General features: G+C 66.2%; 54 protein-coding genes and 1 riboswitch (2 of these 55 only partly in view). Of the genes, 20 read left to right on the plus strand and 34 right to left on the minus strand.

Annotation, left to right across the window (positions count from 1 at the left end; all coding sequences use genetic code 11):
• The 5 genes from QUV35_RS08870 to QUV35_RS08890 all read right to left on the minus strand — a co-directional run.
• On the minus strand, positions 1-970 hold the 5' portion of the coding sequence (locus QUV35_RS08870; protein WP_300872820.1) for a phosphoenolpyruvate carboxykinase (GTP). 887 nt of this gene lie to the left of the window's left edge; the window shows 970 of its 1857 coding nt (coding positions 1-970); it begins with the start codon at positions 968-970; its stop codon lies off the left edge, out of view.
• 361 nt (positions 971-1331) lie between these two features.
• Complete coding sequence (locus QUV35_RS08875; protein WP_300872822.1) at positions 1332-1475, minus strand: hypothetical protein; 144 nt, start codon at positions 1473-1475, stop codon at positions 1332-1334.
• Positions 1476-1525: 50 nt separating this feature from the next.
• Positions 1526-1954, minus strand: a complete 429-nt coding sequence (locus QUV35_RS08880) for a PaaI family thioesterase (RefSeq protein WP_300872824.1) — start codon at positions 1952-1954, stop codon at positions 1526-1528.
• Complete coding sequence (locus tag QUV35_RS08885; protein ID WP_300872826.1) at positions 1955-3415, minus strand: mechanosensitive ion channel; 1461 nt, start codon at positions 3413-3415, stop codon at positions 1955-1957.
• Between the two features lie 83 nt (positions 3416-3498).
• Positions 3499-4698, minus strand: coding sequence for a threonine ammonia-lyase (locus QUV35_RS08890; protein ID WP_300872828.1), 1200 nt, complete (start codon positions 4696-4698; stop codon positions 3499-3501).
• 170 nt (positions 4699-4868) lie between these two features.
• On the opposite strand from QUV35_RS08890, the gene QUV35_RS08895 reads away from it, so the two are divergent.
• Positions 4869-7277 (plus strand): ATP-binding protein, encoded by a 2409-nt coding sequence (locus QUV35_RS08895; RefSeq protein ID WP_300872830.1) that lies wholly within the window; start codon positions 4869-4871, stop codon positions 7275-7277.
• Between the two features lie 84 nt (positions 7278-7361).
• Here the strand turns inward: QUV35_RS08895 and QUV35_RS08900 are convergent, their stop codons facing one another.
• From QUV35_RS08900 to QUV35_RS08910, 3 genes are all read right to left on the minus strand, one after another.
• The gene (locus tag QUV35_RS08900; RefSeq protein WP_300872832.1) at positions 7362-7706 is read right to left on the minus strand and encodes a hypothetical protein; all 345 of its coding nucleotides are present in this window, start codon (positions 7704-7706) and stop codon (positions 7362-7364) included.
• A gap of 175 nt (positions 7707-7881) precedes the next feature.
• Positions 7882-9753 (minus strand): DNA helicase RecQ, encoded by a 1872-nt coding sequence (gene recQ / locus QUV35_RS08905; RefSeq protein ID WP_300872936.1) that lies wholly within the window; start codon positions 9751-9753, stop codon positions 7882-7884.
• Positions 9754-9788: 35 nt separating this feature from the next.
• Entirely contained in the window at positions 9789-10208 is a 420-nt protein-coding gene (locus tag QUV35_RS08910) for a rhodanese-like domain-containing protein (RefSeq protein ID WP_300872834.1), read from the minus strand.
• A gap of 80 nt (positions 10209-10288) precedes the next feature.
• Between QUV35_RS08910 and QUV35_RS08915 the strand changes: the two genes are divergently transcribed.
• Together QUV35_RS08915 and QUV35_RS08920 are read left to right on the plus strand one after the other, a co-directional pair.
• The gene (locus QUV35_RS08915; RefSeq protein WP_300872836.1) at positions 10289-11365 is read left to right on the plus strand and encodes a homocysteine S-methyltransferase family protein; all 1077 of its coding nucleotides are present in this window, start codon (positions 10289-10291) and stop codon (positions 11363-11365) included.
• Between the two features lie 243 nt (positions 11366-11608).
• A complete protein-coding gene (locus tag QUV35_RS08920) occupies positions 11609-12559 on the plus strand; it encodes a TerC family protein (RefSeq protein WP_300872838.1) in 951 nt (316 codons plus the stop codon).
• A gap of 283 nt (positions 12560-12842) precedes the next feature.
• Here QUV35_RS08920 and QUV35_RS08925 read toward each other — a convergent pair whose 3' ends face one another.
• Positions 12843-13454 (minus strand): Crp/Fnr family transcriptional regulator, encoded by a 612-nt coding sequence (locus QUV35_RS08925; protein ID WP_300872840.1) that lies wholly within the window; start codon positions 13452-13454, stop codon positions 12843-12845.
• Between the two features lie 92 nt (positions 13455-13546).
• Here QUV35_RS08925 and QUV35_RS08930 point away from each other — a divergent pair, with 92 nt between their 5' ends.
• The 8 genes from QUV35_RS08930 to QUV35_RS08965 all read left to right on the plus strand — a co-directional run bounded on the left by QUV35_RS08930 (position 13547) and on the right by QUV35_RS08965 (position 21688).
• Positions 13547-14734 carry a PAS domain S-box protein gene (locus QUV35_RS08930; protein ID WP_300872842.1) on the plus strand — a complete coding sequence of 396 codons (1188 nt, stop codon included), beginning with the start codon at positions 13547-13549 and terminating at the stop codon, positions 14732-14734.
• A complete protein-coding gene (locus QUV35_RS08935; RefSeq protein ID WP_300872844.1) occupies positions 14731-15423 on the plus strand; it encodes a response regulator transcription factor in 693 nt (230 codons plus the stop codon). The genes QUV35_RS08930 and QUV35_RS08935 overlap by 4 nt, the downstream gene beginning before the upstream one ends.
• Before the next feature lie 145 nt (positions 15424-15568).
• Positions 15569-16972: a CmpA/NrtA family ABC transporter substrate-binding protein gene (locus QUV35_RS08940; protein ID WP_300872846.1), complete on the plus strand. Its 1404-nt coding sequence runs from the start codon at positions 15569-15571 to the stop codon at positions 16970-16972.
• 335 nt (positions 16973-17307) lie between these two features.
• On the plus strand, positions 17308-18720 hold the full coding sequence (locus QUV35_RS08945) for a CmpA/NrtA family ABC transporter substrate-binding protein (RefSeq protein ID WP_300872848.1): 1413 nt from the start codon (positions 17308-17310) through the stop codon (positions 18718-18720).
• A 1-nt stretch (position 18721) separates the two neighbouring features.
• Complete coding sequence (gene ntrB, locus QUV35_RS08950) at positions 18722-19585, plus strand: nitrate ABC transporter permease (protein ID WP_300872850.1); 864 nt, start codon at positions 18722-18724, stop codon at positions 19583-19585.
• Positions 19575-20447, plus strand: coding sequence for an ABC transporter ATP-binding protein (locus QUV35_RS08955; RefSeq protein ID WP_300872852.1), 873 nt, complete (start codon positions 19575-19577; stop codon positions 20445-20447). The genes ntrB and QUV35_RS08955 overlap by 11 nt, the downstream gene beginning before the upstream one ends.
• Positions 20448-20487: 40 nt before the next feature.
• Positions 20488-20931, plus strand: a complete 444-nt coding sequence (cynS, locus tag QUV35_RS08960) for a cyanase (RefSeq protein ID WP_300872854.1) — start codon at positions 20488-20490, stop codon at positions 20929-20931.
• 142 nt (positions 20932-21073) lie between these two features.
• Positions 21074-21688, plus strand: a complete 615-nt coding sequence (locus QUV35_RS08965; RefSeq protein WP_300872856.1) for a YitT family protein — start codon at positions 21074-21076, stop codon at positions 21686-21688.
• A 9-nt stretch (positions 21689-21697) separates the two neighbouring features.
• Here the strand turns inward: QUV35_RS08965 and QUV35_RS08970 are convergent, their stop codons facing one another.
• From QUV35_RS08970 to QUV35_RS08985, 4 genes are all read right to left on the minus strand, one after another.
• Positions 21698-22093, minus strand: coding sequence for a type II toxin-antitoxin system VapC family toxin (locus QUV35_RS08970; RefSeq protein WP_300872858.1), 396 nt, complete (start codon positions 22091-22093; stop codon positions 21698-21700).
• Positions 22093-22305, minus strand: coding sequence for an AbrB/MazE/SpoVT family DNA-binding domain-containing protein (locus QUV35_RS08975; protein WP_300872860.1), 213 nt, complete (start codon positions 22303-22305; stop codon positions 22093-22095). The genes QUV35_RS08970 and QUV35_RS08975 overlap by 1 nt, the downstream gene beginning before the upstream one ends.
• Before the next feature lie 68 nt (positions 22306-22373).
• Positions 22374-23243 (minus strand): pirin family protein, encoded by an 870-nt coding sequence (locus QUV35_RS08980; RefSeq protein WP_300872862.1) that lies wholly within the window; start codon positions 23241-23243, stop codon positions 22374-22376.
• A 13-nt stretch (positions 23244-23256) separates the two neighbouring features.
• Positions 23257-24129, minus strand: coding sequence for a pirin family protein (locus QUV35_RS08985; protein ID WP_300872864.1), 873 nt, complete (start codon positions 24127-24129; stop codon positions 23257-23259).
• Between the two features lie 95 nt (positions 24130-24224).
• On the opposite strand from QUV35_RS08985, the gene QUV35_RS08990 reads away from it, so the two are divergent.
• Positions 24225-25292 (plus strand): RNA methyltransferase, encoded by a 1068-nt coding sequence (locus QUV35_RS08990; RefSeq protein WP_300872866.1) that lies wholly within the window; start codon positions 24225-24227, stop codon positions 25290-25292.
• On the opposite strand, the gene QUV35_RS08995 is transcribed toward QUV35_RS08990, so the two are convergent.
• From QUV35_RS08995 to QUV35_RS09060, 14 genes are all read right to left on the minus strand, one after another.
• A complete protein-coding gene (locus QUV35_RS08995) occupies positions 25258-26556 on the minus strand; it encodes an FAD-dependent oxidoreductase (protein WP_300872868.1) in 1299 nt (432 codons plus the stop codon). The two genes, QUV35_RS08990 and QUV35_RS08995, sit on opposite strands and share 35 nt — an antisense overlap.
• Positions 26553-27701, minus strand: coding sequence for an acyl-CoA dehydrogenase family protein (locus QUV35_RS09000; RefSeq protein WP_300872870.1), 1149 nt, complete (start codon positions 27699-27701; stop codon positions 26553-26555). The genes QUV35_RS08995 and QUV35_RS09000 overlap by 4 nt, the downstream gene beginning before the upstream one ends.
• 106 nt (positions 27702-27807) lie before the next feature.
• Positions 27808-28368 (minus strand): OsmC family protein, encoded by a 561-nt coding sequence (locus tag QUV35_RS09005; protein ID WP_300872872.1) that lies wholly within the window; start codon positions 28366-28368, stop codon positions 27808-27810.
• A 36-nt stretch (positions 28369-28404) separates the two neighbouring features.
• Positions 28405-29298 (minus strand): sulfurtransferase, encoded by an 894-nt coding sequence (locus QUV35_RS09010; RefSeq protein ID WP_300872874.1) that lies wholly within the window; start codon positions 29296-29298, stop codon positions 28405-28407.
• Between the two features lie 289 nt (positions 29299-29587).
• Positions 29588-30601 carry a putative sulfate exporter family transporter gene (locus QUV35_RS09015; protein ID WP_300872876.1) on the minus strand — a complete coding sequence of 338 codons (1014 nt, stop codon included), beginning with the start codon at positions 30599-30601 and terminating at the stop codon, positions 29588-29590.
• A 76-nt stretch (positions 30602-30677) separates the two neighbouring features.
• Entirely contained in the window at positions 30678-31604 is a 927-nt protein-coding gene (locus tag QUV35_RS09020) for a LysR family transcriptional regulator (RefSeq protein ID WP_300872878.1), read from the minus strand.
• 88 nt (positions 31605-31692) lie between these two features.
• A complete protein-coding gene (locus QUV35_RS09025) occupies positions 31693-32496 on the minus strand; it encodes an alpha/beta hydrolase (RefSeq protein WP_300872880.1) in 804 nt (267 codons plus the stop codon).
• On the minus strand, positions 32493-33794 hold the full coding sequence (locus tag QUV35_RS09030) for a TRAP transporter large permease (RefSeq protein WP_300872882.1): 1302 nt from the start codon (positions 33792-33794) through the stop codon (positions 32493-32495). The genes QUV35_RS09025 and QUV35_RS09030 overlap by 4 nt, the downstream gene beginning before the upstream one ends.
• Positions 33795-33806: 12 nt before the next feature.
• Positions 33807-34325, minus strand: a complete 519-nt coding sequence (locus tag QUV35_RS09035) for a TRAP transporter small permease subunit (protein ID WP_300872884.1) — start codon at positions 34323-34325, stop codon at positions 33807-33809.
• A gap of 5 nt (positions 34326-34330) precedes the next feature.
• Positions 34331-35332, minus strand: coding sequence for a TRAP transporter substrate-binding protein DctP (gene dctP, locus QUV35_RS09040; RefSeq protein ID WP_300872886.1), 1002 nt, complete (start codon positions 35330-35332; stop codon positions 34331-34333).
• Between the two features lie 64 nt (positions 35333-35396).
• Entirely contained in the window at positions 35397-36410 is a 1014-nt protein-coding gene (locus tag QUV35_RS09045; protein ID WP_300872888.1) for a D-cysteine desulfhydrase, read from the minus strand.
• Positions 36411-36719: 309 nt separating this feature from the next.
• Complete coding sequence (locus QUV35_RS09050; RefSeq protein WP_300872890.1) at positions 36720-36938, minus strand: hypothetical protein; 219 nt, start codon at positions 36936-36938, stop codon at positions 36720-36722.
• Positions 36939-36950: 12 nt separating this feature from the next.
• On the minus strand, positions 36951-37469 hold the full coding sequence (locus QUV35_RS09055) for a YqhA family protein (RefSeq protein WP_300872892.1): 519 nt from the start codon (positions 37467-37469) through the stop codon (positions 36951-36953).
• Positions 37470-37598: 129 nt separating this feature from the next.
• Positions 37599-39197 (minus strand): sigma 54-interacting transcriptional regulator, encoded by a 1599-nt coding sequence (locus QUV35_RS09060; protein WP_300872894.1) that lies wholly within the window; start codon positions 39195-39197, stop codon positions 37599-37601.
• Between the two features lie 131 nt (positions 39198-39328).
• Positions 39329-39425, plus strand: a riboswitch (S-adenosyl-L-homocysteine riboswitch).
• 31 nt (positions 39426-39456) lie between these two features.
• Between QUV35_RS09060 and metH the strand changes: the two genes are divergently transcribed.
• Together metH and QUV35_RS09070 are read left to right on the plus strand one after the other, a co-directional pair.
• Entirely contained in the window at positions 39457-42192 is a 2736-nt protein-coding gene (gene metH, locus QUV35_RS09065; protein ID WP_300872896.1) for a methionine synthase, read from the plus strand.
• A gap of 87 nt (positions 42193-42279) precedes the next feature.
• Complete coding sequence (locus QUV35_RS09070; protein WP_300872898.1) at positions 42280-42681, plus strand: DoxX family protein; 402 nt, start codon at positions 42280-42282, stop codon at positions 42679-42681.
• Between the two features lie 91 nt (positions 42682-42772).
• Here QUV35_RS09070 and QUV35_RS09075 read toward each other — a convergent pair whose 3' ends face one another.
• The 5 genes from QUV35_RS09075 to QUV35_RS09095 all read right to left on the minus strand — a co-directional run bounded on the left by QUV35_RS09075 (position 42773) and on the right by QUV35_RS09095 (position 47925).
• Complete coding sequence (locus QUV35_RS09075) at positions 42773-44212, minus strand: NAD-dependent succinate-semialdehyde dehydrogenase (RefSeq protein WP_300872900.1); 1440 nt, start codon at positions 44210-44212, stop codon at positions 42773-42775.
• Between the two features lie 61 nt (positions 44213-44273).
• Positions 44274-44657 carry a hypothetical protein gene (locus QUV35_RS09080; protein WP_300872902.1) on the minus strand — a complete coding sequence of 128 codons (384 nt, stop codon included), beginning with the start codon at positions 44655-44657 and terminating at the stop codon, positions 44274-44276.
• Positions 44654-45925, minus strand: a complete 1272-nt coding sequence (locus tag QUV35_RS09085) for a hypothetical protein (RefSeq protein ID WP_300872904.1) — start codon at positions 45923-45925, stop codon at positions 44654-44656. Before QUV35_RS09085 ends, QUV35_RS09080 begins: the two co-directional genes overlap by 4 nt.
• A 9-nt stretch (positions 45926-45934) precedes the next feature.
• Entirely contained in the window at positions 45935-46291 is a 357-nt protein-coding gene (locus QUV35_RS09090; protein WP_300872906.1) for a hypothetical protein, read from the minus strand.
• A gap of 83 nt (positions 46292-46374) precedes the next feature.
• Positions 46375-47925, minus strand: coding sequence for a YifB family Mg chelatase-like AAA ATPase (locus QUV35_RS09095; RefSeq protein WP_300872908.1), 1551 nt, complete (start codon positions 47923-47925; stop codon positions 46375-46377).
• Positions 47926-48324: 399 nt separating this feature from the next.
• On the opposite strand from QUV35_RS09095, the gene glnK reads away from it, so the two are divergent.
• From glnK to QUV35_RS09125, 6 genes are all read left to right on the plus strand, one after another.
• Entirely contained in the window at positions 48325-48663 is a 339-nt protein-coding gene (glnK, locus tag QUV35_RS09100; protein ID WP_056264790.1) for a P-II family nitrogen regulator, read from the plus strand.
• A 31-nt stretch (positions 48664-48694) separates the two neighbouring features.
• Positions 48695-50119 carry an ammonium transporter gene (locus tag QUV35_RS09105; RefSeq protein WP_300872911.1) on the plus strand — a complete coding sequence of 475 codons (1425 nt, stop codon included), beginning with the start codon at positions 48695-48697 and terminating at the stop codon, positions 50117-50119.
• Positions 50120-50593: 474 nt separating this feature from the next.
• Positions 50594-51718, plus strand: coding sequence for a glycolate oxidase subunit GlcE (gene glcE, locus QUV35_RS09110; RefSeq protein ID WP_300872912.1), 1125 nt, complete (start codon positions 50594-50596; stop codon positions 51716-51718).
• 5 nt (positions 51719-51723) lie between these two features.
• Positions 51724-52965 (plus strand): glycolate oxidase subunit GlcF, encoded by a 1242-nt coding sequence (glcF, locus tag QUV35_RS09115; RefSeq protein ID WP_300872914.1) that lies wholly within the window; start codon positions 51724-51726, stop codon positions 52963-52965.
• The gene (locus QUV35_RS09120; protein WP_300872916.1) at positions 52962-53315 is read left to right on the plus strand and encodes a CidA/LrgA family protein; all 354 of its coding nucleotides are present in this window, start codon (positions 52962-52964) and stop codon (positions 53313-53315) included. Before glcF ends, QUV35_RS09120 begins: the two co-directional genes overlap by 4 nt.
• Complete coding sequence (locus QUV35_RS09125) at positions 53312-54058, plus strand: LrgB family protein (RefSeq protein ID WP_300872918.1); 747 nt, start codon at positions 53312-53314, stop codon at positions 54056-54058. The genes QUV35_RS09120 and QUV35_RS09125 overlap by 4 nt, the downstream gene beginning before the upstream one ends.
• Here the strand turns inward: QUV35_RS09125 and QUV35_RS09130 are convergent.
• On the minus strand, positions 54006-54809 hold the full coding sequence (locus tag QUV35_RS09130) for a 5'-methylthioadenosine/adenosylhomocysteine nucleosidase (RefSeq protein ID WP_300872920.1): 804 nt from the start codon (positions 54807-54809) through the stop codon (positions 54006-54008). The two genes, QUV35_RS09125 and QUV35_RS09130, sit on opposite strands and share 53 nt — an antisense overlap.
• On the minus strand, positions 54809-55916 hold the 3' portion of the coding sequence (locus QUV35_RS09135) for a long-chain-fatty-acid--CoA ligase (RefSeq protein ID WP_300872922.1). The gene runs 581 nt beyond the window's last position; 1108 of the gene's 1689 nt are visible here — the last part of the coding sequence; the start codon falls outside the window, past its right edge — the gene reads right to left on this strand; it ends in the stop codon at positions 54809-54811. The genes QUV35_RS09130 and QUV35_RS09135 overlap by 1 nt, the downstream gene beginning before the upstream one ends.

A 55916-nucleotide genomic window follows, 5' to 3' on the forward strand; every position in this document is an offset into this window, starting at 1 on the left:
AGCCCGCTTCCGGGTTGATCGCATAGAGGCGGCCGTCGGCGTGCGGCTTGATCCAGGCGATGTCGTCGCCGATGGTGGTGACCTTCCAGCCCTCGAAGCCCTTGGGCGGGATCAGCATGGCGAAGTTGGTCTTGCCGCAGGCGCTCGGGAAGGCCGCAGCCACGTGGTACTTCCGGCCTTCAGGGTTGGTCACGCCCAGGATGAGCATGTGTTCTGCCAGCCAGCCCTGTTGTTTGCCCATGGTGGAGGCGATGCGCAGCGCGAAGCACTTCTTGCCCAGCAGCGCGTTGCCGCCGTAGCCCGAGCCATAGCTCCAGATCTCGCGGGTTTCAGGGTAGTGGACGATGTACTTGGTGGTCGGGTTGCAGGGCCAGCCGGTCTGGTCGGTTTCGCCCGCAGCCAGTGGCGCGCCCACGGTGTGCACGCAGGGCACGAACTCGCCGTCGGTGCCCAGCACGTCGAACACGGCCTTGCCCATGCGCGTCATCAGCTTCATGTTGACGGCGACATAGGCGCTGTCGGTGAGCTCGATGCCGATGTGGGCGATCGGGCTGCCGAGCGGGCCCATGCTGAAGGGCACCACGTACATGGTGCGCCCGCGCATGCATCCGTCAAACAGCGGCTGCAGCGTGGCGCGCATCTCGGCCGGTGCCTTCCAGTTGTTGGTCGGGCCGGCGTCTTCCTGCTGCTCGCTGCAGATGAAGGTGCGGTCTTCCACACGGGCCACGTCCGACGGGTCGGAGCAGGCCAGAAAGCTGTTGGGCCGCTTCACCGGGTCGAGCCGCTTCATCGTGCCGGCGCTCACCAGCAGTTCGCACAGGCGCGCGTATTCCTCGTCGCTGCCGTCGCACCAGAGCACGTTGTCGGGCTTGCACAGGGCCACCATGTCGGCCACCCAGGCGATCAGTCGGGCATTTCTGACATGGGAAGGGGTGTTGAGGGTCAGTCCCTGCATCACGGGAGAGTTCATGGGAAGGCTCCAGAAGTTGATAACCGGTGCGCACCAGAGACGCCGACAGCCGCGGGCTGCAGGGCATGCAGCAGGGCGGCTGTCGGGTGTCCCTTGTGCTTGAAAGGGGTGGTCGGCGCGGTGGGCTCAACAGCGGTTGGCGCTGGTCAGCCAGAGGACAAGGGGCGGGTTGGTGTGCCCGCGGCTCGGTCCGTGTGTCGTCCTTGCTCCGATTTTATGAAACCGGGCGCCGGGTTACGAACTGGTTACATGCAAAACCCGCATAACGTGATGCATTAAACGGTCTGGGCCTGCACGGGCCGCCAAACAAAACGGCCGAACGCCCCCGGGGCGTTCGGCCGTCGGGCCGGTGCCGGGTGCGTCAGGCCATGAAAACGGCGATGAAGGCCAGCAGGAACATCAGCACGCCGCCGGCCACCGGCAGCACCACGGGCATGAAAGGAACGATGGACTCGACCATGTCCTGGGGTTGGTCGCTGGGGGTGTGGGCGTCGTGGTGGTCCATGTTTTGGGTCCTGCGGAAGATGAAACTGGCGGGATTTTAAGGCAGTCGCCTCACAGCAGGGCGTACGTGGTGCTGGCGCGGCACACGCTGCGCCCGTCGGTGGCACCGGCGATGTCGATTTCGCCGAACACCAGGTTCTTGCCCGCCCGCACCACCCGGGCGGTGACGCGGGCGTCCTGGCCCGACAGCGGTTTGAGGAAGCTGGTGTTGAGCTGCACGGTGGTCATGGGACGCTGATCACCGAGCTGGGTCACGATGGCCAGCACCATGGCGGTGTCGGCGGCCGACATCATGGCCTGGCCGCACAACATGCCGCCCACGCGCGCGAGTTGGTCGTTCTGCGGCAAACGCAGCGTGACCACGCCGTCGGCAAACGACTCGACCTGCAGCCCGAGCGCCTGCACCCAGGGCGCGAACCAGGCCGTGAGCAGGCCTTGCAGCGATTCCACCGAAACAGGGGCGGGCGTTTGTTGACCCATTCAATCCTCCTTGCGCCAGCGCGCGAGCCAGTGGTCCATGAGTTTGCCGGCTGCTTCCCGCCCACCCAGGCCGAACGACAGCGCAAACGCCACCGCCACCGCGCCCAGTGTGAGCCCGAAGGCCAGATTGACGATGTCGTCGGCGATGCCCATGGCACGCAGGCCCATGGCGATCACCAGCGCCAGGATGGCATAGCGGCCGACGCGCGCCAGTCCCTGGGTGCCGGCGCCGCTGGCACGGTCGATGGCGTCGTGCGCCACGTTGGCCAGCCAGAAGCCGATCACCAGAATGGCCGAACCGAGCAGGATGTCGCCCCCGAAGCGGATGAAGCTGGCGACCATGTCGCTGACCTGGCCGAACCCGAGTTGTGCCGCTGCTTCGACCGTCGCAAAGAGCATGGCGAAGAACAGCACCACCCGGCCAACCAGCCGGGACGCGCTGGTGTTCTCGAACGCATGGGCCAGCTGGACGCGGGCCGGCAGGGTGTCGAAACCCAGCGCGGCGAGCAGGCTGGTCAGCAACTGGCTGGCGAAGCTGGCGACCAGCCAGGTGACGACCAGGATCAAGCCGGCCGCCACGATGTTGGGCACGGCCTGCATCAGGCGCGACAGCATGTCGGTGGCTGGCCGGGAGATGGCCTCGATCTTCAGCGCATCGAGCGCTGCGATCAGCGATGGCAGGAACACGGCCATGAACACCAGCAGGCCGATCACGCTGGACAGCTGCACCGTGCCGGCCAGACCCGCGCGGCTGCCGAGCCAGTCGATGCCGGCGGTGCGGCTGAGGTGGGTGCTGAGTTTGCGCAGCACGGTGGCCACGATCCAGCCGACACCACCGATCACGAAGGCGGCCACCGCGTTGGGCAGCATGTCCAGGGTCTTGGTCACCATGCCGCGCAACGGGTCGAGCAGGCCCTCGAGTTGCAGCGCACCCAGGATCGCGGGCACGAACAGCAGGATCACCAGCCAGAACAGCGCTCCTGCGAGACCTTCGCCGAGGGGCGCCATGTCGGCGTGTTCGGACAGTTTTTCATCGAGCGTGGTCTTGTCCAGCAGTTTTTGCGCGACGGCGCGCACCACGCTGGCCACCAGCCAGCCCACCAGCGCCAGCACCAGGCCCCCCAACAGGCGGGGCGCGTATTCAAAGAGCTGTGTGGTGAAGGCCGAAAAAGGACCGGAGACGATCGCCAGGTCCAGGGAATTGAACACCGCAACGAGGGTGAGCAGGATCACCACCCAGAACAGGCCGAGCGCGACCGCGCCCTCGATGTCCACCCCCGTGCCGGTGAGTTTGCCGAAGCGGTGGTTCACGCCGACAAAGCCCAGGCTCTTGCGCGTGGCCGCCCGCACCAGCACGGCGATCAGCCAGCCCAGGATGAAGATCGCAAGCGCGCCGAGCAACTGGGGGATGTGGGTGCCCAGGTTGTTCTGCAGCGAGTCCCACAAGGCATTGGTGTTCATGGCGTTGCTCCGGTTCGTGAGTCGGGACCGAACCCATGATGCAGAGCCCTCCGGCCAGCGTCAACCTCGACCGGGCCGCGATGTCAGAGCAGCGACGTGTCGAAACCGGCTTGCTGCAGACGCTCGATCACCTGCGCGATGTGCTCCCGCCCACGCGTTTGCAGCACCAGTTCGATGGCGACGTTCTGCGCCGCGAGCAGGGTGAAGGCGCGCTGGTGGTGCACCTCGTCGATGTTGGCGCCGGCGTCGGCCACCGTGGCCGTGATGCGGGCAAGGTTGCCCGGCACGTCGCGCGCATTGACCTGGATGCGCGCCAGCCGGCCCGCGCGCACCATGCCGCGCTCGATGATGGAGGCCAGCAACAGCGGGTCGATGTTGCCGCCGCACAGCACCAGCCCCACGCGTTGGCCGGCAAAGCGCTGCGGATGCCGGATGAGCGCGGCCAGGCCGGCGGCCCCCGCGCCTTCGACCAGGGTTTTCTCGATCTCCAGCAGCATCACGATGGCCTGTTCGATGTCACCCTCGTCGACGAGCAACAGGTCGTCCACCTTGTGGCGCACGATCGCTTCGGTGATCACGCCGGGCGTGCCCACGGCAATGCCTTCGGCAATCGTGCTGGTGCCCTGGGGCAGGTGGGTGCCCTTGATCGCATTGAACATGGCGGGAAAACGCTCGGTCTGCACGCCGATGATCTGGATGTCCGGGCGGATCGCCTTGGCGGCGGTGGCCATGCCGGCGATGAGGCCGCCGCCGCCGATGGCCACCACCAGCGTGTCGAGGTCGGGTTGCACGCGCAGCATCTCCAGCGCGACCGTGCCCTGGCCCGCCACGATGTCTTCGTCGTCGTACGGGTGCACGAACACCAGACCCTGCCGTTGCGCCAGTTCGTGCGCATGGGCACGGGATTCATCGAGCGTGTCGCCGTGCAGCACCACCTCGGCGCCGAAGCCGCGCGTGCGCTCCACCTTCACACCGGGCGTGAAGCGCGGCATGACGATCACCGCGCGCAGACCCAGGCGCTGGGCGTGGTACGCCACGCCCTGGGCATGGTTGCCTGCGCTCATGGCGACCACACCGCGCGCCCGCTCGTCGGTGCCCAGCTGGGCCAGCTTGTTGCAGGCACCGCGTTCCTTGAACGAAGCGGTGTACTGGAGGTTCTCGAACTTCAGGAACACCTGGCAGCCCGTGAGCTGCGAAATGGTCCGCGATTCGACGAAGGGCGTGTCCAGCACCTGCCCGGTGAGACGGGCGGCGGCGGCTTGAATGTCTTTGAGTTCCAGCATCGCGAGATTGTGAACCGGCGCAGCGTGCGCCGCGCTTCCATAAAGCCGGACAAATCCCACAAACACGCTTCATCACTCGCTTCCATGATTGATCAAGCTGGGTTATGGTCCATTTGAATGCCGGATGTCCCGGCACGGCGTCACTGGAAGCACGTTCTGGAGGGGTCTGGATGATCAAGCGTTCCGTGCTGCCTGCACCCCCTGCAGGCCGTACCCTGGTCGATCCGCGGGAGGGCCGAAACCCCTTTGTGGGCGAGGGACGGGTGTTCGTGCCGCACGGTCTTCGCCAGGCCCCCGTGCTCGACCTCATGTGCTCGCACTTCGTGCTAACGCTCGCGGCTCGCCAGGGGCCCCGCTTCAACGTGCGCCGCGACCTCAACACCTTGCTCTCGCTCGCCGGCCGACATCTGGTGTGGCCGCTCACCGTGCTGTCGCGGCTGCGCGAGTTTCTGCAGCGCCGCTGCAAGGACAACGAACTCTGGAGCGGGCACGACAAGCTCCCCACCACCGCCTTCATGGAGCGCTATGGTGTGTGGCGCGGCCCCTACGAAGAAGGCACGCTCTTCTTCTACCTCGACGAATATGCCAAGGAGTCGCCCAAAGACCTGCTCTCGGTGCTCGCCGTCACCGGCGAATGGCTCAGCCATGCGCTCAAGAAACAATCGACGCTGGTGGAGAAAAACATCGACGCCCTCGCCGGCCTGCTGCAGCTCAACCGCGCCGAACGCGCCTTGCTGCTCTACGGAACGCTCGCGCGCTACCAGCGCGACCTGCGCTCCATCCTGGTGGAGTTCAAGGTCAACAACGCGCCCGAGGCCTATGCGGCCATTGCCGACGTGGCCGGCGTGAAGGCCAGCGAGGTGGGCGAGGCGCTGCGCGCGGGCTCGCGGCTGGAGCGCATCGGCATGGTGGAGAACCTGATCTCCGAACACAACATCACCGACCTGGCCGACCTGATGAAGGTCAGTGAAAAGCTGCCGCCGGTGCTCATGCGCGAGTACCGCACGCAAAGCGAACTCATGGCGGTGTTCACGCGCCCGGCGGCGCGCTCGGCGCTCACGCCGAAGGACTTCGATTACGTGGGCGAAGACGTGCGCCTGCTGTGCGGCCTGCTGCGCGAGGCGGTCGCGCGCAAGGAGCCGGGCGTGAACGTGCTGATGTACGGCCCCCCGGGCACCGGCAAGACCGAGCTCGCGCGGGTGCTGGCACAGGCCGCTGGTCTGGAGCTGTTCGAAGTGGAATACGCCGACCGCGACGGCAATGCCCTTTCGGGCCGCGACCGCTACCGCTCGCTGCAGATCGCGCAGGTCTTCCTCAAGGGCACCGCGCATTCGGCCCTGTTGTTCGACGAGGTGGAAGACGTGTTTCCGCCGATCTCCAGCGAGGCCGCGCAGATCATGGCGCGGGCCGAGCATGTGGCTTCCTCGCACACCGGCAGTGTCAGCGGCAAGGCCTGGGTCAACCAGATCCTGGAAACCAACGCCGTGCCCACGATCTGGGTGACCAACCGCATCGAACAGATCGACCCGGCGTTTCGCCGGCGCTTTGCCTACCACCTCGAACTCAAGAGCCCGCCGCCCGGTGCGCGTGAACAGCTGGTGCGCAAGACGCTCGAAGGCGTGCCGGTGTCCGACGCGCTGGTGGCCCGCCTGACCGAGCGCAAGGGCCTCACACCGGCCCAGATCCGCACCGCTGTGCGTTTCGCCGGGCTCGCCGCCAGCCCCGCCAAACCGGCCACGCGCCGCAGCGTCAAGGCGCGCGCGGCGTCGGCACCGATGCTCGACGAGTTGATCGAGCGGCAACTGAAAAACGCCGACCTCGCGCTCGGCCGCAAGCCCGATCCCGTGCAGCGCCCGGGCGTCACCCAGTACAGCCTGGACATGCTCAACGTCGAGTCGCGCTACGAACTGCCGCGCGTGATCGCCGCGCTCAAGGCGCGCGGCCACGGCTGCCTGTGTTTCCATGGGGCTCCCGGCACCGGCAAGACCGCGCTGGCCGAGCACCTCGCCCAACAGCTCGAGCGCCCGCTGATGATCCGCCGCGCCAGTGACCTGGTGAGCAAGTTCGTGGGCGAGACCGAGCAGCAGATGGCCGCCATGTTCCGCGAGGCCGAGGCCGAGAAAGCCGTGCTGCTGCTGGACGAGGCAGACAGCTTCCTGCAGGACCGCCGGGGTGCGCAACGCACCTACGAGGTGACCGAGGTCAACGAGATGCTGCAAGGCATGGAGCGATTTGCCGGCATCTTCATCTGCACCACCAACCTGATGGACCGCATCGACCAGGCGGCACTGCGGCGCTTCACCTTCAAGATCCGTTTCAAGCCGCTCACGGCCGAGCAGCGCGAAGCCATGTTCGTGGTGGAGGCGCTTGCAGGCGAGCGCTCACGGCTGGACGTCGCGCACGCCGCCCGCCTGGCCAGGCTCGACCAGCTCTGCCCGGGTGACTTCGCGGCGGTGAAGCGTCAGGTGGAGATCCTGGCCGAGGTGCTCGAGCCCGAGGAGTTCATTGCCCAGCTGGAAGCCGAGCACCGCATCAAGCCCGAGGTGCGCGAGGCACGCGGCATGGGGTTTGTGCACTGAGCGTGCACGCCCAGGGAAAAGGCCACCCGAGGGTGGCCTTGTTTCATCCCCCCTGGGGGTGACGCCGCAGGCGGCGCGGGGGGTTCAATGCAGCAGCGTCATGGGCTTGCTGGGGAGTTCGTCCGGCGAATAGTCCGGGTGGTTGTCCACGAAGAAGCGCAGCTTCTGGTCCAGGCGCGAAATGCGGGTGTTGGCCACGCTCTCGCAGTGGTGCTTGGAGATCAGGGCAAAGAGTTTGCTGCGCAGGAACCAGAGGTCCTTGGGGCTCTGGCACGAGAGCAACGCGGCATGGATGCGCACGCGCACGGGGTCCTGGATGTCGGCCATGGCCGCGTGGAACTCGTCGACCAGAAAGTCCAGCTCCAGCACTTGCGTGTCGTGGTACTGGACCCGTTTGCTTTTGCCAATCCAGGGCAGCCAGGAAAACATGCAGTGCTCCGTTCGAGATGTTCGGGGTGACCGGGACGAACCCCGGGTACACCTCAAGCATCGTCAGAGCCGGCGCGTTCTTGAGCGGTGAACGGTCTGAAAACGCCTCTTTGCGATGAACGGTGGCGCCTGTCAGCCGATGGTGGTCGTGGGGGTCGCGACGTTCCGGGACCGCTCACCCGAAAGCACTCACCACCCGCAACACCTCGGCGCCATAGGCCTCGCGTTTTTTCACGCCCAGGCCGGCAATGCCGTCGAGATCGGCCAGGGTTTGCGGCTGGCGTGCGGCGATCGCACGCAAGGTCGCGTCGTGAAAGATCACGAAGGCCGGCAGGTTGTGCTCTCTGGCCACGCCGGCGCGCCACGCCTTGAGGGCGTCCAGGCAGTCGCGCGCCGCCAGCGTGAGCGGCTGGCCGTCGTCCGCCACGGCGGCGCGTGCGCTGCGCTGGCGACTCACCCGGCCCGGGCCCGCCGCTTTCTCCGCGAGCGACTTCAGCCACACCGCGCTCTGCCCCTTGAGGATCTCGCGCGCCGCGTCCTGCAGGTGCAGCGTGTTGTAGTGCGCTGCGTCCACCTGCACCGCCTCGCGGGCGATCAGCTGGCGCAGCAGGGCGCGCCATTGCGTCTCGGACAGGTCGGCGCCGATGCCGAAGGTGGAGAGCTTGTCGTGCCCGTGCTGGGTCACTTTCTCGGTGACCTTGCCACGCAGGATGTCCATGATGTGCCCGGCGCCAAATGCCATGCCGCTGGACTGCTGCACGCGGTAGATGCACGAGAGCAGCTTGCGCGCCGATTCGGTGGCGTCAAAGAGCTGCGGCGGGTGCAGGCAGTTGTCGCAGTTGCCACACGGTTTGCTGTCTTCTCCGAAGTACGAAAGCAGGCGCACGCGGCGGCAGTCACTGGCTTCAGCGAGCGTGAGCAAGGCGTCGAGCTTGCCCCGCATCACCTGCTTGAACTCGTCGGCCGCCGGGCTCTCGTCGATCATGCGGCGCTGGTTCACGACGTCCTGCAGCCCGTAGGCCATCCAGGCGTTGGCAGGCTCCCCGTCGCGGCCGGCGCGGCCGGTCTCCTGGTAATAGCCCTCGATGTTCTTGGGCATGTCCAGGTGCGCCACAAAACGCACGTCGGGCTTGTCGATGCCCATGCCGAACGCGATCGTGGCCACCATGATCAGGCCCTCTTCGCGCAGGAATCGGTCCTGGTGTTTTTGCCGCACGGCCGCGTCCAGGCCGGCGTGGTACGGCAGCGCATGCAGCCCCGCCTCGCACAGCAGCTTGGCCACCTCTTCCACCCGGCGGCGCGACTGGCAGTACACGATGCCGGCGTCGTGTTCGTCGCCACTGGTGTGCTCGTCGCGGATGAAGCGCAGCAGTTGTGCGGTGGCGTCTTTCTTCTCCACCAGCTGGTAGCGGATGTTGGGCCGGTCGAAGCTGCTGATGAAGGTGCGTGCGTCCTGCAGTTGCAGCCGCTCCACGATGTCGGCGCGCGTGAGGTCGTCGGCGGTGGCGGTGAGCGCCACCCGAGGCACGCCGGCAAAACGCTCGTGCAGCACGACCAGGCCGCGGTACTCGGGGCGGAAATCGTGACCCCACTGGCTCACGCAATGCGCTTCGTCGATGGCAAACAGCGCGAGCTTGCCGCGTTCCCGGAGCGAGTCGAGCAGCGCGAGGAAGCGTGGTGTGGTCAGGCGCTCGGGCGCGGCGTACAGCAGGGTCAGTTCGCCGCGCAGCATCTCCTTCTCCACCCGCTGCGCATCTTCGCTGGACAGGCTGGAGTTGAGAAAGGCGGCGGCCACACCGGCCTCGAGCAGTGCACCGACCTGGTCGTGCATGAGCGCAATGAGTGGCGACACCACCACCGTGAGGCCCTGGCCGCGGCGTTCGCGCACGATGGCCGGCACCTGGTAACACAGCGACTTGCCGCCGCCCGTGGGCATGAGCACCAGTGCATCGCCCCCAGCGCCCACGTGCGCCACGATCTCGGCCTGCGGACCTCGAAAGGCCTCGAATCCGAACACCTCCTGCAGAACGCCGACGCTGGCCTCCAGGATTTCGCCGCCGGGCGCGATGTCGATCGCACCCACTACATCTGTTCCCACGGCAGACCATCAAAGCGCCAGCCGTTGAGGCTGGACCGCTTGAAGTCCTCGTTGAGTTCGCCCTCGAAGCCGTGCACCACATGCGCCACGTGGGCGAAGCCCGCGTCTTCCAGTGCCTTGCCCGCGTCCAGCGTGCGTTTGCCGCTGCGGCAGATCAGCAGCACCGGGCGGTCCTTGTCGCCCGCCTCCTGTTCGACAGCCCGGGCAAAACGCGCCGGGTCGGGCGTGAGGTCGGGGTATTCGTACCAGGGGATGTTCTCCACGCCGGGCGGGCGGCCCACGTAGAGGGATTCGATTTCCATGCGCACGTCCACGAACAGCGGCGCTGCCTCGCCGCGGGCTTCGCGGCTGGCGCGTTCGGCCTGCAACCAGGCCCAGGCCTGTGTGGGCGAGAGATGTTTCATGCCCGCTATTGTCGGGGAAAGCCCGGGGCCGCCCCTTGGGGTGAGAGGTCTTGCGGCGGGTGGCTTCTTACAATCCGGGCATGACACGTCCTGCCTACACCCGCGCCACGGCGCTGCCCGAGATCCTGAAACACCGCATCGCCGTTCTCGATGGCGCCATGGGCACCATGATCCAGCGCTTCAAGCTGGGCGAGGCGCAGTACCGCGGGGATGGCTATGCCGGCCCCGACGGTGCCGGCCTGCGCTTCAAGGACTTCCACAAGGACGTCAAGGGCAACAACGAGCTGCTCAGCCTCACCCGCCCCGATGTCATCCAGGACATCCACGAGGGCTATCTGGCCGCCGGCGCCGACCTCATCGAGACCAACACCTTCGGCGCCACCAGCATCGCCCAGGACGACTACGACATGGGGCATCTGGCGCGCGAGATGAACCTGGCTTCGGCGCGCATCGCGCGCGCCGCGTGCGACAAGTTCAGCACCCCCGACAAGCCCCGCTTCGTGGCCGGAGCCCTGGGCCCCACGCCCAAGACGGCGAGCATCAGTCCCGACGTGAACGATGCCGGCGCGCGCAACGTGACGTTCGAGCAACTGCGCGCGGCCTACCTCGAGCAGGTCGAGGCCCTGGTGGAAGGCGGGGCCGACGTGCTGCTGGTGGAGACCATCTTCGACACGCTCAACGCCAAGGCGGCGCTGTTCGCCATCGACGAGTACTTCGAGAAAAGTGGCGAGCGCCTGCCGCTCATCATCAGCGGCACCGTGACCGATGCCTCCGGCCGCATCCTGAGCGGCCAGACGGTCAGCGCTTTCTGGGCCAGCGTGCGCCACCTGCAGCCGCTGGCCGTGGGCCTCAATTGCGCCCTGGGTGCTGCGCTCATGCGCCCCTACATCCAGGAGCTGGCCAAGGTGGCGGGCGACACCTTCATCAGCTGCTACCCCAACGCCGGCCTGCCCAACCCCATGAGCGACACCGGCTTCGACGAAACCCCGGCAGACACCAGCCAACTGCTGCGCGAGTTCGCGGCCGAGGGGCTGGTCAACATCGTGGGCGGTTGCTGCGGCACCACGCCGGAACACATCGCAGCCATTCACCACAGTGTGGAGCCGTTGGCTCCGCGCAGCCTGCGGCGCGAGTTCTTCTACAAGGAAGCCGCCTGATCCACGCCGGACCTTCAGGAAAAAACGGAAGGTATCTCAGTTGGTGGAACTTCTGATTCGCAACCACAATCGCGCTTCCCTTCAAGGGGAGTAGTCGACCTGCCACCCGGCGCCGAGCCGGGCCCTGGCAGGTGGGGTTTTCGTCAATACGCGGTCGCCCGGCCGCCGGAAACCTCCAGCCGCCAACCAGGCGGTGATGGCAAGACCTTGGGGTGTTCCTTCAACACCAATCCGAGGTTTCTCATGGAAAGCATTGCCCCGTTGTGGCTGTGGGTCGTCTTTGTCGCGATCGTCATCGTCGCCCTGTTCGTCGATTTTGTCGTGCTCAGCAAGCAGGGCTCCCATGTGGTGGGCGTGAAGGAAGCCTTGCGCTGGTCGCTCGTCTGGGTGGCCTTGAGCTTCATGTTCAACGCCTTCTTCTGGTGGGCGGTGAAGGACACCACGGGCTCGACCGAGATCGCCAATGAAAAGGCACTCGAGTTCCTCACCGGCTACCTGATCGAGAAGAGCCTGGCGGTCGACAACATTTTTGTGTTCCTGCTCATCTTCACCTACTTCGCCGTGCCGCCGGCCTACCAGAAGCGCGTGCTCATGATCGGCATCGTGGGCGCCATCGTGCTGCGCACGGTGATGATCCTGGTGGGCGGCTGGCTGATCGCGGAGTTCCACTGGATCCTGTACGTGTTCGGCGCTTTCCTGGTGCTCACCGGCGTGAAGATGTGGTGGGCGGCCGGCCAGGAGCCCAGCCTGGAAGACAACCCCGCGCTCAAGCTGCTGCGCAAGCTGCTGCCGGTGAGCAAGTCGTTCGACGGCGAGAAGTTCTGGACGGTGGAGAACGGCAAGCGCATCGCCACACCGCTGCTGATGGTGATCTGCCTGGTGGGCCTGACCGATGTGATCTTCGCGGTCGACTCCATCCCGGCGATCTTCGCCATCACCAAGGACCCGTTCATCGTGCTCACCAGCAACGTGTTCGCGATCCTGGGCCTGCGCGCCATGTTCTTCCTGTTGCAGGCCGCGGCCAGCCGCTTCCACCTGCTCAACTATGGTCTGGCGGTGATCCTGGTCTTCATCGGCACCAAGATGCTGTTGATCGACATCTTCAAGATTCCAGTGACGGTGTCCCTGGGCGTGGTGATTTCCATTCTCGCGATCACCATGGTCTGGAGCAGCAAGACGGCTCCGAACACTTGAGGTTGTGAGCCCCCACGCTCCCCCGCTGCGCGAGGTCCGCTGCCCCCCGGGGGGGCTGGCCCCGCCTTGGGGCGGCCCGGCGGCTGGGCCGCTTCGCCCCCACGCTCCCCCGCTGCGCGAGGTCCGCTGCCCCCCGGGGGGGTTGGCCCCGCCTTGGGGCGGCCCGGCGGCTGGGCCGCTTCGCCCCCACGCTCCCCCGCTGCGCGAGGTCCGCTGCCCCCCGGGGGGGTTGGCCCCGCCTTGGGGCGGCCCCGCCTTGGGGCGGCCCGGCGCCGGATCGCCTTCAGTCGCGTTCGCGTTCGGGAATCAGATTTTCGATCTCCTGCTGCATCGACAGCACGAGCTGACCGTACAGCTGGAGCTTGGTGTCGTTGTCGCGCAGCCGCTGGCTCAGGCGCTGGGCCACGGCGCTGAGCAGCTTGGCGGCGGTGGTGGGCTCTTCCTTGATCAGGATCTGCAGCGATGAGCGTGTGAGCACGGCGCAGCGAACCTCGGTGCTGGCGGTGCAGGTGGCCGAACGGGCCTCGCCGTCCATCAGCGACATCTCGCCCATGAGGTGACCCGGCCCGAGGACGTTCACCGTGTGCGGCTCGGTGCGGCTGACGGTGACGGCCTCCACCGTGACCTCGCCCTCGATCAGCAGCGCCATGAAGCCGTCTTCTCCGCCGCTGTGGCCCTGGCGGATGATGGCCTCGCCCTCGGCGCAGCGCCGCAGTTCCATGAAGCCCACCACGGTCAGCGCCTCGGCCTCGCTGAGCTGGATCAGCGCGTTGGTCGAGCGCAGCAGCTCGGCGGCCCGGTGGGCGGTGGAGGAAACAATCACCCGGCTGCGGCGGCGTTTGCGCGCCCGGGCCGCGGCGTAGCGCTCGCCGAACAGTCTGTCGAACAGGGCCATGGGGGGTACCGGTGGGCTGCGAAGTGGGGTGTCCTGCATTGTCGCCCGTCGCCGCGCACCGCTTTGGCACATTCATTGCGTGCCTTGCGTTGATGCAGATCGACGCGCCCGACCCCTCCACCCGCGCCTGGGGCGACCCACTGGCCTTGCTGCTCGCGTCCACCGGTGAGGGCGTGTTCGGCATCGACCTGCACGGTCTGTGCGTGTTCATCAACCACGCCGGCGCCCGCATGATCGGCTTCGAGCCCGACGAGCTGCTGGGCTGCAACATGCACGATTTCACCCACCACTCGCACGCCGACGGCGCGCACTACCCGGTGGAAGACTGCCCGATCTTCAAGGCCTTCCGGGAAGGCCTGCCCTGCCGCATCGACACCGAGGTGTTCTGGCGGCGCAACGGCACGGCCTTCCCGGTCGAGTACTCCAGCCATCCCATCATCGACGGCGGCGAGGTGCGGGGCGCGGTCGTGACCTTCGTCGACATCACCGAGCGCAAGCGGGCTGCCGATGCCCTGCAGCGTGCCAAGGACGAACTGGAAGAACGGGTGGATGAGCGCACGCTGGCGTTGGCCACCGCCCTGAAGCAGGTGCGTGAACTGGCCGCCCGGTCGGAGGCGGTGCGCGAGGAGGAACGCACCCGCATCGCACGCGAGGTGCACGACGAACTCGGCAGCCTGCTGGTGGCCCTCAAGATGGACGTGAACTGGCTGGACAAGCGCCTGTCGGAACAGGAGCAGCGCACGCTGGAGGCGGCCGGCGACATGCGCGAGCGCATGCGCTGCAAGTGCCAGAACATGAGCCGGCTGATCGAAAACGCGGTGGACAACGTGGGCCGCATCATCACCGACCTGCGCCCCAGCATCCTGGACCACCAGGGCCTGTGGGCCGCGCTCGAATGGCAGGCGCAGGAGTTCGTGCAATCGGCCGAGATGTCCCTGAACTGGTGCATGGACGTCGACGACGCGCCCGATCCGGCAGAACCCCTGGCCATGGGCGTGTTCCGCATCTTTCAGGAGATGCTGAGCAATGTGGGGCGGCATGCGCACGCCCGAACGCTGGAGGTGCGCATCGCCGTGCAGGCGGGGGTGCTGAGCCTGTCGGTGCAGGACGACGGTGTCGGCGCGCCGGCCCAGGCCTTCGAGGCGGCCGACGCCTACGGGGTGATGGGCATGCGCGAGCGCGCGCGCCACTTTGGCGGCCGCATCGATATTTCCAGCGCGCCCGGCGCCGGCACGCGCATGTGCCTGGCGGTCGCCATTCCTGCAGAGGCCTCGGCATGACCACCACCGACCCCGACACCATCCGCGTGCTCATCGGGGACGACCACCGCATCGTGCGCGAAGGTCTGAAGCAGGTGCTGGCCGATGCACCCGATGTGACGGTGGTCGCCGAGGCGCCCACCGGCCACGAGGTGCTGGCGCAGGTGGCGGCGCTGTGTGCACCCGGCGGGGCGGGTCTGGGTCTGGTGCTGCTGGACATCGCGCTGCCGGGCATCGACGGACTCGACGTGCTGCAAGCCCTCAAGCGCGAGCACCCGCGCCTGCCGGTGCTCATGCTCAGCACCTACCCGGAGAAGCAGTACGCGGTGCGCTGCATCCGCCTGGGCGCCAGCGGTTACCTCAACAAGAGCGCCGACCCCGACGACATGCTGGCTGCGGTGCGCAAAGTGGCTCACGGTGGCATTTACCTGAACGCAGCCACGGCCGAGGCGCTGGCCGTCGCAGTGGGCCAGGCCCGCACACAGGCCGGCCCCGAAGCCCTGTCGCACCGGGAACATCAGGTGTATCGCCTGCTCACCCAGGGGCATACCGTGAGCGAGATTGGTGCACAGCTCGGTCTCGCGCCCAACACCGTGAGCACTTACCGTGCACGCATTCTCGAGAAGACCGGTGCGAAAAACGACGTGGAGCTCGCGCTTTCCGCCGAGCGCCACGCGCGCCATGCCGAGCCAGGGCAAGCCACTGCCTGATCGCCGCCGTGCGGGCCGGCTCAGGCCGGGTTTGTAGGGCTGGCCCTACGTGGCATCGAAATGCCCACGTCGATTCTCGGCGGGAAGCGCGATCTGGCGCGGCGCTTGCGTCACCCACCCCGTCCATCAACTTGCGAGGTGTGCCATGACCGCTGATTACGATCCCTTCGATGCCGACCGACCCTTGCGCATGCGCTGTGCCTGTGGCCGGCCCCACTCGGTGGCCGAGCACATTCAGGCCTTTGGTGCGGCGCACGCCGGACCGCAGCGCCTGGTCAACAACGCGGGCATGAACAGCGAGGAACAGCGCGGTGCCGACTTCATGGAGGCGGCGCTGGTCAAGGCGCTGTTTCCGCAGGAGCCGGTGCGCCGAGCCTTTCTGAAAGCGGTGGGCCGCCCCACCGCCATGGCGGCCATCGCCAGCCTGTTCCCCATGGGCGCGATGCAGGCCCTGGCACAAGACCGCCGGCCGCTGGAGAAGACCGATCTCAAGATCGGCTTCCTGCCCATCACCTGCGCCACGCCACTGGTGGCCGCCGACCCGCTGGGCTTTTACGCCAAAGAAGGGCTCAAGGTCTCACTCAACCGAACCGCGGGCTGGGCCGTGGTGCGCGACAAGACGCTCGCCGCCGAGTTCGATGCCTCGCACATGCTCTCGCCCATGCCGCTGGCCATCAGCATGGGGCTGGGCGCCGATGCCACGCCGATGGTGATGCCCGCGATCGAAAACGTGAACGGCAACGCCATCACCCTGCATGTGAAGCACAAGGACAACCGCGACCCGAAGAAGTGGAAGGGCATGAAGTTCGCCATTCCATTCGACTTCTCCATGCACAACTTCCTGCTGCGCTACTACCTGGCCGAAAACGGCATCGACCCGGACACCGACGTGCAACTGCGCGTGATGGCGCCGCCCGACATGGTGGCCAACCTGCGCGCCGAAAACATCGATGGCTTCATCGTCGCCGAGCCCTTCAACCAGCGCGCAGTGTTTGACGGCGTGGGCTTCATCCACCTGCTCACCAGCGAGCTCTGGGACAACCACCCCTGCTGCGCCTTTGCCGCCACGCGCAAGTTTGTGGAAACGAACCCCAACACCTTTGCCGCTCTGTTCCGCGCCATCGTCACCTCCACCCTCCACTGCTCCAGGATGGAGAACCGCCCCGCGGTGGCTGCGGCGATTGCCGGGCCGAACTACCTCAATCAGCCGCTCACCGTGCTGGAGCAGGTGCTGCTCGGGCGCTTTGCGGATGGCCTGAGTTCGGTGCGCAACGAGCCCAACCGCATCAACTTCGATCCCTTCCCCTGGCAGTCCATGGCGGTGTGGATGCTCACCCAGATGAAGCGCTGGGGCTATGTGAAGACCGACATCAACTACGCGCAGATCGCCGAGCAGGTCTTTCTCGCCACCGACGCGCGCAAGCGCATGGCCGAGCTGGGTTTCACCGCGCCCTCGACCAACAGCAAGACCCACGTGATCATGGGCAAGACCTTCGACCCCGCCAAGCCCGAGGCGTATGTGAAGTCCTTTGCCATCGGCAAGGGTTGATTCGGCACCAAGGCGGTGCCTGACAAGGCGGCAGCCGTCCAGGTTGGTGCTCGGCTTGGTGAAGGTTGCGAGCTGCCGATCCGATTCGGCACCGAACCGCACGCTGCGCGCCTTCCGTGTCTGCTCCAGCAGACGGCTGGCCGCCCGTGCCCCTGGTGGTGGGCGCGGTGTCTGCCTTGGCGCAACGATCCTGAGCGGCTCGTGTAGGGCCAGCCCTACAGGGGGTGGTTGCCGTGGCTGCGAAATGCGCTTCGGCCTTCGAAACAGACCCTGAATCGCCCAGCTTGGCCCGCTGCTTGCAATGCATGAAGCATCTTCAACTCCAGAGGTGCGCCATGTCTGAGTTCTTCGATCCCTACAACGCCGACCGTCCGCTCATGATGAAGTGCAGCTGCGGGCGCGACCACACCGTGGCCGAGCACGAAGCGGAGCAGGCCGGTGCCGCCCAGGCCACCCGCACCCTGCGCGAGCGCAGCGAGACGGCCGAGTTCGAGGCTTACAGCAACGAGTTCATCGAGGCCACGCTGATGAAGGCCTTGTTCCCGCAAGACGCGGTGCGCCGCCGCTTCCTGCGCGCCGTGGGCAAGGGAACGGCCATGGCCGCCATCTCCAGCCTGCTGCCGGTGGCCAGCCTGCAAGCCATGGCCCAGGACAAGAAGGGCGCGCTGGAGAAGACCAACCTCAAGATCGGCTTCATCCCGATCACCTGCGCCACGCCACTCATCATGGCCAAGCCGCTGGGCTTCTACGAAAAGCAGGGCCTCAATGTCGAGGTGATCAAGACCGCCGGCTGGGCGCTGATCCGCGACAAGATGATCAACAAGGAGTACGACGCAACGCACTTCCTCTCACCCATGCCGTTGGCGATCTCGATGGGTGCCGGCTCCAACGCCGTGCCCATGAACGTGGCCACGATCCAGAACACCAACGGCCAGGCGATCACGCTGCACAACAAGCACAAGGACAAGCGCGACCCCAAGCAGTGGAAGGGCTTCAAGTTCGGCGTGCCGTTCGAGTATTCGATGCACAACTTCCTGTTGCGCTATTACCTGGCCGAAGCCGGCATCAACCCCGACACCGATGTGCAGATCCGCGTGGTGCCGCCGCCGGAGATGGTGGCCAACCTGCGCGCCGGCAACATCGACGGCTACCTTGGCCCAGACCCGTTCAACCAGCGCGCGGTGTTCGACGAAATCGGTTTCCTGCACGTGCTGACCAAGGACCTGTGGAACGGCCACCCTTGCTGCGCCTTCGGCACCAGCACCGAGTTCATCCAGCAAAACCCCAACACCTTCGCCGCGCTGTACCGCGCGGTGCTCACCGCCGCGGCCATGGCGCGCCAGCCGAAGAACCGCGAGCTGATCGCCAAGGTGATCTCGCCGCAGGCCTACCTGAACCAGCCCGAGACGGTGGTGGCGCAGGTGCTCACTGGCCGCTTTGCCGACGGTCTGGGCAATGTGGTGAATGTGCCCGACCGCGCCGACTTCGACCCCATGCCCTGGCAGAGCATGGCGGTGTGGATGCTCACGCAAATGCAGCGCTGGGGTTATGTGAAGGGCGATGTGAACTACAAGCAGATCGCCGAGCGCGTGTTCCTCATCACCGATGCGCGCAAGCACATGAAAGACCTGGGCATGCCATTCCAGGCCGGCTCGGGCTACACCAAGCACACCATCATGGGCAAGGAGTTCGACCCGGCCAAGGCGGCCGAGTACGCCAAGAGCTTCGCCATCAGCAAGGCGGCTTGAGATGAAGTCGCTCAACCTGAACCTGCGTGCGGCGCTGGTCTCGCTGCTGATGCTGGTGCTGCTCGTCGGCGCTTGGCATCTGGGCACCTCGGCGCCCTCGGTGGGCGGGTCGAGCGCCGGCATGACAGCAGAAGAAATCGAGTACGCCAAACTGCTGGGCAAAGACCCGGGCGCAGAGAAAACCACCGGGTTCCCCCAGCCCTGGGCCGTGGCCGAGGCGAGCTGGGCACACCTGTCGAACCCGTTCTACGACAACGGTCCAAACGACAAGGGCGTGGGCATTCAGCTCGCGCATTCGCTGGCGCGGGTGGCGGTGGGCTTTCTGCTGGCGATGGCGGTGGCCATTCCGCTGGGCTTTTTGATCGGCATGTCGCCGCTGTTGAGCAAAGCGTTCGATCCGTTCGTGCAGGTGCTCAAACCCATCAGCCCGCTGGCCTGGATGCCGCTGGCGCTCTACACGCTGAAAGACAGCAACGTGAGCGGCGTGTTCGTCATCTTCATCTGCTCGATCTGGCCGATGCTGCTCAACACCGCTTTCGGTGTGTCTGCCGTGAAACGCGAATGGCTCAACGTGGCCAGCACCCTCGAGGTGAACCCGATCCGCAAGGCGTTCCAGGTGATCCTGCCTGCGGCCGCACCCACCATCCTGACCGGCATGCGCATCAGCATGGGCATCGCCTGGCTGGTGATCGTGGCGGCCGAGATGCTGGTGGGCGGCACCGGCATTGGCTACTTCGTGTGGAACGAGTGGAACAACCTCTCGCTCACCAACGTGATCTTCGCGATTTTGGTGATCGGTCTGGTCGGCATGTTGCTCGACCTCATGTTCGCTCAGGCGCAGAAGGCGGTGACCTATGTGGAGTGACACCAGCGTGCGCGCCAGCGTCTCCCTGCCCCACGCCAGTGCGCCGGCCCCAAAGAAAGCTTCCAAGATGACCGGTTTCCTCCAGGTTGAAAACCTCGCCAAGGCCTACCAGACCGACAAGCCGGTGTTTGCCGACGTGTCCTTCGCCATCGACAAGGGCGAGTTCGTCTGCATCATCGGCCACAGCGGCTGCGGCAAGACCACCATCCTCAACGTGCTCGCCGGCCTGGACACCGCCACCTCCGGCCACTGCTTCATGGACGGGCGCGAGATCGCCGGGCCCAGCCTGGAGCGCGGTGTCGTGTTCCAGAGCCACGCGCTCATGCCCTGGCTCACGGTGCGGCAGAACATCGCGTTCGCCGTGAAGTCGCGCTGGCCCGACTGGAGCCGGGCGCAGATCAACGAGCACGCCGAAAAATTCGTCGCGCTGGTGGGCCTCTCCCCGGCCATCGACAAGAAGCCCAGCCAGCTCTCGGGCGGCATGAAGCAGCGCGTGGGCATTGCGCGCGCGTTCGCCATCCAGCCCAAGATGCTGCTGCTCGACGAACCTTTCGGCGCGCTCGACGCGCTCACGCGCGGCACCATCCAGGACGAGCTGATGGGCATCGTGCGCGAGACGCACCAGACCGTCTTCATGATCACCCACGACGTGGATGAAGCCATCCTGCTGGCCGACCGCATCCTGCTCATGAGCAACGGCAACGAAGGCCCGAACGGCTACGTGGCCGGTGGCATGGCCGAGGTGGTGGTGAATCCGCTGCCGCGCGAGCGCACGCGCGCGTTGTTGCACCACCTCGAGGGTTACTACGAGCTGCGCAACCACATTGTCGATTTCCTGGTCAGCAGGGCAAAAGCCCACTGACCGTCTTTCATCCTTCCTTCAACACACAACGAGGCAACCCATGAGCCGACTCGACGTCACCGAAAAGATCATCAGCACCAAAGTCACCAAGGGCCTGAGCTGGGCCGACGTGGCGAAGAAGGTGGGCCAGTCCAAGGAATGGACCACCGCGCTGTGCCTGGGCCAGATGACCGCCACGCCTGCGCAGGCCAAGGTGCTGGGCAAGATCTTCGGCCTGAGCGCCGACGAGCAGAAGTGGCTGATGGTCGTGCCCTACAAGGGTTCGCTGCCGACCTCGGTGCCCACCGATCCGTTGATCTACCGTTTCTACGAACTGGTGAGCGTGTACGGCACCACGTTCAAGGAACTGATCCACGAAGAGTTCGGCGACGGCATCATGAGCGCGATCGACTTCAAGATGGACATGCAGCGCCAGGCCGACCCGAACGGTGACCGGGTGAACATCGTGATGTCGGGCAAGTTCCTGCCGTACAAGCAGTATTGACCCCCCGCCGCGCTGCGCGCGTCCCCCCTGAAAAGGGGGCGGCACCTTGGGCCGGCAGAACCGGACCCTCGTTGCCGCCTTCCATCCCCGCCCCACAGTGCGATCCTGCAGGCCGAGGCACACGATGTGCTTTGATACCTGCATGCCCACCTCTCCCCTGATCCGCCTCACCCACTCCTGGCTCGACGACGGCCATGCGCTGGTGGCCGGGTCGCTCTTTGTGGCGCTGGGCATGACCATGTTTGCCCACGCCGGGCTGCTCACGGGCGGCGTGGCCGGCGTGGCTTTTCTGGTGAGCTACGCCACCGGGCTGAACCTGGCGCTGTGCTTCTTCGTGTTCAGCCTGCCGTTTTTCTGGCTCTCGTGGAAGCGGCTGGGCGTGGAGTTCACGCTCAAGAGCCTCGGTGCGGTGACGCTGGTGTCGCTGTGCACCGCGCTGGCGCCGCGCGTGGTGCGCTTCGAGTTGCTCAACCCCTGGGTGGCCTCGGTGGTCGGTGGTTTTCTCATCGGCTTCGGGCTGCTCGCCTTGCTGCGCCACCACGCCAGCGTCGGCGGGGTGAACATCGTGGCGCAGTGGCTGCAGCAGACCCGCAGCATGAGGGCTGGTTACATCCAGATGGCGGTCGATGTGCTGGTGGTGCTCACCGCCTTCGCGGTGGTGCCGCCCGAGCGTGTGTTGCAGTCGGTGGTGGGTGCCGTGGCGATCGGCGCCATCCTCGCGCTCAACCACCGACCGGGGCGCTACCTCGGGGTGTGAGGCGGCGCGTCAGCGCATGGGCGACTTCGGGATCAGCACGACCCCGGGCATGCCTTCAAAGTGGGCGTCGCAGGTGAGCAGTTCGGCGCCCCGTTGCACCGCCGTGGCATACACGATGGCATCGGCCGTGGCCAGCTTGTGTTGTCGGTGCAGATCGGCTGCCAGCAGGGCGGTGGTGGTGTCCAGCGGTACCACCTGGCACTTCATCGTGTAGGCGATCACTTGATCGGCCTGCGATTCGCCCAGTTCCCGCCACAACCATTTGGACAGTTCCAGCTGCACCATGGTCGGTACGAGGCACAGGTCTTTTTCAGGAATTTCCCGGGCCAGCTTCTTGCCGACCGGCGAGGCGATCAGCCATTCGATCCAGGCCGAGGTGTCCACCACGCGCATGTGCGCCGCCATCAGTAGCGGTCCTTGCGATCCCGGTACCCCGTCGGGCTGGCACCTTTGGCAATGCCGGCGAGCTGTTTCAGTTCGGGGACCGGCATCACAAGAACGCCCTTGTCCTTGGGAATGAAAACGAACTCCTGCCCGGCCTCCCAGCGCAGTTCGTCGCGAACGGCCTTGGGAATGGAGATCTGGAATTTGCTGGACAGGGTGGCGGTGGAAGACATGTCTGGCTCCTGATCGATCGATCAATGAATGGTAAGAATATACCAAACGTCGTGCGGATCGCAGGCCTCTATCCCGGCAGTGGAATCCACTCCTGATCGTCCCCCGGCGGCAGCGCAAAGCGCCCCGCCACCCAGTCGGCCTTGGCCTGTTCGATGCGTTCCTTGCGCGAGGACACGAAGTTCCAGAACACATGGCGTTCGCCCAGCGGCTCACCGCCAAAGACCATCAGCGTGCTTTTCTCCCGCGCGGTGATGACCGCATCGGTGTCGTTGCCGAACACCAGCAGCTGGCCGGGCACACAGGTCTGGCCGGCGTGTTCGACTTCGCCGCGCGCCACGTACACCGCCTGTTCGCTGTACCCGCCGGGCAGGGCCAGGCGCGCGCCGGCCTGCCATTCGGTGTGCAGGTAGAACAGCGGCGAGTGTGTCTTCACCGGGCTGCTCATGCCATAGGCCTCGCCCGCGATCAGGCGCATCCACACGCCGGCGTCGTCGCGCACCGGCAGGTCGGCCGCCGGGTAATGGGTGAAGGCCGGTTCGGTTTCTTCATCGGCCTCGGGCAGGGCCACCCACAACTGCATCAGTTCGAGGCCGCCGCCGGCAAACGAGTCGGGGTGTGTGAAGCGCTCCGAATGCGAGATGCCCCGCCCGGCCGTCATCCAGTTCACGTCGCCAGGCCGGATGAGCTGGTGCACGCCCAGGCTGTCGCGGTGGGCCACCTCGCCGCTGAGCAGGTAGCTCACGGTGGACAGCCCGATGTGCGGGTGCGGGCGCACGTCGGCGCCCGCAATGTCTTGCGGTGCCAGCGTCACCGGTCCGGCGTGGTCCACGAAGATCCAGGGGCCGACCATGCGGCGCCTGGCGCTGGGCAGCACGCGCCGCACGGTCAGGCCGTGGCCCAGGTCGGCGGCGCGCGCGGTGATGACCATCTCCAGCATGGCGTTCTCCTGTTCAGGCTGCGGCGGCGATGCGCCCCATGCGGCCACTTTGAAAATCGGCGAACGCCTGGTGGATCTCGGTCTCCGTGTTCATCACGAACGGGCCATACCCCACCACCGGCTCGTCGATCGGTTCACCGGCGAGCCACAGCACGGTGCTGTCTTCGAGCACCTCCAGCTGCACATCTTCGCCCTCGCGGGAGAACACCGGCATCTGCCCGGCGGTCACCTCCTGACCATCGGCCAGGCGCAGGTGGCCACGCAACACCAGCGGTGCCGTCGTGTGACCCGCTGCGGCCGGCAGCGTCACGCTGTGGCCGGCCTTCAGACGCAGGTCCCACACCTGCATGGGCGTGAAGGTCCTGGCCGGACCGGCCGTGCCCTGCAGTTCGCCGGCGATGATGCGCGCCAGGCCCGCGCCCCCGGGCAGGGCGACCTCGGGAATCCGGTCGCGCGTGATGCCCTGGTAGGCCGGTGCGGCCATCTTGTCGCGCGCCGGCAGGTTCACCCAGAGCTGCACCATCTCGAACGGCCCGCCCGTTCGGGCGAAGCGTTCGCCGTGGTACTCCTCGTGCACGATGCCGGCGGCGGCCGTCATCCACTGCACCTCGCCGGGGCCGATGGTGCCGCCACCGCCGCTGGAGTCGCGGTGCGCGACCTCGCCGTCGAAGACGATGGTCACAGTCTCGAAGCCGCGGTGCGGGTGCTGGCCCACGCCGCGGCGCTGCGCGGTGGGCTCGAAGCGGGTCGGGCCGCCGTGATCGAGCATGAGGAACGGCGAAAAGCGCTCGGGCCGGTCGTTGTACGAGAACAGCGTGCGCACCGGAAAGCCGTCGCCGACCCAGTGACCGCCTTCGCTGCGTTGAATGAAAGAAGCGGTTTTCATCGGTTGTTCTCCTTGCGACCAACCACTCTAACGGGCCAGCGTCCTCCCCATGGTTGGCAGGTTCAATCCGGTGGCGGCGGTAAGCTTCAACCCCCATGCGCATCGAACACCTCCGCCAACGCCTGCAAGCCCTGGGCGCCAACCCGCGCCACACCCAGCGCGTGCTGCGCCTGTGGTCGCAGGCCCTGCCACAGCACAGCGGGCGGCGCGAGGTGGCGCACTTCCTGCCCGCCACGCTGGTGGCGGCGCTGCCTGCGCTCACCCGGGAGCTCGCGGCCCTGGCGGTGCTGCAATCCGAACACCCGGGCGATGACGGCTCGGCGCGCCTGCTGGTGGCGCTGGCCGATGGCCAGACGGTGGAGAGCGTGCTGCTGCCGCGTGGCGGCTTGTGTGTGTCCACACAGGTGGGTTGTGCGGTGGGTTGCGTGTTCTGCATGACCGGACAGGGTGGCCTGGTCCGCCAGGTCGGCAGCGCCGAGATCGTGGCGCAAGTGGCGCTGGCACGCACGCTGCGGCCGGTGAACAAAGTGGTGTTCATGGGCATGGGTGAGCCCGCGCACAACCTGGACAACGTGATGGAGGCGATCGACCTGCTCGGCACCCTGGGCAACATCGGCCACAAGCAGCTGGTGTTCTCCACCGTGGGCGATCCGCGCGTGTTCGAAACCCTGCCGCTGGGCCGGGTGAAACCGGCGCTGGCACTCTCGCTGCACACCACCCGGGCGGCGCTGCGCGAACAGCTGCTGCCGCGCGCACCGCGCATGACACCCGCCGAGCTGGTGGACGCCGGCGAGCGCTACGCGCGCGCCACCGGCTATCCCATCCAATACCAGTGGACGCTGCTGGCCGGCATCAACGATGGCGACGACGAGGTCGAGGAGCTGGTGCGACTGCTGCACGGCAAGTCGGCCATCCTCAACCTGATTCCCTACAACACGGTGGACGGTTTGCCCTACCGGCGCCCGAGCAGTGACCAGGCCGCCGACATGGCCCGACGACTGCACCGCCGCGGCATCCTCACCAAGCTTCGCCAGTCGGCCGGGCAGGACGTGGAGGCGGGCTGCGGGCAGTTGCGGGCGCGGGCGGACCGGCCGACCCGGCGCGTCGTGCCGATCCAACCCGTCGGGCTCAATGCAGCGTCAACGGCCGTGACGTCGTCTTGACCCGCACCACCGCTGCGCGCGGCTCGTAGGGTGCCGGGGCGGCGCCGCAGATGTCGGCGGCGATGGCCCGGGCCTGGCGGGCGATGGGTTCGATGAAGCGGCTGGGTTGGCCCTGGATGGCGATGCAGTCGCCCATGGCGTGAATGTGTCCGTTGCTGGTCTTGAGATTCGCCGGGTCCACGGCGATGCCGTTGTCCCACTGCAGGTCGGCGCTCTGTGCCAGGCGCGGCGGTGTGACCAGGCCGGCGGCGGCGATCACCTGGTCGGCAGCAAACCGCTGGCCGCAGGTGGTGGTGATGCGGTAACGGCCGGCCACCTGCTCCAGCTGCGCCACCTGCACGCCGCCGACGAAACGGATGGCCAGGTCTTTCCAGGCGTCCAGCAATTGTGTGCCTGCGCCCTCGGCGCTCCAGCGCGCGAGCGGCTCGGTTTGTACGTCCAGCAGCGTGATGCGGTGGCCGCCGAGCGCGAGGTCGTTGGCGAGTTCGCTGCCGATCAGGCCGGCGCCGACGATGGTCACGTCTTTCGGTGTGTCGCCGAGTGCTGCTCGCAGCTTCTGGTAGACCGCCAGGTGGTTGACGCGCCAGCACATCGCGGCCGGCAACGTGGCTGGCAGCGCGGCTTGCGCGCCGTGGGCCAGCACCAGCCGGTCGTACTTCAGGTTGCCGCGCGTGGTGCGCAGCTGCCGGGTGTCGGTGCAGATGCGCACGGCTTGCGTGTGGCTGAGCAGGCGCACGTTCAGGCGCGCCGCGGCGGCCGCGCCGCTTTCCTTGACCATGGCTTCCAGCGCGGTGCTGCGCGCCATGGCGATGGACAACATGGGCTTGTCGTACACGTCGCCGGCGCAGGCGGTGACCACGGTGATGGGCAAGGTGGCGTCGAGCGCGCGCAGGGCTTCGGCCATCTGCCAACCGGCGCGCCCGGCGCCGACGATGAGCACGCCCGCCGCGCCGCGTGTGGCCACCGGGGTGCTGTTCGTCATGCCTGCGCGCAGGGCTTCGAGGCTGGGCGGCGTGTACGGCGTGAAGTCGGCCTTGGTCACGCCACACAGTGGGCAGGCCCAGTCCTCGGGGATGTCGGCGTAGCGCGTGCCGGGAGCGAGGCCGCCGTCGGGGTCGCCGTCGGCTTCGTTGTAGATGTAGCCGCAGGCGTCGCAGATGTATTGCTGCCAGGGTGCGAGTGCTTGCACGGTGGCTTCTGGTGAGGGCTTCGACAGGCTCAGCCCGAACGGTGTGGGGCTCATCTCGGACGTTGGGGTGTTCATGCCGGCATGACCTCGGCGGACAGCCGGGCCATCTCCTTGCGCAGGTGCTTGATGGCGGGCGTGACGATGGCCACGAAGTGCGACTCGCGCACGCGGCGCTGCACGGCCGAGCTCATGAGGTAACCGCGTGCACCCTGGTGCAGCAGCGCCGACTGCGCCGCGCGCAGTGACAGTTCAGCGCCGTGCGCGCGCGCATCGAGCACGTCGATGAAAAACTCCACCGAGGGGTTGAAGGGTGTCTCGGCCAGCTTCATCACGCGGGTGGTGAGCGCGTCCAGCTCGGCCTGCAGTGCGTCGGGCCGGTCTTCCAGAAACTGGTTCACATGGCCCAGTTGCGCTTCCACTTCCCAGATGGAGTCGATGGCGCCCTGCGTGACGCCCACGGCCATGCCGCACTGGAGCATGACGAAGGCGGCGCGGATGCGCGCAATGAAAGGCTTGGCCGGCTCGGCCATGACCTCGTCCGCACCGATGAACACGTTGGTCAGGCGCAGCGCGTAGGTGCCCGTGCCTTCCATGGCGGAGAAGCTCGGGCATTCGCGCAGCTCCATGCCGGGGGCGTTGCAACGCAAGAGAAACATCACTTCGCGCCCGGCGGGTTCGTCCCCGTTCATCACCGCTGCGAGCACACCGCAGGCGTGGTCGGGCCCGAGGTTGCTCACCCAGGGCAGCGTGCCGTTGACGAGGTAGCCGCCCTCCACCGGCGTGGCCTTGAGCAGCAGGCTTTCGATCTGCGCGTAGCTTTTCATGGGGTTGGACATGCCGGTGCCGCCCAGCGTGGTGCCGCTGGCGTGCGCGGTGAGCGCCTCGCCCATCAGCGCCGGGTTGCCCGAGGCCTGCATGTACAGGCCACACACCGCCTGGCACCACACCATGAAACCGGTGGCACCGCACACCCGCGAAACCTCGGCCATGGCGCGGATGGCCAGGCCGTAGTCGGCCCGGCCCACGGGAGCGTCAAGGTGCGCGCTGAACACACCGATGGCGCCCAGCTGTTGCAACACATCGCGCGGGTAGAAGCCGTCGCGGTCGCAGGCCTCCACCACGTCGGCCAGCGGTCCCTGCGCCACCGCACGCACCGCGGCCAGCAATTCGTTGGACGACGCTTCCTGCGTCAGCTCGCGGGGCAGATCGTTCGGGTTCATTGAAGCTCCATCAAGAGGGTGGGCCCTTCGACAGGCTCAGGGCGAACGGTGGGGGTGGCTCAGGGCAAACGGAAAAGTCCCGTTCGGGCCGAGCCTGTCGAAGCCTTCAGGCCAGCGCGATCTCGAACGGGATCGGGTTGCGCATGCTGTTGGCCACCGGCGAGTAGAAGTTGGCGTGCTGCACGATCTCGTCGAGCACTTCGCGCGACGCATCGCCCTCCACCACCACCTTCACGCGGATCGCCTGAAAGCCCATCTCGGCCGGCAGCTTCTCCAGCGCGCCGCCAGCGCCCCAGGCCGCGGGGTTGCCGATGTCGCCTTCCATGAAGACCTCGAGCTTGCTGAGCTTCACGCCCTTCCAGGTGGCCACCGCGGTGATGCCCACCGCGAGACACCCGCCCAAGCCCGAGAGCACGATCTCGCCGGGCGCCGGGGCCGTGTCTTCGCCGAACAGGTGCAGCGGCTCGTCCACCACCACCGGGGCGTGCTGGCCCACGGTGGACAGCGACCGGTACTGCCCCTCCATGACGGTGTGGACCTTGTTGGTGCCACGGCTGGCGGGGTTGGCCCGGCCCTTGGCGGCAAAGGCCGCGAGGCCTTCACTGTCGATGGGGCGCAGGTAGGCCTTCACGGTGGTCACAGGCTCGAGCGTGTCGGTAGCGGACATGGTGTCTCCAGGTGTTCAGGGGTCGGGAAAGAGGGATCAGGCGGCCAGGGCCAGCGCAGGCTTCTTGGTGGACTTGGCGATCGGCAGACCGGTCTCGATCGGCAGGCTCTCGTCGCGCGACCATTCGTTCCACGAGCCGAAGTACATGCGCACGTCGGAGAAGCCGGCCTGCTTGAGCGCCAGGAAGGTGTTGGACGCGCGCGCGCCCTTGAAGCAGTAGAGGTAGATGGTGTCGTCGGTGGTGATGCCGGCGGTGGCGCACTCGGCCTTCACCTCGTCGGGCGTCTTGAACACCGGGCCTTGCGCCGAGGGCTTCATGAAGCGGTACCACTCCAGCCACCTGGCGCCCGGCAGGCGGCCCTTGCGGGGAGCGAAGTCCTTGCCGTACGGCGACGAGGATTCGCCGATCCACTCGTCGATGTCGCGCACGTCGAGCAACACGGTGTCGGTACCGAGAGCGGCCTTCACATCGTCCTGCGTGAGCATCACGTCGGCGGTGGGCAGATCGCTCGGGAAGGTGGCCGGGCTGGGCGTGGCCGCTGTGGTGGACACCGGCAGACCGGCGGCCTTCCAGGCGCTGAAGCCACCGTTGAGCACCTTGATGCTGGGGTAGCCCAGCCAGGTGAGCAGGTAGTAGCCACGGCACGACTGGCCGTAGCCGCTGTTCATCGCGTCTTCGTAAAACACCGCCGTCTCCTTGCCCGACAAACCGGCGGCGCCCAACGCTTCGGCAAAGGTGGCCTTGAGCGCCTGCAGACCTTCGGGCGTGGAGGTGGCCAGATACGTGAACACTTCGCGCAGGTTCACCGCGCCGGGAATGTGCCCGGCCGCAAAGGTGTCCGCATCGCGCGTGTCGATGACCACAACGGGTTCGGAAGACTGCAGTGCAGCAAGCTGGGCGGGGGCGATCAGGGTGGCGTCAATGCTCATGGAGACCTCGCGGAAGTGGCGGCAGGCAGGATGGCCTGAGGTCTCCAACGCAACCAACGTGCCAGGCGCGCGCGCGGGTGTGTCAACGCGCAAAGGGCGTTGAATTTGTTGGGTTTATCCGGGTTGGGGGCGGGGAGGCGCTGGCTGTCGGCGCTGGCTGGGTGCGCCACTGTGTCGACACAATGTCGACACAGTGTTGGGGAGGCAGTTCGCAAACGGCAGGGAGCTTGAGGACCTGACCAAACCACTGCCTGGATCCATGGATTTTTCTACCTGTCGGAGTGGCCTTTCATTTCGCGACAAGCAGCATCACGGAGATGAGCACGAAGACGGCGATGAACACGGTTTCGCCAATGAACAGGAGCAGAGGTTTCCAGCCCAGCTTCAAGAGGTCTTCGATGCTCGTCTTGATGCCGACCGCTGCAATGGCCAGAACCAGGCAAATGCGGGAGAGATCAGACGCGACCTGCACCACTCTTTCGGGGATGAGGCCGGAGGAAGACATGAGCATCATCACGACGAACGCCAACAGAAAACCAGGCACCAAGGGCAGAGCGTTTTCTTGTTCTTCCTGTGCCTGTTGATGCCGGTACATGAATGAGATGACCATCACCACGGGCATCAACAGCATGACCCTGAACAGCTTGACGACCGTGGCGGTATCGGCCACTTCGGGCCCCAGCAGCATGCCCGCTGCCACCACTTGTGCCACGTCGTGGATGGTGCCTCCCAAAAAAACCCCCGCCGCGGCTGGTGAGAGTTGCAAGGCTTGTATGACCAATGGATACACGATCATCGCAATGGTCGAGAGAACGGTCACAGCCACCACGGCCAACAAGGTGAAGCGCTCGTTGGCTTTGGATTGTGGCAACACGGCTGCAATGGCAAGTGCGGCTGATGCCCCGCAAATGGCAACAGACCCGCCCGACAACAACCCTTCTTCTCTGGTGCGCCCCAGGCCGCGCGCCCACCACACGCCCACCAGAATCGTGAGCACCAGCGCAAACAGGATGACCATGCCCACTTCAACCCCCAATTGGGTCACTTGCTCGATCGAGATGCGGGCTCCCAACAACGCAACGCCGATGCGCAGCAAGGTGCGACCGCAGAAATCCACCCCGAGCTTGACCTTTGGGCTGTCATGAATGAAGTGAAACGACAAGCCGATCAGCAATGCGTACAGCAGCAGTGGGCCACCGTAGTGCTCTGAAAGAAAGGTGGACGCGAGCGCTATCACCACACACATCAGCACGCCCGGCAGGAGGACGCGAGCGAATGCAAACCATGCCGAAGGGTGCCACATCGGTCGGCCCGAAGCGGCTGAGGTGCTTTCCCCTGGCTTCAACATCCACGGCCTCCGAATCGCCGCTGTACCTGGGTCACGTTGGCTCGGTGTTTGACGTGGTCGTTTCACCACCGCGCGCTGCAATCAGCCGGGCCGCGACGTTTTGCAGGGCGTTGCCGTTGCGGTTCGCAAAATAGGCCACGATGGTCAGCGGCACAGAGCTGCCCATGGAAACGAGCTCGCGCAACGTGCCTTGTTTCAGGTCCTGGGCAATCAGACTGCGTGGAAGCCAGGCGGCCCCTTGGTGGATCAACGCCATTTCGCGCAAGCCCAGGCTGAATTCGCTCACATACTGAACCGCGACCAGACGGGCATGCATGAGCTCGGGCAATGCGTGCGCGCGAACGGCCTGCCCAAAGAAACTCTCGGGCGGAAAGCACAACAAGGGCAGCGGGCGATCCGGCTGTACGAAATCATTCGAGGCGCACAACCGGGCGCTTGCCACCAGCACCAGCGCATCCTCCCCCAACGTGCAGGACGTGGCCAGTTGAGGCGGCACGCTGCTACCGATCTGGCGGGTCTCATACGTCAACAGGATGTCGGCCTGGCCACGAACCAGCAACGCCACGCCATCGTCCCGGTTCTGTGAGCGGATCCTGAACCGCTGCTCGGGCATGAGCGCGCGCAGTTCTTCCAGGAACGTTGGCAAATAAGCTGCTGCCAGGCTGTGCTGCGCCGCCATGACCATGCCTGGGGATTGCGTTGCATCCGATCTGAGCGTGGATTGAAACTCGTAGATGTGTGTTGCGAGATTGCGAAAAGCCACCTCGTGCTGCTCGGCCAGCGCTGTGAACCGCAGGGGTTTGCGCGAGCGGTCGATGAGAGACACCCCCAACCAGTTCTCCAGCAGTTGAATGCGTCGGGAGAACGCCGGCTGCGACACATGGCGTTTTTCAGCGGCGGCGGAAAATGAACCGGTCTCAATCAATGCGAGGTAGTCGTCCAGCCACTTGAGTTCCATGGGCAGTCCAATACATGGTGTGGGAGTGAAGTTGTCGGCTGCCGCAGGCAGGCCAGAAAATCCTGTGATCCCGGTAAATCGAGAGGCTTCAGCCAACCGGACTTGCCGACTTTGGCTGGTTGCCGGGCCCCAGAAGAAAGTCCAGCAACAGGCTGTGAAAGAAGCGGGGGTATTCGAGATGAAGCGCGTGCGAACAATGCGGCAACACGGCCAGGGAAGCACCGGCGATCTCGCGCCACAGCGTCTCGATCTGTGGCCATTGGTAGCTTCGATCCTGGTCGCCCCAGATGATGAGTGTGGGTTGGGTGATATTGGGCAGGTGCGCGCGGCCATCCCAGCGCTCCATGGCCCAAAGTCCCGCCTGGGCGGCTTGCGCGCTGGCCTGCGCCGCCAGATCGCCGAGCGTCTGTGCCATGGGTGAAGCCTCCCGATGCAGCAGCCAGGTGGCGCTGATGCGTCGAGCCGTGGCCTCCACGCCGTCCTGAGCCAGTCGCTCGCGAGAGCGAGCCATGGTCTCGAACCGGCCGGGCAACAAACCGAGCGGTCCGGTGGCGTACAGCACCAGCCGGTTGACACGCTGCGGAGCCAGCCGAACCATTTCCTGAACGATCATGCCCCCCATTGAATGGCCAAGCAGGTGAAAGCGCTGCACGCCCAACCGGTCCAGGCAGCCCAGCACCGCCTGCGCGTGGCCACTCATGTCATCGGGCGATGCCAGGTGGCGGCTTTTGCCAAAACCCGGCAGGTCCGGGGCGATCACGTCCAGGTGCGGGCTCAGCGCCTGCAGCTCGGCGGCCCACTGGCTGGAGCCTCCCAGATAGCCATGCACCAGCACCAGCGGCTCGCCGCTGCCCATGCGTTCGACATGCAGGGCGTCCGAAGGGGTGGTCATTTCATCACCGACGGCAGCCACAGCGCCACTTCAGGTGCGGCAATCACCAGTCCGATCAGCACCACCATGCAGGCCAGGAATGGAAGACAGCCGATGATCACGTCGCTGATGGGAATGGTGCCCCGGCTGATGCCCTGAATCACGTAGAGATTGAGTCCTACCGGTGGCGTGAGCACGGCAATTTCCATGGTGATGGTGAACACAATGCCAAACCAGATCAGGTCGAAACCTGCAGCGTGCATCAAAGGGTAAATGGTGGGCAGCGTGATGAAGGTCATCGACACCGGCTCCAGGAACATGCCCAGGATCACGTAGAACGCGATCACCATGGCCAGCACCGCATAGGGGCTCAGTTCGTACGACAGAAACAGCTCGGTGAACTGCTGTGGCACACGGTAGTAGGTGAGCACGAATCCAAACAGCACGCCGGCCGACAGCAGCAAACCCAGATAACCCATGGTGCGCATGGTGGCCAGCAACGATTCCTTGAAGCCCTTGAAGTCCAGCCCGCCGACGGTGAAGGCCAGGATGGTGGTCAGCAAGGCCGCCACCGCAGCCGCTTCTGTGGGCGTGGCGACGCCGGTGTAAATGGAGAGTGTGATGACCAGCCCGATGATGAAGATCGGTCCCACCGCCAGCAGCAGTTCGCGCACGGTGGCACGCGGGGCGTTGTCGGCATCGGGTATGTGGCTGGGGTACATGCGGCCCCAGATGTAGACCACCAGCGCAAAAAGCGTCACCAGCACCAGACCGGGAATCACCCCTGCAATGAACAGTTCGCCAATCGACTGGTCGGTGACGATGCCGTAGAAGAGCAGGATCAGGCTGGGCGGAATCAGCACGCTCAGCGTGCCGCCGGCCGCCAGCACGCCACTGGACAGGCGCTTGTTGTAGCCCAGCTTGGTCATTTGCGGCAGCGCCACCCCACCGATGGTGAGCGAGCCCACCATGGAAGAACCACACACAGCACCAAAGCCCGCACAGGCGGCAATGCTGCCGTAGGCGGCCGATCCTCGCACCCTCACGCCTTTGTGCATGAACTGGTAGAGGTTGGGGCCGATGTTCGAGCGCCCGATGAGCTCCCCCAGAAACACGAACAGCGGGACCGCCAAAAGGATGTAGTCAATCCACACCCCCCACAGTTTCAGCTCCGTGCTCACCAGAGCGGTGGACCAGCCCTGGATGTGCAGCAGGAACGGCATGGCGGCCAGGGCCAGCGCAAAAGGGATGGGTAAGCCGATACCGATGAACAGCACCAGCAGCCCCAACAGACCAAGACCAACGTGATACCACTCCATGATGACTCCGGCTCAGTGCGTTGATTTCGCTGCGTGGGGGTTCGCTGCGCTGGGGCTGGAAAGCGCCGACAGAAAGCGCACGCCGGCGTAGAAGGTGAACACCAGCAGGGCGGCCGCCCCGGGTGCCCAGAACAGGTAGCGCGGCCACAACAGGATTTCCGATGCCGCGCCCGAGTCGAACGAGCGCACCGTGGCTTCCACCCCGGCGATGGAGAAGAACACGCCCACCACCAGCATGAGGAACAGGTTCAGCGCGACCAGCCACCGACGCGGACCGGGCTTCAACGCGTCCAGCAGGAACGACACCTGGGGGTAGGCGTTTTCCTTCAGCGCGAACGCCAGGCCCAGGAAGGCGGCGGGAAACAGCAACATGGCCGTGGCCTCCGTCACCGTCCCGTCGGGCCGCCCCAGCACGTAGCGCACAAAAACGCCGTAGGAGATCCACACCGTCTGCACCACGATGATCAGTGCGCCCAGAGCGGCCATCCAGACGGCCAGCCGCTCCGTAGCCCGTTCAAGGGTTGCCAGCATGGTTTTCAGAGCGAGTGCTGTTTGAACAGCGCACGCACCTTGCCGGCCATCTCCGGCCCGCAACCGGTATCCACTTCACCAGTCCATTTGCCGACCACGCTGTCCAGCAGGGCCTTGCGCTTCTCGGCGGTGATCTTGGTCACCGTGCCACCTTGCTTCACCGCATCGGCCATGCTCGCGTCCACCCAGGCCTCGTAGCGCGGCTTGAGCCATACCTCGGATTCGGTCGCCGCGGCTTGCAGGGCCTTCTGATCGGCGGGCGAGAGCGCGTCGAACTTGCGCTTGCTGATCATGTACTGGATGTTGCCGTAGAACAGGTTGGACTGAACCATGTGCGGCATCACGCCCCAGAGCTTCCAGGCGCTGTAGGTTGCCACGCCCATGTTGATGCCGTCCACCACGCCGCGCTCGGCCGACTGGAACACCTCCTTGGGGGCAATGAACACCGGCTTGCCGCCCCAGGTCTCGATCATCATCGACACCATCGGGCCGATGGAGCGCACCAGCTTGCCGTCGAGCTTGGCCAGATCGGTGTTGGGGTTCTTGAACCACCACTCCTGGTCGTACGAATAGTTGGAATTGATCAGCGGCACCAGGCCCGCCTTGGTCGCTTCGGGTGCAATCAGCGCGGCGTAGGCCGCGTCGAGCTCAATCTGCTTTTTCATGTCCACGGCCATCGGGTAGAGCGATGTGACCCGGTAGCAGGGCAGGCGTTTGTCGGCCGAGACCCAGCTGATGTCGGACACCCCGCCCAGCATGGCGTCCACGCCTTCGCTCCAGCCGTGCAGGGTGGAGGACGAAAAAATTTCGACCTTGACCCGCCCGGCGGTTTTGGCGCTGGCCAGTTCAGCGAACTTCTTGAATCCCTCGTAGCGAATGTCGACCTCGTTCACGTAGGTGGACAGGCGCAGCGTGGTTTGTGCTTGGGCGGCAGACGCAAGGACTGCGGTCGCGGCACAGGCTATCGCGGTGAAACGCAGCAGCGTGAAAGCGTTTTTCTTGAACATCGTGACATCTCCAGTTGAAAGAACCATGAACACGATCGGCTTCGCTGTGCTTCAGCGCGGCCGATCAACCCTGCGAACCCTTGAGGCCGAAGGCCTCTCCGTACCCAAACAACGCGACCGATCCACCGGTGTGCAGAAAGACCACGTTGTCGGTGGCCTTGAAATGGTTTTTGCGAACCAGATCGATCAGTCCTGCCATGCCCTTGCCGGAATACACCGGATCGAGCAACAGGCCTTCGGTGCGCGCCAGCAGCTCCACTGCTTCCACCATCCCCGGCGTTGGCATGCCATAGCCTGGGCCGACGTAGTCGCAATTCGCCACCACCAGCTCCCTGGGAACACCTCCGCGCATGCGCATGTGGTCCGCCGTGCGGCAGGCCAGGTCGTGCACCATGGTCTCCTGCTTGTCCCTGGGGGCACGCGTGCCGATGCCGAGCAACTTGATATCGCTGTTGATCGCATGCAGTCCCGCCACCAGTCCGGCCTGGGTTCCGGCGCTGCCAGTGGCATGCACCAGATAGTCGATCTTCAAGCCCTTCGCGGCGGCTTGGCTGACCAGTTCGATGGCGGCGTTCACATAGCCGAGGGCCCCCACCGGGGTGGAGCCACCACCCGGCACCACGTAGGGGTTCGCCCCGTCGCCTCGCAGGCGCTCGGCGACCTGTTCCATCTGCTGCTGCATGTTGGTCCCGCCGGGATGCCGTTCCACTGTGGCGCCGTGCAGGCGGTTGAGCAACACGTTGCCGTTGTCGGTGTAGTCCGCATCGGTGCTGCCGGTGCGGTCTTCCAGCAAGATATGGCACTTCATGCCCAGCTTGGCGGCAGCGGCGGCGGTCTGGCGCGCGTGATTCGACTGCGTCGCTCCCTGGGTGATCACCACATCGGCGCGTGTGGCGACGGCTTCAGCCATCAGGTACTCGAGCTTGCGGGTCTTGTTGCCACCACTGGAAAGCCCCGTGCAGTCGTCGCGCTTGACCCACAAGCGTGGTCCGCCCAGCAAGGCCGTGAGATTGCCCATCGGCTCCAGAGGGGTCGGGAAGTGCCCAAGTGCGATGCGCGGGAAAAGTGACAAGTCCATCGATAACTTTCAAATTCGGTTGCTTTGAAAGATGATGTACCCGCGAGTCCTCCCATGTCTAATCGATTTATTGGCCCGTATTTTTCGTTTTTCGCATACTGACAAAAGACCAACAGGTGACAGCAAGCAGGTTTCATACCTGAAAACTTGCGACGAAACGCACTGCAAGGGTGCGCCCGTCCATGCGTTGCCGTCTTTCCCGATGTTGGCGTCGAGGAGGCCCGGAGGTGACTCGTCAGAAAGCGGATCGCGCGATCGGCAGGCATTGGCGGCTCATTGACCGCATCGGCTCAGACGTGGGGCGCCAGGTCATTCCAGGCGCAAGTGGTCCGCATCCAGCGCAGGTGGCCGCAGCAGGTCCTCGTCAATCCCCATCACCGCACTTGCCCGTTCCACCGCGCGCCACAGCAGGGGCGGCATCTTCAGGATCTCGTCGGGTGTGTCGGCCTGGGCGATCCAGCTGCTGATCTGCTGGTGCTCGTCGGGGGTCAGCAGGGCCAGGTTCAGCATTTCGTCGATGGTTTTCATCCCGGCGTTGCCTCAGTGTTTCTCGCGCGTGAGCCGCTCGGCAAACGAGATGCCGATGGCCGAGAGCACGAAGGTGAAGTGGATCACCGCCACCATGGTGACGACCTGGATGTTCTCCAGGGTCAGCTCGCCGCTGAGGTAGGTCTTGAGCGCGTGCACGCCCGAGATGGAAATGATGGCGAAGGCCAGCTTGAGCTTGAGGTTGTAGGTGTTGACGTGGTCGAGCCAGTCGGGCTTTTTCATCTCTTTGGAATCGAAGTGCCCGGTGGTCACGAACAGCGAGACACCCGCCAGCGCCACCACCCAGACCAGCTGGGCGACCATGGTCATGTCCACCAGCTCCAACACCTTGATGATCAGGTCGATCTTCTGCAGATCTTCGAACATCAGGGTGGTGAAGAGCTTGTAGGTTTCCAGCAAAAACTTGCCCAGGATGCCGAAGATGATGGCGACCAGCCCGACGTAGAAAAAGAGCATGGTGAAGCGCATGCCGTACAGCAGCGAACCCACGCCCGAGAGCAGCTTTTCCATGATTTGTCGTATTCGGTTGTATTGGAGGGTGGGTGAAGCGCAGTGGGTCAGGCTCAGGACCGGGCGCTCACCGGGATGCTGTTTCGAGTATCGCCGAGCCTTGCAGCGCCGGGGGCCATGGCCTTGGTCTCACCGCAATCCCGCCTTGCGCAGCCGGTAGCTGAACTGCCGCAGCGTGAGTCCCAGGCTCTGGGCGGCCTGGGTCTGGTTGCCCTGGTGGCGCAGCAGGGCGTCTTGCAAGACCTGCGGGCTGTGGGAGCGGGCGCTCTGGTAGTCGCGCACCTGGCCGGCGGGCAGGGGCAGCGCGGGTGGGGGTTCGGTGGCGGGCAGGGGCGACAGGGACTCGGGCATGAAGCGCTCCAGCGCCACGGCGGTCACGCGGGTGTGGTCGGTCAGCAGCACCAGGCGCTCGATGAGGTTGCCGAGTTCGCGGATGTTGCCCGGCCAGTCGTGCGCTTCCAGCCGCGCCATGGCCTCGGGCGCCAGGTGCACGTTGCGTTCGTGGGCCTGGTTGGCGCGGTTCACGAAATGCAGGGCGAGGGCGCGGATGTCTTCGCGCCGCTCGCGCAGGCTGGGCAGGCGGATCGGGATCACGTTGAGCCGGTAGTACAGGTCCTGGCGGAACTGCCCGGCCTGCACCTCGCGCGCCAGGTCGCGGTTGGTCGCGGCCACCAGGCGCACATTCACCTTCACTTCGCGCGTGCCGCCCAGGCGCACCAGCGTGCCTTCCTGCAGGGTGCGCAGCAGCTTGCTCTGCATGGCCAGCGGCAGCTCGCCGATCTCGTCCAGAAAGATGGTGCCGCCGTTGGCCTGTTCGAACCAGCCGGCGCGCGCGGTGTTGGCACCGGTGAAGGCGCCGCGCTCATAGCCGAACAGCTCTGATTCAAACAGCGTCTCGGGAATCGCCGAGCAGTTCACCTTGATGAAGGGCTGGTCGTGCCGGCCGCTGGCCAGGTGCACGGCGCGGGCAAACAGCTCCTTGCCGGTGCCCGATTCGCCGAGCAGCAACACCGTGGCCTGCGATTGCGACACGCGTTCCAGTTCACCGAGCGCCTGCAGGAGCGCGGGCGACCGGCCGATGAGCCCGTAGCGCGCGGTGCTGGTGTCCAGCGCGCGGGCCAGGGCGGCGTTGCGCTCTTCGAGCTGGCGGGTTTCCTCGGCCACCAGCTGTTCCAGCTGCAGCAGCTGGCCGGCCAGCGTGGCCAGGATGCGCAGCAGCGCGAGGTCGTCGTTCAAATGGCGCTGGCGGCTGCGGATGCGGTGGCAGGCCAGCACGCCGATGGTCGCGCCGTTCACCTCGATGGGCAGCGCCAGAAAGGCCACGGTCTGCGGCGGCAGCTGGCTGCGCGGCACGCAGCGAAACAGAAACAGCGGCTCGGCGTCCACGTCCTGCACGATGGCGGGCAGACCCGTCTGCAGCACCCGCCCGGTGATACCCTCGCCCCAGCGGTAGACGCCGCTGGCCACCTGCCCGGCGGTGAGGCCGTAGGCGTGGCGAATGGACGCGGTGCGGGCGTGTTTCACCTGGCCGGCCAGGGCATCGTCGGCCAGCACCATGCGCCCGCGGTTCAAACCCAGCAGTTCGCTCATGAGGTGCAGCATCTCGCGCAGCACAAACGCCGGCGCCAGGCTGCGTCCCACCAGCTTCATCACCTCGCGCATGAGCAGCAGCTCCTGGGCGTGCCAGTCGGTGCCGGGGTGGTCGGGGTCGGTGCGGTGGGGGGGCATGAGGAGGGTCAAGCAAACATCGCACCACGTCACCTGCAGAACGCCGCATCGGATACCCGTTCGCCCTGAGCCTGTCGAAGGGCGGGCTCAGGGAGGACGGACGGCCAGGGTCCCACGCGCTAAAATCGCGACCTCTCAAGGAGCGCTGCAGCGCCACCGGCCCCCAGGGCTTGCGTGTGCGTCAGGCTTGGGTGGGCATGAACAGGCCCAAAACGGCGCTCACCAGTCTGTTGTCTGCAAAACCGCCTTGGTGAGCCCCATGTCCGAACCTCTCTCCCCTTCCGTTTCCGTGCCACCCATGCTGCTCTCCGGCCTGGAGCCGCTGCGCATTGGTTCTGACAGCCTGTTCGTGAACGTGGGCGAGCGCACCAACGTCACCGGCTCCAAGGCCTTCGCCCGCATGATCCTCAACGGCGAGTACGAGCAGGCGCTCGCGGTGGCGCGCCAGCAGGTGGAAAACGGTGCCCAGATCATCGACGTCAACATGGACGAGGCCATGCTCGACAGCAAGGCCGCGATGGTGAAGTTCCTCAACCTGATCGCCGGCGAGCCCGACATCGCGCGCGTGCCGGTGATGGTGGACAGCTCCAAGTGGGAAGTCATTGAAGCCGGCCTGCGCTGCGTGCAGGGCAAGGGCGTGGTGAACTCCATCAGCATGAAGGAGGGTGTGGACGAGTTCAAGCGCCAGGCGCGGCTGGTCAAGCGCTACGGCGCGGCCGCCGTGGTGATGGCGTTCGATGAAAAAGGCCAGGCCGACACCTACGAGCGCAAGGTCGAGATCTGCGAGCGGGCCTACCGGATTCTGGTGGACGAGGTGGGCTTCCCCGCGGAAGACATCATCTTCGACCCCAACATCTTCGCCATTGCCACCGGCATCGAAGAGCACAACAACTACGCGGTCGACTTCATCAACGCCACGCGCTGGATCAAGCAGAACCTGCCGGGCGCCAAGGTCAGCGGCGGTGTGTCCAACGTGTCGTTCAGCTTCCGTGGCAACGACCCGGTGCGCGAGGCCATCCACACCGTGTTCCTGTACCACGCCATTCAAGCCGGCATGGACATGGGCATCGTCAATGCGGGCATGGTGGGCGTGTACGACGAGCTCGAGCCCGAGCTGCGCGAGCGCGTGGAAGACGTGGTGCTGAACCGCAGGGCAGACGCGGGCGAGCGCCTGGTGGAAGTGGCCGAAAACGCCAAGGGAGCGGCCAAGGACGACAGCAAGAAGAACGAATGGCGCGCACTGCCGATCCGCGAGCGGCTGAGCCACGCGCTGGTGCGCGGCATGAACGATTTCATCAGCGATGACACCGAAGAGATGTGGCGCGAGATCGAGGCCGGCGGCGGCCGCCCGCTCAACGTGATCGAAGGCCCGCTGATGGACGGCATGAACGTGGTCGGCGACCTGTTCGGCCAGGGCAAGATGTTTTTGCCGCAGGTGGTGAAGAGTGCGCGCGTGATGAAGCAGGCCGTGGCGCACCTGCTGCCCTACATCGAGGCCGAGAAGCTGGCCCAGGTGGCGGCCGGCGAAGACGTGAAGCCCAAGGGCAAGATCGTGATCGCCACCGTGAAAGGCGATGTGCACGACATCGGCAAGAACATCGTCACCGTGGTGCTTCAGTGCAACAACTTCGAGGTGGTGAACATGGGCGTGATGGTGCCCTGCCACGAGATCCTGGCCATGGCCAAGGCCGAGGGCGCCGACATCGTGGGCCTTTCGGGCCTGATCACGCCCAGCCTGGAAGAAATGCAGTACGTGGCCGCCGAAATGGAGAAAGACGCGCATTTCCGCGACAAGCAGATTCCGCTGCTGATCGGTGGCGCCACCTGCAGCCGCGTGCACACCGCGGTGAAGATCGCGCCGCATTACAGCGGCCCGGTGGTCTATGTGCCCGACGCCTCACGCAGTGTGGGCGTGGCGCAGGGGCTGCTGTCCGACCATGCCGCGCAGTACATCGCCGACCTCCACGCCGACTACGACAAGGTGCGCACCCAGCACGCCAACAAGAAGCAGGTGCCGCTGTGGCCGCTGGCCAAGGCGCGCGCCAACAAGACGCCGATCGACTGGAGCGTGTTTGTGCCGAAGAAGCCGCGGTTCATCGGCAAGCGCGTGTTCAAGAACTTCGACCTCAACGAGATCGTGAAATACGTCGACTGGGCGCCGTTCTTCCAGACCTGGGACCTGGCCGGGCCCTTCCCCGACATCCTGAAGGACGAGGTGGTGGGCGAAGAGGCGCGGCGCGTGTTCAGCGACGGCAAGCGTTTGCTGCAACGCCTGATCGAAGGACGCTGGCTCACGGCCAGCGCGGTGGTGGGCCTGTACCCGGCGAACAGCGTGAATGACGACGACATCGAGCTCTACACCGACGACAGCCGCAGCGAGGTGGCGCTCACCTGGCACGGCCTGCGCCAGCAGACCGAGCGTTTCGAGGTGGACGGCGTGATGCGCCCGAGCCGCTGCCTGGCCGATTTCGTGGCGCCCAGGGGCCTGGCCCAGGACTACGTGGGCGTGTTCGCCGTCACCGCGGGCCTGGGGGTGGAGAAGAAGGAGAAGCAGTTCCTCGACGACCACGACGACTACGCCGCCATCATGCTCAAGGCCCTGGCCGACCGCCTGGCCGAGGGTCTGGCCGAGTGCATGCACCACCGCGTGCGCACCGACCTCTGGGGCTACGCGGGCGACGAGGCGCTGGACAACGAAGCCCTCATCAAGGAAAAGTACCAGGGCATCCGGCCGGCGCCCGGTTACCCGGCCTGCCCGGACCATTCGGTCAAGCGCGCCATGTTCGAGCTGCTGCAGTGCGACGACATCGGCATGGGCCTGACCGACAGCCTGGCGATGACCCCCGCAGCCAGCGTGAGCGGCTTCTACCTGAGCCACCCCGAGAGCACCTACTTCAACGTGGGCAAGATCGGCGACGACCAGCTGGCCGACCTGGCCCGGCGCAGCGCAGTGGCCGAGAAAGAACTGCAGCGCTGGCTGGCGCCGAATCTCTAAGCCGGTTTCAATGCCGTCCGGAACCGAAGCCGGCCCTGCGGGTCAGCTTTCGGAGTCCTTTCTTTTTGTTCACCGCATTTCAAACACATGAACGCCATCAACAACCTTTTCAACCAGCCCCGTTTTGGCGTGATCCTGCTGCGCTGGACGCTCGCCATCCTCATGATCTTTCACGGCTGGGCCAAGGTGACGGGGGGTGTGGGCGGCATCGAAGGCATGCTCGTGGGCCAGGGCCTGCCTGGCCTACTCGCGTACGGCGTCTACATCGGTGAGTTGATCGCGCCGTTGCTCCTGCTCGCCGGGGTGTGGGTGGTGCCGGCGGCCCTGGTGATCGCGATCAACATGGCGTTTGCGGTTGGCCTGGCCCACATGACCCATTTCATGGACATCACGGCCACCGGCGGCTGGCGCCTGGAGCTGCAGGCGTTCTTCTTCATGACCGCGCTCGTGGTGGCGTTCACCAACAAGCTGGGCCCCAACAAGGGGTGATGCGGCTCAAGCTTCGCCGGGGCTCGGCTTGTCCCGCTTGAAGCAGCGCCATCCAGGGACACCGCGCAGCGGCGCAGGGGGTGGTTCCGATTCAGACGTTCATGATGGAAATGGACCGGGCGTTCAGGTAGGCGTCCATCGCCTCCGGCCCGCCCTCGGAGCCGTAGCCCGAGTCCTTCAGACCCCCAAACGGCATTTCGGCCGACGGCATCGCGGGCATGTTCACCCACAGCATGCCCACCTCGACCCGGCGCGCCAGCAGGTCGGCGTTCTTCAGCGAGCGGGTGAAGGCATAGCCGGCCAGCCCGTAGGGCAGGCGGTTGGCCTCGGCAATGGCGTCGTCCAGCGTCTTGAAGCTGCGCACCGCGGCCATGGGGCCGAAGGGCTCGTCGTTGAACACGCGTGCGTCCAGCGGCACGTCGGTGAGCACCGTGGGCTGCCAGAAGTTGCCCGCCTCGCCGATGCGTGCGCCGCCGGTGGCCAGCGTGGCGCCGCGCTCCACCGCGTCCTGCGTGAACTCGGCCATGGCGCTCACCCGGCGCGGATTGGCCAGCGGGCCCATCTGCGTGCCCTCGGCCGTGCCGTCGCCCACCGCCAGGCCGCTGGCGTGTTTGACCAGCGCCGCCGAGAACTCGCTGGCAATGCTCTCGTGCACCAGAAAACGCGTGGGCGAGATGCACACCTGCCCTGCGTTGCGGAACTTCGCGCCGCCGGCGGTCTTCACCGCCAGCGCCACGTCGGCGTCTTCACACACGATCACCGGCGCGTGCCCGCCGAGCTCCATGGTCACCCGCTTCATGTGCTGGCCGGCCATTGCGGCCAGCTGTTTGCCCACCGGCGTGGAGCCGGTGAAGGTGATCTTGCGGATCACCGGGTGGGCAATCAGGTAGCTGGAGATCTCCGCCGGCGTGCCGTATACCAGACCGAGCACGCCCGGTGGCAGGCCGGCGTCGGCAAAGGCGCGCACCAGCGCGGCCGGCGCGGCCGGGGTTTCTTCCGGGGCCTTGACGATCATCGAGCAGCCGGTGGCCAGCGCGGCGGCGAGCTTGCGCACCACCTGGTTGATGGGGAAGTTCCAGGGCGTGAACGCGGCCACCGGGCCAACCGGGTCTTTGAGCACCATCTGGCGCATGGCGAGGTTGCCGCGCGAAGGCACGATGCGGCCGTACACCCGCAGTCCTTCGTCGGCGAACCAGTCGATGATGTCGGCCGCGGCCAGCACCTCGCCCTTGGCCTCGGCCAGCGGCTTGCCCTGTTCCAGCGTGAGCAGGCGGGCCGTGTCGGTGGCGCGTTCGCGCAGCAGGGCAGCGGCCGCGCGCAGGGTTTTCGAGCGGTTGATGGCGGGCGTGTCGCGCCAGACTTCAAAGCCCTTTTGAGCGGCTTCCAGCGCCAGGTCCAGGTCGGCGGTGCGCGCATGCGCCACGCGGCCGATCTCTTGGCCGGTGGCCGGGTTGAACACAGCGAGCGTTTCGCCGGCGGCGGCCTCGCGCCATTGGCCGTGGATGAACAGTTGGGTATCGGGGTAGGTCATGGTGTCTCCAGCAGGAAGGGGGGAACCGGAAACCATACCAGTTGCACTCACGGAGCGTGGATCAGGAAGGCAGAAGGACGTGTCGTTGCTGGCAAAGGAAAGGCCGGTCCATCTGGTCCGCCAGAAAGGCGATCGCAGAAGCGTTTACACGGGCCATCTGTTGTGCGCCCCTCTTTTCCTCGTCCGAGATGGGTTGGGCGGCAAGCCAGGCGTCGATGTCGTCGCGGATGCCGTTGTTGTCGTTGTCCGATCCCCGGATGTCGGGTGAGCGGTCGAGCTTGGGCAACTGGCCGCTGGCCTCCAGCGCCTTGATTTGTTCGGCCAGTGCGACCGCCGCAGCGCCCGGCGGTGCGCCCGATTCTTTGGAGGCCGCGCCGCCGCCGCAGGCGGACACCCAGGCCGCCAGGGCCAACGGAAGCAGTGGATTGAAATAGCGCATGTTCATGGCGTGTTTCCCGGGATGGATTGGGCGAGTACACCCAGCGATTGCTCGATCAGGCTTCTGGTTTTGCCGTACGCCGCTCGCGTCTTGTCGAGGTAAGTGGGCGCCAAGCCGTGACCTGTGGGGTCTGCGCTGCTCGGCGGCAGGGCAATGTTCACGCCCGGCACGCTGTTGAGGCCGCTGGCCCGCAGGACGTTGATGACCAGATCGATGTCGGCCAGCACGTGCTCACCGCGCAGCGTGGGTGAGGCAGGAGCGACATGCACAACCTCTGCACGGGCATCCGGTTTGGCGGCTTTGAGTGCGTCGTAGGCGCTGTTGACGAACAGGTTTCCCTGCGAATGCGCCACCAGCAGCAGGCTGCTTCCAGCATCGGCATGGCGCCAGAGGCGCGTCATGTGGTCCGCGCGGTTCTCGTAGGTGGGCGAGTCGGCAAAGAGGGTCAGCAGCTTGAGCGTTTCTCGGGCCAACTGGTTGAGCAGGGCGCTGGCGGTGGCGTCCAGCGACTGCAGCAAGGCGTTGCCGCCGTCGCCCAGCAGGCCAAGCAGGCGGCCTGTGAACGACGTCGCTTGCGCATGGCGCCCCGCCAGCACATCCCAGAAGGTTTCCCAGCGGTCGACGAACACGCCACCCGTTTCCTGGCTCCGTTGCTCGAACACTTCAGCCAGGTCTTCCAGACAACTGAACCTTCCGTACCAGGCATCGCCACATGCGGTCTGGTTGTAGAACTGGGCGTATTTCAGCTGAGCATCCTTGTACTGGGAGCCAAATTCGTCTTTGAGCCGATCCATGCCGCTTTGGGCCGCATCGCGCGTGTTCGCCACTCCATTGAAAAACCCGATCACGATGTCCCTCCGGGATTGCACCACCCAGCTGGCGTTGTTGCCGCAATGCTCACAACTGGCCACGAACTCGATGGGTTCGCTGGCTGGCTGCGTGGGCACGTATGTGAGCAGCAGCAGGCCCTCACCGTTTGTTTGCCACGGGAATCCCGCACAGGGTCCCCTGCAGTTGAGGAAGCCGTGTCGCCACTGATCGGAGGCCACGATGCTCACCGGCTTGTGGGCAGCAGGGCGCCCGTTGAGCGTGAGGCTCAGTGTGAGGTCGATGGGCGTCAGGTCCTTGTCGATGGTTCGCGAGGAGCCGGTGAGCGAAATGACGTAGGGGGTGTAAGTGGCGGTGACGCAGCCTCGACGGAAGTACACGTATTGAAAATGGCGGCAGCTTCCCTGCGGTGTGCACAGGGTCTGGCTGAGGTTGACCGCGTGCACGTCTACCGTTTAGAGGTGCTGGTCGTACTCAAGATACAGGTCGGTCGACATGGTGATGTCGGGCGAAAGCCACTGCACGGAAGAAGCATGGCCCACCAGCGTGCCCTGTTCCAGCGGCGGCAGCTCTGCCAGGCTGCCCGCGGTGTATTTTTCCAGGACGCCATGGCCCCGGTAAAACCGGAACTGGTAAATGAACTCGTGTGCGCGTTGTTCGGCCGGGGTGAAGGTTTCCGGCATCGTGTAGTCGAAACTGCTTACGTCGAGGCATCTGGTTTCGGCGAGCAACTGGGTCGGCGCCAGTGCGAACCACAAGACGGCCAGATGAGCCCACCATCTTCTCGGGCGTTCCCTTTTCTTCACAGTCATGTTGTCCTGCCTCCTTGGTCTCGCGACTCTATTGAAGGCTGCAGACCGTAGAAAATAATATAAAAGTATTATTTAACGCGACTTCAGCCGTTCTTTTGCACCACCCGGCGGTACTGCACTGCTTCGGCCACGTGCGCCACCCCCACCGCGTCCTGCCCCGCCAGATCGGCGATGGTGCGCGCCACCCGCATGGCGCGGTGGGTGCCGCGCGCGCTCCAGGCCAGGCGGGTGGCGGCGGTGTGCAGGAACTTGAGCGCGGTGGCGTCGATGTGGGCGTGCTCGTCCAGCGCCAGGCCTGCCAGCGCCTGGTTGGCCGTGCCTTGCCGCCTCTGAGCCCGCGCTCGTGCAGCGACCACCCGTTCGCGCACGCTGTCGCTCGATTCACCCACCTGGTGGTTGAGCAGGGTCTCGGGCGGCTGGGCCGGCACCTCCACATGCAAGTCGATGCGGTCGAGCAGCGGCCCACTCAGCTTGCCCTGGTAGCGCGCCACCTGCTCGGGTGTGCAGCGGCAGACCCGGGTGGGGTGACCCAGAAAGCCGCAGGGGCAGGGGTTCATGGCCGCCACCAGCTGGAAACGGGCCGGAAACTCGGTCTGCATGGCGGCTCGCGAGATGCGGATGTGTCCGCTTTCCAGTGGTTCGCGCAGGGCTTCGAGAGCGGCGCGGGGAAACTCGGGCAGCTCGTCCAGAAACAGCACGCCGTGGTGGGCGAGCGATATCTCGCCCGGCCTCGGTGGTGAGCCGCCACCCACCAGCGCCACCGCGCTGGCGCTGTGGTGCGGTGCGCAGGTGGGGCGTTGGCCCCAGCGAGTGAGCTCGAAGCGGCCGGCCAGCGAGGCCAGCGCGGCCGCCTCCAGTGCCTCGTCGGTGGTCATCGGCGGCAGCAGTCCGGCGAAGCGGTGGGCGAGCATGGACTTGCCGGCGCCGGGCGGCCCGGTCATCAGCAGGCTGTGCCCGCCGGCGGCCGCGATCTCGAGCGCGCGCCGCGCCGCGCCCTGTCCTTTCACGTCGGCCAGGTCGGCCAGCGGCGGGGCATGGCCCATGGTGTGGGCCGCCAGTCGCGTCCAGCCAGCGTCGTCGGGCGCCTCGGGGGCCCCTGCGGTTTCGGGCAAAAAGCGCGCGATCACATCGAGCAGGTGGCACGCGCGGTAGACCCGCGCCTGCGGCACCAGGGCGGCCTCTTCGGCGCTGCCCGGCGGCAGCACGAGACAGGCGTTGGCGGCTTCAGCCCCGGCGTCGCGGTGCAGGGCCAGGCTCATGGCGAGTGCGCCGCGCACCGGGCGCAGCTCACCGCCCAGCGAGAGTTCGCCGGCGAACTCCCAGTCGGCCAGCCGGGCCGCGCTGATCTGCCCGCTGGCGGCCAGGATGCCCAGCGCGATCGGCAGGTCGAAGCGGCCGGAATCCTTGGGCAGGTCGGCCGGCGCCAGGTTCACGGTGATGCGCTTGTTGGAAGGAAATTCCAGCCCGGCGTTGGCGATCGCCGATCGCACGCGCTCGCGGGCCTCCTTCACCTCGGTGTCGGCCAAGCCGACCAGGGTGAAGGCGGGCAGGCCGTTGGCCAGATGAACCTCGACCCGCACGGGGCGCGCGTCCAGACCGAGCAGTGCACGGCTGCGCACCAATGACAGACTCATGATGATTCACTCCCTGTTTCGGTGCGTTTCTCTGGGCGCCGGGGTTTGGATGCCGATCTGCCCGCTCGCGTGCACTTGAATGGTGCAATGTTTCCGGGCGGCGACGACCCGGGTGCCTTTTGTCGGTGCGGCCCGTCGGGTGGGGGCCGCTGGCAGGGCCTGCCGGCGCCGCCGCGGGCACTGTAATGGCGGCCCGGAGCCGCAACCCCTGCGGGTACCCGGAACGCGGGTTGGCATATTCCCTGCTAAGGCTTGTAAGCGATTGATTCGAAGCGTGGTTTTCCATGCGGCAGTCAGCCCACCGCGATTGGCCTGCCCCAGGCATGCCGAATTCGTTTCACCCCTCGGTGTCGGCCATCCGGTCCCATCACCCTCCTGTTCAAGAAGAGGAAAAGCAGCATGAAAATGGTTTCAGCCATCATCAAGCCGTTCAAACTGGACGAAGTGCGTGAAGCACTCTCCGGCATGGGCGTGCAAGGCATCACCGTGACCGAAGTCAAGGGCTTCGGTCGCCAGAAGGGCCACACCGAGCTGTACCGCGGCGCGGAATACGTGGTCGACTTCCTGCCCAAGGTCAAGATCGAAGCGGCCGTCTCGGACGACCTCGTCGACCGCGTGATCGAAGCGATCGAAGGTGCAGCACGCACCGGCAAGATCGGCGACGGCAAGATTTTCGTCACATCGCTCGAACAGGTGGTTCGCATCCGCACCGGCGAGACCGGCAAAGAAGCGCTCTGATCATCGCCACTGAACCAGAAAGATCACGGACATGAAAAAACTCATTGCAACCCTGTTGCTGGGCGTGGGCCTGGCCCTCGGCGGCCTCAACGCCACCGCGCAGACCACCACCGAAGCACCGCCGGCGGCGACTGCCCCCGCCGCCGAAGCCCCTGCTGCCGCACCTGCGGCGGCCGAGGCACCCGCTGCGGCGGCAGAGGCACCCGCAGAAGAAGCGGTCAAGGAAACCATGGACAAGGGCGACGTGGCCTGGATGATGGTCTCCACCATCCTTGTCGTGCTGATGGTCGTGCCCGGCCTGGCCCTGTTCTACGGCGGCCTGGTCCGCAGCAAGAACATGCTGTCGGTGCTGATGCAGGTGATGGTGGTGTTCTCGCTGATCGTCGTGCTGTGGGCCGTGTACGGCTACAGCCTGGCGTTCGGTGGTGAGGGCCTCATCATCGCCAACCTCGACAAGGTGTTCCTGATGGGCATCACGGCCGATACGCTGGCCGCGACGTTCACCCCGGGGGTGATGATTCCCGAGCTGATCTTCGTCGCCTTCCAGGCCACGTTCGCCGGCATCACCTGCGCCCTGATCGTGGGCTCGTTCGCCGAGCGCATGAAGTTCAGCGCCGTGCTGATGTTCTGTGCCCTGTGGTTCACCTTCAGCTACCTGCCGATCGCGCACATGGTCTGGGGTGCCGGTGGCTACCTGTTCGACAAGGGCGCCCTCGACTTTGCTGGCGGCACCGTGGTGCACATCAACGCCGCCATGGCCGGCCTGGTGGGTGCCTACATGCTGGGCAAGCGCATCGGCTACGGCAAGGAGTCGATGGCTCCCCACAGCCTGACGCTGACCATGGTGGGTGCCTCGCTGCTGTGGGTGGGCTGGTTCGGCTTCAACGCCGGCTCCAACCTGGAAGCCAACGGCGGCGCGGGTCTGGCCTTCATCAACACCCTGCTGGCCACTGCCGCTGCGGTGCTGGCCTGGTGTGTCGGTGAGGCGCTCTCCAAAGGCAAGGCCTCGATGCTGGGCGCTGCTTCCGGCGCGGTTGCCGGCCTGGTGGCCATCACCCCGGCCTGCGGTTCGGTGGGCCCCATGGGCGGCATCATCATCGGCCTGGTGTCCGGCTTCCTGTGCCTGTGGGGTGTGTCCGGTCTGAAGAAGATGCTGGGTGCCGACGACTCGCTGGACGTGTTCGGTGTGCACGGCGTGGGTGGCATCGTGGGCGCGCTGCTCACCGGTGTGTTCTCCGCCGGTTCGCTGGGTGGCATCAAGGGCGACGACTACTCCATCGCCAGCCAGATGGTGGTGCAGGCCGAAGGCGTGCTGATCACCATGGTGTGGTCTGCCGTGGTGGCCTTCATCTGCTACAAGATCGTGGACATGATGGTCGGTCTGCGCGTGTCGGAAGAAGCCGAGCGCGAAGGCCTGGACATCACCGCACACGGCGAGACGGCGTACAACCGCTGAGCCCTGCGGGGCTTCACCCGCGGACCGGTCCTCTCTTCACCGAAGGTCCCCTCCGCGCGGTTGTCGAATCTCTCCTGTGGAAGTTGAACCCGCGTTGCCGCCCGGCACGCGGGTTTTTTCTGTTTGATGAATTCTTTATAGTTACTGCGCTTGTCTCGCAGCGACCAGGAGGAATCCATGAACCGAGCTTCTTTCACCCACACGGTGGCCGCCTTGTGTGCCGTCTTTGCGCTTTGCGCCCGGGCTGCCGAAGCGCCCAAGGGTGGCGCCCCACGCCAACCTGCGTCGGTGAAGTTTCACAAGGCCCCGTCGGAAGAAAGCCCGGCGGCACGCGAAAAGCGCCTCAAGCGCGAATGCAAAGGGCGGGCGAATGCGGGCATGTGCCTTGGATACACAAGATAGCCCGGCAGGTTTGCATCCGGCCGTGCAAAAAAATCAAAGTGCGGTGAAGCCCCGCCGACTACCATCGGCCGGATGCAAGCCAGCACCACCGAACACCCCAGCCACCTGATCGAGCAGATCCTGCAAGCCAGCGCCGAGCGCCAGCCCTTGCGCATCGTCGGCGGCAACACCAAGTCGTTTTATGGCGCGCCCACCGCGGGCGCCGCCCTCTCCACCGCTGACTGGACCGGTGTCGTCAGCTACGAACCGACCGAGCTCGTGATCACCGTGCGCTCGGGCACGCCGCTGGCCGAGGTGGAGGCCTTGCTGGCCGGGCAGGGCCAGTGTTTCCCGTTCGAGCCGCCGCGCTTCGGCCCTGGGGGCACGGTGGGTGGCATGGTGGCCGCCGGCCTGGCTGGCCCGGCGCGTGCCACGGCCGGCTCGGTGCGTGACTACGTGCTGGGCGCCAGCTTCATCAACGGCCGCGGCGAACGGCTGACCTTTGGCGGCCAGGTGATGAAGAACGTGGCCGGGTACGACGTGAGCCGGGTCATGGCCGGATCGATGGGCACCCTGGGCCTGATCACGGAAGTGAGCCTCAAGGTGCTGCCGGTGGCCCTGGCCGAAGCCACCGTGGTTTTTCCGCTGGGACAGCACGACGCACTGGAGCAGTTGCACCGCTGGGGTGGGCAGCCGCTGCCGATCAATGCGTCGTGCTGGGTCAAGGACACCACCCGGCCCGAGGCCCCCGAGCTGCTGTTCGTGCGGCTGCGCGGCGCGGTGGCCGCGGTGGAGGCGGCTTGTGAACGCATGGCGCGAGAGGCCGGTGGCACCCGCATGGACAACGCCCAGGCGGGGCCCGACTGGGACGCCTGCCGTGATCAGCAACTGCCGTTCTTCACCACGCCGCCGCCCGGGCTGTGCCTGTGGCGCCTCTCGGTTCCTCAGACGGCGCCGGTGCTGGCGTTGCCTTACCCACAGTTCATCGAATGGCAGGGCGCGCAGCGCTGGCTGTGGGCACCGGCCTCGGCGGCCGCCGACTTGCGCGCGGCAGCCGGTGCGGTCAACGGCCACGCCACGCTGTTTCGCGCCGGGGTCGATGGCGCGCCCGGCGTGCCCCGCTTCCAGAGCCAGAGCGCCGCATTGCAAGCCATCCAGTCGCGTCTCCTTGAAGCCTTCGACCCCGCAGGCGTCTTCAATCCAGGCCGCATGGCCTGAATCCCATGCAAACCCAACTCTCCCCCGAATACCAGGCCCGCGCCGAGGGCCGTGCGGCCGAGGCCATCCTGCGCAAGTGCGTGCATTGCGGTTTCTGCACCGCCACCTGCCCGACCTACCAGTTGCTCGGTGACGAGCTCGACGGCCCGCGCGGGCGCATCTACCTGATGAAGCAGGTGCTCGAAGGCGCCGAGCCGACGCGCAAGACGCAGTTGCACCTCGACCGTTGCCTCACCTGCCGCAACTGCGAAACCACCTGCCCCAGCGGCGTGGACTACGGTCATCTGATCGACATCGGACGCAAGCTGGTCGATGAAAAAGTGCCGCGTCCGGCGGCAGAGAAAGCCGTGCGCTGGCTGCTCAAGGAGGGGCTTCCATCGCCGCTGTTCGGCCCGGCCATGAAGCTCGGCCAGCTGGTGCGCCCGCTGTTGCCGGCCTCGCTGCAGAACAAGGTGCCCGCGCCGCGCCCGGCGGGTCGCTTGCCCACCCGCACCCACGCGCGCCGGGTCTTGTTGCTCGCGGGCTGTGTGCAGCCGGCCATGATGCCGAGCATCCACAGCGCGACGTTGCGTGTGCTCGACGCGGCCGGCATCCAGGGTGTGCTGGCGCCGGCGGCCGGTTGCTGTGGCGCGGTGAAGTTCCACCTCAACGACCAGGACGGCGGCATGGCGCAGATGCGCGCCAACATCGACGCCTGGTGGCCGCTGATCGACGGTGCGCAGGGTGTGGAAGCCATCGTGATGAACGCCTCGGGCTGCGGCGTGACGGTCAAGGAGTACGGACACATCCTGCAGGGCGATCCGGCCTACGCTGCCAAGGCGGCCCGCATCAGCGAACTCACACAAGACCTCAGCGAGCTGCTGCCCGCGCTCGTGCCGGCCTTGCGGCCCCTGCTGAAACACCTGCCCGACGCCTCGCGCGTGATCGCCTTCCACCCGCCCTGCACCCTGCAGCACGGCCAGCAACTCAAGGGCGGCGTCGAGCAGCACCTGGCGGCGCTGGGCTTCACCGTGCAGGTGGCGAAGAACGAGGCGCACCTGTGCTGCGGTTCGGCCGGCACCTATTCGGTGCTGAACCCCGAACTCGCCTACAGCCTGCGCGACCGCAAGCTCGGTCACCTCGGCGAACTCCAGCCCAGCGTGATCACCAGTGCCAACATCGGTTGCATCACGCATTTGCAGAGCGGCACCACCACGCCCGTGCGCCATTGGGTTGAAGTGCTGGACGAGATGCTGATCGCGCCATGATCCCCGCGCTGGCCGCCCTGCTCGTGTTCCAGTTGATGGGTGAGGCGCTGGTGCTGGCCTTCGGGGTGCCCGTGCCCGGCCCGGTGGTGGGCCTGGCCCTGCTGCTGTCCACGCTGGTGCTGCGGCCCTCGGTGCTGGGCGCCATCAAGCCCACCGCGCAGTCCCTGCTGCAACATCTGTCGCTGCTGTTCGTGCCCGCCGGCGTGGGCGTCATGCTGCACCTGCAGCGGCTGGGCGACGAGGCGCTGGCCATCGGCGTGGCGCTGGTGGTCAGCACGCTGGTCGGCCTGGCCAGTGCGGCGTTGACCATGGCCTGGTTGATCAGGCGCATGAAGCGCCCTGCGCCATGAACCCCGCGCTGCCCCTGCCCGGCGCGCTCGCCGACATCTGGGTCTACCTCGCGGCCACGCCGCTGCTGGGCCTCACGCTCACGCTGCTGGTCTACCAGGGGGCCTTCCTGCTGTACCAGCGCACGGCCTTCAACCCGCTGGCCAACCCGGTGGCCATCTCGGTGCTGGTGCTGGCCAGCTTGCTCTGGGCCACGGGCACACCCTACGCCACCTATTTCGAGGGCGCGCAGTTCGTGCACTTCCTGCTCGGCCCGGCCACGGTGGCCCTGGCCATCCCGCTGTTCGAACAACTCGCGCGCCTGAAGCGGCTGTGGTTGCCGATCGCCGGCGCGATGGTGGTGGGCACGCTGGCGGCCACCGTCACCGCCGTCGGCGTGGGCTGGGCGCTGGGCGCCTCCAGGGCGACGCTCGCCTCGCTGGCCCCCAAGTCGGTCACCAGCCCGGTGGCCATGGGCATCGCCGAGAAGATTGGCGGCATTCCGTCGCTGACGGCCGTGCTGGTGGTGGCCACCGGCATCCTGGGTGCGGCCAGCGCGCGTTTCCTGTTCGATGCCCTGCGCATCCAGGACCCGATCGTGCGCGGTTTCGCGCTCGGCACCGCCGCGCACGGCATCGGCACCGCGCGGGCTTTCCAGGTGAGTGAAGAGATGGGCGCCTTCGCCGGCCTGGCGATGGGGCTGTCGGCGCTGTTCAGCGCGGTGGCGCTGCCGCTGGTGGCCGGGCTGTTGTTGAGGTGGCTGTAGGCCCGCCGAGCAGCGCCTCGACGATGGCACCGCTGTAGGGGCTCGCCACCTCGCGCAGGAAACGAGCAAAGTCCACGTGGGCCGCGTCGTCGGCGCGGTCGGAGATGGTGCGCACCACCGCCAGCGCAACGCCGTAGTCGTGGCACACCTGCGCAAACGCGGCACCCTCCATCTCCACGGCCAGCGCGAGCGGCAGTTCGCGGCGCAGGGCTTCGCTCTCGGCCGTGGTCGACACGAACCGGTCGCCACTGATCAGCAGACCCTGGTGGCACCTTGGCGCGTGCAGGCCGAAGGCGCTGCGCACGCCCTGGGGCAGCAGCGCCGGCAAGGCGCCCAGCACGCTTTCGCTGGCGCGCACCAGTCGAGTGGTCAGATCCGCATCGGCGTCGAAGCTTGAACGGCCATAGCCCGGCACTTCATGGCGCGCAAAGATCGGCGAGACGTCCAGGTCGTGCTGCAGGAACTGCCGCGCGACCACCACGTCGCCCACGTTGACGCCCGGGCCCAGGCCACCGGCGACGCCGGTGAACACGATCCGCTGCACGCCAAAACGCTCGATCAACACCGTGGCCGTGGTGGCCGCGGCCACCTTGCCGATGCCCGAGAGCACGGCCACGACGTCCTGGCCGTGCAGGTGGCCGCGCCAGAAACTGCGCCCGCCGATGGTCTGTTGTTGCTCGTCGGGCATGAGTCCGAGCACGGCCGCGAGCTCCTCATGCAGCGCGCTGACGACGGCGGTGGGGCCTGCCACTATTTCTTGTCGCGCAGCTCGCGACGCAGGATCTTGCCCACCGGTGTCTTGGGCAGCTCGGTGCGGAATTCCACCACCCGGGGCTGCTTGTAGCCGGTGAGGTTGGTCTTGCAGTAGTCGCGCACCTGGGCTTCGGTCAGAGCCTCGTCCTTTTTCACGATCACCAGCTTGACCGCTTCGCCCGACTTCTCGTCGGGCACGCCGACCACGGCGCACTCCATCACGCCCGGCAGCTGCGACACCACGTCCTCGACCTCGTTCGGATACACGTTGAAGCCGCTCACCAGCACCATGTCCTTCTTGCGGTCGACGATCCTGAAGAAGCCGCGCTCGTCCATCACGCCCACATCGCCGGTCTTGAAGTAACCGTCCGGCGTCATGACCTTGGCGGTTTCGTCCGGCCTCTGCCAGTAACCTGCCATCACCTGCGGGCCCTTGATGGCGATCTCGCCGGGCTGGCCCATCGGCACCTCGACGCCGTCGTCGTCCAGGCATTTCATCCAGGTGTTGGGCAGCGGCAGCCCGATGGTGCCGCTGAAAGACGTGCTGGTGGTCGGGTTGCAGGTGGCCGACGGGCTGGTCTCGGACAGGCCGTAGCCTTCACAGATCGGACAGCCGGTCTTCTCCAGCCAGAGCTTGGCCACGGCGCTTTGCACCGCCATGCCGCCGCCCACCGACACCTTGAGGTTGCTCCAGTTCACGGTGTTGAAGTCGGGATGGTTGGCGAGGCCGTTGAACAAGGTGTTGACCGCCGGGAAGCTGTGGAAGGTGTGCTTGCCCAGCTCCTTGAGCACCGCCGGCAGATCGCGCGGGTTCGGGATCAGGATGGTCATGGCGCCGGTGCGCAGTGACAGCATCATGTTCACCGTGAACGCGAAGATGTGATAGAGCGGCAAGGCGCACACGCTGGTGGGTTGCTCGCCTTCGGGCACGCGTTTCATCACCGGCTCGTTCCAGGCATCGGACTGCAACAGGTTGGCAATCACGTTGCGGTGCAACAGCACCGCGCCCTTGCTCACGCCGGTGGTGCCGCCGGTGTATTGCAGCACGGCCATGTCGTCGGGCTTGATGTCCGGTCGCTTGAGCGTGCCGCGCGTGCCCCTGGCA

This window comes from Hydrogenophaga sp. (assembly GCF_030373225.1).
Taxonomy (GTDB): domain Bacteria; phylum Pseudomonadota; class Gammaproteobacteria; order Burkholderiales; family Burkholderiaceae_C; genus Hydrogenophaga.

What these genes read in the sequence shown, in the direction of transcription:
- QUV35_RS08875 (WP_300872822.1), bottom strand. Translation starts at nt 1,475, where the DNA reads ATGGACCACCACGACGCCCACACCCCCAGCGACCAACCCCAGGACATG.
- QUV35_RS08880 (WP_300872824.1), bottom strand. Translation starts at nt 1,954, where the DNA reads ATGGGTCAACAAACGCCCGCCCCTGTTTCGGTGGAATCGCTGCAAGGC.
- QUV35_RS08885 (WP_300872826.1), bottom strand. Translation starts at nt 3,415, where the DNA reads ATGAACACCAATGCCTTGTGGGACTCGCTGCAGAACAACCTGGGCACC.
- QUV35_RS08890 (WP_300872828.1), bottom strand. Translation starts at nt 4,698, where the DNA reads ATGCTGGAACTCAAAGACATTCAAGCCGCCGCCGCCCGTCTCACCGGG.
- QUV35_RS08895 (WP_300872830.1), top strand. Translation starts at nt 4,869, where the DNA reads ATGATCAAGCGTTCCGTGCTGCCTGCACCCCCTGCAGGCCGTACCCTG.
- QUV35_RS08900 (WP_300872832.1), bottom strand. Translation starts at nt 7,706, where the DNA reads ATGTTTTCCTGGCTGCCCTGGATTGGCAAAAGCAAACGGGTCCAGTAC.
- QUV35_RS08910 (WP_300872834.1), bottom strand. Translation starts at nt 10,208, where the DNA reads ATGAAACATCTCTCGCCCACACAGGCCTGGGCCTGGTTGCAGGCCGAA.
- QUV35_RS08915 (WP_300872836.1), top strand. Translation starts at nt 10,289, where the DNA reads ATGACACGTCCTGCCTACACCCGCGCCACGGCGCTGCCCGAGATCCTG.
- QUV35_RS08920 (WP_300872838.1), top strand. Translation starts at nt 11,609, where the DNA reads ATGGAAAGCATTGCCCCGTTGTGGCTGTGGGTCGTCTTTGTCGCGATC.
- QUV35_RS08925 (WP_300872840.1), bottom strand. Translation starts at nt 13,454, where the DNA reads ATGGCCCTGTTCGACAGACTGTTCGGCGAGCGCTACGCCGCGGCCCGG.
- QUV35_RS08930 (WP_300872842.1), top strand. Translation starts at nt 13,547, where the DNA reads ATGCAGATCGACGCGCCCGACCCCTCCACCCGCGCCTGGGGCGACCCA.
- QUV35_RS08935 (WP_300872844.1), top strand. Translation starts at nt 14,731, where the DNA reads ATGACCACCACCGACCCCGACACCATCCGCGTGCTCATCGGGGACGAC.
- QUV35_RS08940 (WP_300872846.1), top strand. Translation starts at nt 15,569, where the DNA reads ATGACCGCTGATTACGATCCCTTCGATGCCGACCGACCCTTGCGCATG.
- QUV35_RS08945 (WP_300872848.1), top strand. Translation starts at nt 17,308, where the DNA reads ATGTCTGAGTTCTTCGATCCCTACAACGCCGACCGTCCGCTCATGATG.
- ntrB (WP_300872850.1), top strand. Translation starts at nt 18,722, where the DNA reads ATGAAGTCGCTCAACCTGAACCTGCGTGCGGCGCTGGTCTCGCTGCTG.
- QUV35_RS08955 (WP_300872852.1), top strand. Translation starts at nt 19,575, where the DNA reads ATGTGGAGTGACACCAGCGTGCGCGCCAGCGTCTCCCTGCCCCACGCC.
- cynS (WP_300872854.1), top strand. Translation starts at nt 20,488, where the DNA reads ATGAGCCGACTCGACGTCACCGAAAAGATCATCAGCACCAAAGTCACC.
- QUV35_RS08965 (WP_300872856.1), top strand. Translation starts at nt 21,074, where the DNA reads ATGCCCACCTCTCCCCTGATCCGCCTCACCCACTCCTGGCTCGACGAC.
- QUV35_RS08970 (WP_300872858.1), bottom strand. Translation starts at nt 22,093, where the DNA reads ATGGCGGCGCACATGCGCGTGGTGGACACCTCGGCCTGGATCGAATGG.
- QUV35_RS08975 (WP_300872860.1), bottom strand. Translation starts at nt 22,305, where the DNA reads ATGTCTTCCACCGCCACCCTGTCCAGCAAATTCCAGATCTCCATTCCC.
- QUV35_RS08980 (WP_300872862.1), bottom strand. Translation starts at nt 23,243, where the DNA reads ATGCTGGAGATGGTCATCACCGCGCGCGCCGCCGACCTGGGCCACGGC.
- QUV35_RS08985 (WP_300872864.1), bottom strand. Translation starts at nt 24,129, where the DNA reads ATGAAAACCGCTTCTTTCATTCAACGCAGCGAAGGCGGTCACTGGGTC.
- QUV35_RS08990 (WP_300872866.1), top strand. Translation starts at nt 24,225, where the DNA reads ATGCGCATCGAACACCTCCGCCAACGCCTGCAAGCCCTGGGCGCCAAC.
- QUV35_RS08995 (WP_300872868.1), bottom strand. Translation starts at nt 26,556, where the DNA reads ATGAACACCCCAACGTCCGAGATGAGCCCCACACCGTTCGGGCTGAGC.
- QUV35_RS09000 (WP_300872870.1), bottom strand. Translation starts at nt 27,701, where the DNA reads ATGAACCCGAACGATCTGCCCCGCGAGCTGACGCAGGAAGCGTCGTCC.
- QUV35_RS09005 (WP_300872872.1), bottom strand. Translation starts at nt 28,368, where the DNA reads ATGTCCGCTACCGACACGCTCGAGCCTGTGACCACCGTGAAGGCCTAC.
- QUV35_RS09010 (WP_300872874.1), bottom strand. Translation starts at nt 29,298, where the DNA reads ATGAGCATTGACGCCACCCTGATCGCCCCCGCCCAGCTTGCTGCACTG.
- QUV35_RS09015 (WP_300872876.1), bottom strand. Translation starts at nt 30,601, where the DNA reads ATGTGGCACCCTTCGGCATGGTTTGCATTCGCTCGCGTCCTCCTGCCG.
- QUV35_RS09020 (WP_300872878.1), bottom strand. Translation starts at nt 31,604, where the DNA reads ATGGAACTCAAGTGGCTGGACGACTACCTCGCATTGATTGAGACCGGT.
- QUV35_RS09025 (WP_300872880.1), bottom strand. Translation starts at nt 32,496, where the DNA reads ATGACCACCCCTTCGGACGCCCTGCATGTCGAACGCATGGGCAGCGGC.
- QUV35_RS09030 (WP_300872882.1), bottom strand. Translation starts at nt 33,794, where the DNA reads ATGGAGTGGTATCACGTTGGTCTTGGTCTGTTGGGGCTGCTGGTGCTG.
- QUV35_RS09035 (WP_300872884.1), bottom strand. Translation starts at nt 34,325, where the DNA reads ATGCTGGCAACCCTTGAACGGGCTACGGAGCGGCTGGCCGTCTGGATG.
- dctP (WP_300872886.1), bottom strand. Translation starts at nt 35,332, where the DNA reads ATGTTCAAGAAAAACGCTTTCACGCTGCTGCGTTTCACCGCGATAGCC.
- QUV35_RS09045 (WP_300872888.1), bottom strand. Translation starts at nt 36,410, where the DNA reads ATGGACTTGTCACTTTTCCCGCGCATCGCACTTGGGCACTTCCCGACC.
- QUV35_RS09050 (WP_300872890.1), bottom strand. Translation starts at nt 36,938, where the DNA reads ATGAAAACCATCGACGAAATGCTGAACCTGGCCCTGCTGACCCCCGAC.
- QUV35_RS09055 (WP_300872892.1), bottom strand. Translation starts at nt 37,469, where the DNA reads ATGGAAAAGCTGCTCTCGGGCGTGGGTTCGCTGCTGTACGGCATGCGC.
- QUV35_RS09060 (WP_300872894.1), bottom strand. Translation starts at nt 39,197, where the DNA reads ATGCCCCCCCACCGCACCGACCCCGACCACCCCGGCACCGACTGGCAC.
- metH (WP_300872896.1), top strand. Translation starts at nt 39,457, where the DNA reads ATGTCCGAACCTCTCTCCCCTTCCGTTTCCGTGCCACCCATGCTGCTC.
- QUV35_RS09070 (WP_300872898.1), top strand. Translation starts at nt 42,280, where the DNA reads ATGAACGCCATCAACAACCTTTTCAACCAGCCCCGTTTTGGCGTGATC.
- QUV35_RS09075 (WP_300872900.1), bottom strand. Translation starts at nt 44,212, where the DNA reads ATGACCTACCCCGATACCCAACTGTTCATCCACGGCCAATGGCGCGAG.
- QUV35_RS09080 (WP_300872902.1), bottom strand. Translation starts at nt 44,657, where the DNA reads ATGAACATGCGCTATTTCAATCCACTGCTTCCGTTGGCCCTGGCGGCC.
- QUV35_RS09090 (WP_300872906.1), bottom strand. Translation starts at nt 46,291, where the DNA reads ATGACTGTGAAGAAAAGGGAACGCCCGAGAAGATGGTGGGCTCATCTG.
- QUV35_RS09095 (WP_300872908.1), bottom strand. Translation starts at nt 47,925, where the DNA reads ATGAGTCTGTCATTGGTGCGCAGCCGTGCACTGCTCGGTCTGGACGCG.
- glnK (WP_056264790.1), top strand. Translation starts at nt 48,325, where the DNA reads ATGAAAATGGTTTCAGCCATCATCAAGCCGTTCAAACTGGACGAAGTG.
- QUV35_RS09105 (WP_300872911.1), top strand. Translation starts at nt 48,695, where the DNA reads ATGAAAAAACTCATTGCAACCCTGTTGCTGGGCGTGGGCCTGGCCCTC.
- glcE (WP_300872912.1), top strand. Translation starts at nt 50,594, where the DNA reads ATGCAAGCCAGCACCACCGAACACCCCAGCCACCTGATCGAGCAGATC.
- glcF (WP_300872914.1), top strand. Translation starts at nt 51,724, where the DNA reads ATGCAAACCCAACTCTCCCCCGAATACCAGGCCCGCGCCGAGGGCCGT.
- QUV35_RS09120 (WP_300872916.1), top strand. Translation starts at nt 52,962, where the DNA reads ATGATCCCCGCGCTGGCCGCCCTGCTCGTGTTCCAGTTGATGGGTGAG.
- QUV35_RS09125 (WP_300872918.1), top strand. Translation starts at nt 53,312, where the DNA reads ATGAACCCCGCGCTGCCCCTGCCCGGCGCGCTCGCCGACATCTGGGTC.